General features: G+C 64.5%; 47 protein-coding genes, 2 tRNA genes and 3 rRNA genes (2 of these 52 running past the window's edge). 20 read left to right on the forward strand and 32 right to left on the reverse strand.

Annotated elements, in window-relative coordinates; all coding sequences use genetic code 11:
- The 3 genes in view from lptG to OU994_RS09715 are tightly spaced (each overlapping or abutting the next) and all read left to right on the forward strand, a layout consistent with a single transcriptional unit that may run on beyond the window.
- A protein-coding gene (gene lptG / locus OU994_RS09705) for an LPS export ABC transporter permease LptG (protein ID WP_281610581.1) crosses the window boundary here: on the forward strand, positions 1–359 show its 3' portion. It extends 805 nt beyond the left edge of the window; the window shows 359 of its 1,164 coding nt (coding positions 806–1,164); its start codon lies beyond the left edge, outside the window; the stop codon is at positions 357–359.
- A complete protein-coding gene (locus OU994_RS09710) occupies positions 356–733 on the forward strand; it encodes a sirohydrochlorin chelatase (protein ID WP_229420477.1) in 378 nt (125 codons plus the stop codon). The genes lptG and OU994_RS09710 overlap by 4 nt, the downstream gene beginning before the upstream one ends.
- The gene (locus tag OU994_RS09715; protein WP_281610582.1) at positions 720–1,478 is read left to right on the forward strand and encodes a carbon-nitrogen hydrolase family protein; all 759 of its coding nucleotides are present in this window, start codon (positions 720–722) and stop codon (positions 1,476–1,478) included. The genes OU994_RS09710 and OU994_RS09715 overlap by 14 nt, the downstream gene beginning before the upstream one ends.
- A gap of 3 nt (positions 1,479–1,481) precedes the next feature.
- Here the strand turns inward: OU994_RS09715 and OU994_RS09720 are convergent, their stop codons facing one another.
- From OU994_RS09720 to OU994_RS09760, 9 genes are all read right to left on the reverse strand, one after another.
- The gene (locus OU994_RS09720; RefSeq protein WP_281610583.1) at positions 1,482–2,234 is read right to left on the reverse strand and encodes a hypothetical protein; all 753 of its coding nucleotides are present in this window, start codon (positions 2,232–2,234) and stop codon (positions 1,482–1,484) included.
- Positions 2,234–2,995 carry a hypothetical protein gene (locus tag OU994_RS09725; RefSeq protein ID WP_281610584.1) on the reverse strand — a complete coding sequence of 254 codons (762 nt, stop codon included), beginning with the start codon at positions 2,993–2,995 and terminating at the stop codon, positions 2,234–2,236. The genes OU994_RS09720 and OU994_RS09725 overlap by 1 nt, the downstream gene beginning before the upstream one ends.
- Positions 2,996–3,045: 50 nt before the next feature.
- Positions 3,046–3,534, reverse strand: coding sequence for a DUF6328 family protein (locus OU994_RS09730; RefSeq protein WP_281610585.1), 489 nt, complete (start codon positions 3,532–3,534; stop codon positions 3,046–3,048).
- A 253-nt stretch (positions 3,535–3,787) separates the two neighbouring features.
- Positions 3,788–4,507 carry a uroporphyrinogen-III C-methyltransferase gene (cobA, locus tag OU994_RS09735; RefSeq protein WP_281610586.1) on the reverse strand — a complete coding sequence of 240 codons (720 nt, stop codon included), beginning with the start codon at positions 4,505–4,507 and terminating at the stop codon, positions 3,788–3,790.
- 83 nt (positions 4,508–4,590) lie between these two features.
- A complete protein-coding gene (locus tag OU994_RS09740) occupies positions 4,591–5,892 on the reverse strand; it encodes a sulfate adenylyltransferase subunit 1 (protein ID WP_131147074.1) in 1,302 nt (433 codons plus the stop codon).
- Complete coding sequence (cysD, locus tag OU994_RS09745) at positions 5,892–6,833, reverse strand: sulfate adenylyltransferase subunit CysD (protein ID WP_281610587.1); 942 nt, start codon at positions 6,831–6,833, stop codon at positions 5,892–5,894. The genes OU994_RS09740 and cysD overlap by 1 nt, the downstream gene beginning before the upstream one ends.
- A 36-nt stretch (positions 6,834–6,869) precedes the next feature.
- Complete coding sequence (locus OU994_RS09750) at positions 6,870–7,586, reverse strand: phosphoadenylyl-sulfate reductase (protein ID WP_281610588.1); 717 nt, start codon at positions 7,584–7,586, stop codon at positions 6,870–6,872.
- Between the two features lie 17 nt (positions 7,587–7,603).
- Positions 7,604–8,167: a DUF934 domain-containing protein gene (locus tag OU994_RS09755; RefSeq protein WP_281610589.1), complete on the reverse strand. Its 564-nt coding sequence runs from the start codon at positions 8,165–8,167 to the stop codon at positions 7,604–7,606.
- Positions 8,160–9,851 carry a nitrite/sulfite reductase gene (locus OU994_RS09760; RefSeq protein ID WP_281610590.1) on the reverse strand — a complete coding sequence of 564 codons (1,692 nt, stop codon included), beginning with the start codon at positions 9,849–9,851 and terminating at the stop codon, positions 8,160–8,162. The genes OU994_RS09755 and OU994_RS09760 overlap by 8 nt, the downstream gene beginning before the upstream one ends.
- Before the next feature lie 192 nt (positions 9,852–10,043).
- On the opposite strand from OU994_RS09760, the gene OU994_RS09765 reads away from it, so the two are divergent.
- From OU994_RS09765 to OU994_RS09775, 3 genes are all read left to right on the forward strand, one after another.
- Positions 10,044–10,985 (forward strand): CysB family HTH-type transcriptional regulator, encoded by a 942-nt coding sequence (locus tag OU994_RS09765; RefSeq protein ID WP_131147070.1) that lies wholly within the window; start codon positions 10,044–10,046, stop codon positions 10,983–10,985.
- Positions 10,982–11,629: a class I SAM-dependent methyltransferase gene (locus tag OU994_RS09770; protein ID WP_281610591.1), complete on the forward strand. Its 648-nt coding sequence runs from the start codon at positions 10,982–10,984 to the stop codon at positions 11,627–11,629. The genes OU994_RS09765 and OU994_RS09770 overlap by 4 nt, the downstream gene beginning before the upstream one ends.
- A gap of 131 nt (positions 11,630–11,760) precedes the next feature.
- Positions 11,761–12,846, forward strand: a complete 1,086-nt coding sequence (locus OU994_RS09775; RefSeq protein WP_281610592.1) for a porin — start codon at positions 11,761–11,763, stop codon at positions 12,844–12,846.
- 80 nt (positions 12,847–12,926) lie between these two features.
- On the opposite strand, the gene OU994_RS09780 is transcribed toward OU994_RS09775, so the two are convergent.
- From OU994_RS09780 to OU994_RS09795, 4 genes are all read right to left on the reverse strand, one after another.
- The gene (locus OU994_RS09780; RefSeq protein ID WP_307731860.1) at positions 12,927–13,739 is read right to left on the reverse strand and encodes a sensor histidine kinase; all 813 of its coding nucleotides are present in this window, start codon (positions 13,737–13,739) and stop codon (positions 12,927–12,929) included.
- A gap of 93 nt (positions 13,740–13,832) precedes the next feature.
- Positions 13,833–14,594 carry a LytTR family DNA-binding domain-containing protein gene (locus tag OU994_RS09785; RefSeq protein WP_131147066.1) on the reverse strand — a complete coding sequence of 254 codons (762 nt, stop codon included), beginning with the start codon at positions 14,592–14,594 and terminating at the stop codon, positions 13,833–13,835.
- Positions 14,595–14,683: 89 nt separating this feature from the next.
- On the reverse strand, positions 14,684–15,385 hold the full coding sequence (locus OU994_RS09790; protein WP_307731919.1) for a histidine kinase: 702 nt from the start codon (positions 15,383–15,385) through the stop codon (positions 14,684–14,686).
- Between the two features lie 11 nt (positions 15,386–15,396).
- Positions 15,397–16,083: a hypothetical protein gene (locus OU994_RS09795; protein ID WP_281610593.1), complete on the reverse strand. Its 687-nt coding sequence runs from the start codon at positions 16,081–16,083 to the stop codon at positions 15,397–15,399.
- 556 nt (positions 16,084–16,639) lie between these two features.
- On the opposite strand from OU994_RS09795, the gene OU994_RS09800 reads away from it, so the two are divergent.
- The 5 genes from OU994_RS09800 (at position 16,640) to rrf (ending at position 21,766) form a co-directional block, all read left to right on the forward strand.
- Positions 16,640–18,170, forward strand: a 16S ribosomal RNA gene (locus tag OU994_RS09800).
- Between the two features lie 95 nt (positions 18,171–18,265).
- Positions 18,266–18,342: transfer RNA gene (locus tag OU994_RS09805), tRNA-Ile, on the forward strand.
- Positions 18,343–18,366: 24 nt separating this feature from the next.
- Positions 18,367–18,442: transfer RNA gene (locus OU994_RS09810), tRNA-Ala, on the forward strand.
- Positions 18,443–18,646: 204 nt separating this feature from the next.
- Positions 18,647–21,522: ribosomal RNA gene (locus OU994_RS09815) — 23S ribosomal RNA — on the forward strand.
- 131 nt (positions 21,523–21,653) lie between these two features.
- Positions 21,654–21,766, forward strand: a 5S ribosomal RNA gene (gene rrf, locus OU994_RS09820).
- The 16S, 23S and 5S rRNA genes sit together here with 2 tRNA genes alongside, the layout of an rRNA operon.
- A 268-nt stretch (positions 21,767–22,034) precedes the next feature.
- On the opposite strand, the gene OU994_RS09825 is transcribed toward rrf, so the two are convergent.
- A complete protein-coding gene (locus OU994_RS09825) occupies positions 22,035–23,231 on the reverse strand; it encodes an IS256 family transposase (RefSeq protein ID WP_281610594.1) in 1,197 nt (398 codons plus the stop codon).
- 517 nt (positions 23,232–23,748) lie between these two features.
- Between OU994_RS09825 and OU994_RS09830 the strand changes: the two genes are divergently transcribed.
- The 3 genes from OU994_RS09830 to OU994_RS09840 all read left to right on the forward strand — a co-directional run bounded on the left by OU994_RS09830 (position 23,749) and on the right by OU994_RS09840 (position 27,379).
- Positions 23,749–24,375 (forward strand): DUF1579 family protein, encoded by a 627-nt coding sequence (locus OU994_RS09830; protein ID WP_281610595.1) that lies wholly within the window; start codon positions 23,749–23,751, stop codon positions 24,373–24,375.
- A gap of 282 nt (positions 24,376–24,657) precedes the next feature.
- A complete protein-coding gene (locus OU994_RS09835) occupies positions 24,658–27,099 on the forward strand; it encodes a M43 family zinc metalloprotease (RefSeq protein WP_281610596.1) in 2,442 nt (813 codons plus the stop codon).
- A 10-nt stretch (positions 27,100–27,109) separates the two neighbouring features.
- Positions 27,110–27,379 (forward strand): hypothetical protein, encoded by a 270-nt coding sequence (locus OU994_RS09840; RefSeq protein ID WP_281610597.1) that lies wholly within the window; start codon positions 27,110–27,112, stop codon positions 27,377–27,379.
- 45 nt (positions 27,380–27,424) lie between these two features.
- On the opposite strand, the gene OU994_RS09845 is transcribed toward OU994_RS09840, so the two are convergent.
- Positions 27,425–30,430 carry a TonB-dependent receptor gene (locus tag OU994_RS09845; protein ID WP_281610598.1) on the reverse strand — a complete coding sequence of 1,002 codons (3,006 nt, stop codon included), beginning with the start codon at positions 30,428–30,430 and terminating at the stop codon, positions 27,425–27,427.
- Positions 30,431–30,901: 471 nt separating this feature from the next.
- Between OU994_RS09845 and OU994_RS09850 the strand changes: the two genes are divergently transcribed.
- The 4 genes from OU994_RS09850 to OU994_RS09865 all read left to right on the forward strand — a co-directional run bounded on the left by OU994_RS09850 (position 30,902) and on the right by OU994_RS09865 (position 36,465).
- Positions 30,902–32,533 carry a hypothetical protein gene (locus OU994_RS09850; RefSeq protein WP_281610599.1) on the forward strand — a complete coding sequence of 544 codons (1,632 nt, stop codon included), beginning with the start codon at positions 30,902–30,904 and terminating at the stop codon, positions 32,531–32,533.
- 124 nt (positions 32,534–32,657) lie between these two features.
- The gene (locus OU994_RS09855; RefSeq protein ID WP_281610600.1) at positions 32,658–33,149 is read left to right on the forward strand and encodes a hypothetical protein; all 492 of its coding nucleotides are present in this window, start codon (positions 32,658–32,660) and stop codon (positions 33,147–33,149) included.
- A 419-nt stretch (positions 33,150–33,568) separates the two neighbouring features.
- The gene (locus tag OU994_RS09860) at positions 33,569–35,017 is read left to right on the forward strand and encodes a DUF2868 domain-containing protein (RefSeq protein WP_281610601.1); all 1,449 of its coding nucleotides are present in this window, start codon (positions 33,569–33,571) and stop codon (positions 35,015–35,017) included.
- On the forward strand, positions 35,014–36,465 hold the full coding sequence (locus OU994_RS09865; RefSeq protein WP_281610602.1) for a DUF3482 domain-containing protein: 1,452 nt from the start codon (positions 35,014–35,016) through the stop codon (positions 36,463–36,465). The genes OU994_RS09860 and OU994_RS09865 overlap by 4 nt, the downstream gene beginning before the upstream one ends.
- Positions 36,466–36,485: 20 nt before the next feature.
- Here the strand turns inward: OU994_RS09865 and OU994_RS09870 are convergent, their stop codons facing one another.
- The 3 genes from OU994_RS09870 to OU994_RS09880 form a co-directional block, all read right to left on the reverse strand.
- A complete protein-coding gene (locus tag OU994_RS09870; protein WP_281610603.1) occupies positions 36,486–37,895 on the reverse strand; it encodes a hypothetical protein in 1,410 nt (469 codons plus the stop codon).
- 161 nt (positions 37,896–38,056) lie between these two features.
- Positions 38,057–39,328 (reverse strand): nitronate monooxygenase, encoded by a 1,272-nt coding sequence (locus tag OU994_RS09875; RefSeq protein WP_131147057.1) that lies wholly within the window; start codon positions 39,326–39,328, stop codon positions 38,057–38,059.
- 33 nt (positions 39,329–39,361) lie between these two features.
- Positions 39,362–39,847, reverse strand: a complete 486-nt coding sequence (locus tag OU994_RS09880) for a YajQ family cyclic di-GMP-binding protein (RefSeq protein WP_281610604.1) — start codon at positions 39,845–39,847, stop codon at positions 39,362–39,364.
- Between the two features lie 145 nt (positions 39,848–39,992).
- Between OU994_RS09880 and murB the strand changes: the two genes are divergently transcribed.
- Positions 39,993–41,066: a UDP-N-acetylmuramate dehydrogenase gene (gene murB / locus OU994_RS09885; RefSeq protein ID WP_281610605.1), complete on the forward strand. Its 1,074-nt coding sequence runs from the start codon at positions 39,993–39,995 to the stop codon at positions 41,064–41,066.
- Here murB and OU994_RS09890 read toward each other — a convergent pair.
- The 7 genes from OU994_RS09890 to OU994_RS09920 form a co-directional block, all read right to left on the reverse strand.
- Entirely contained in the window at positions 41,027–42,088 is a 1,062-nt protein-coding gene (locus OU994_RS09890) for a diguanylate cyclase domain-containing protein (RefSeq protein ID WP_281610606.1), read from the reverse strand. The genes murB and OU994_RS09890 overlap by 40 nt on opposite strands.
- 61 nt (positions 42,089–42,149) lie before the next feature.
- Positions 42,150–43,178: a chemotaxis-specific protein-glutamate methyltransferase CheB gene (gene cheB / locus OU994_RS09895; protein WP_281610607.1), complete on the reverse strand. Its 1,029-nt coding sequence runs from the start codon at positions 43,176–43,178 to the stop codon at positions 42,150–42,152.
- Positions 43,175–45,532 carry a hybrid sensor histidine kinase/response regulator gene (locus OU994_RS09900; protein WP_281610608.1) on the reverse strand — a complete coding sequence of 786 codons (2,358 nt, stop codon included), beginning with the start codon at positions 45,530–45,532 and terminating at the stop codon, positions 43,175–43,177. The genes cheB and OU994_RS09900 overlap by 4 nt, the downstream gene beginning before the upstream one ends.
- Positions 45,529–46,104 (reverse strand): chemotaxis protein CheW, encoded by a 576-nt coding sequence (locus OU994_RS09905; protein ID WP_131147051.1) that lies wholly within the window; start codon positions 46,102–46,104, stop codon positions 45,529–45,531. Before OU994_RS09905 ends, OU994_RS09900 begins: the two co-directional genes overlap by 4 nt.
- A gap of 13 nt (positions 46,105–46,117) precedes the next feature.
- Entirely contained in the window at positions 46,118–47,461 is a 1,344-nt protein-coding gene (locus OU994_RS09910; RefSeq protein ID WP_281610609.1) for a CheR family methyltransferase, read from the reverse strand.
- Positions 47,458–47,910, reverse strand: coding sequence for a chemotaxis protein CheW (locus OU994_RS09915; RefSeq protein ID WP_281610610.1), 453 nt, complete (start codon positions 47,908–47,910; stop codon positions 47,458–47,460). The genes OU994_RS09910 and OU994_RS09915 overlap by 4 nt, the downstream gene beginning before the upstream one ends.
- Positions 47,911–47,918: 8 nt before the next feature.
- On the reverse strand, positions 47,919–49,721 hold the full coding sequence (locus OU994_RS09920; RefSeq protein WP_307731862.1) for a methyl-accepting chemotaxis protein: 1,803 nt from the start codon (positions 49,719–49,721) through the stop codon (positions 47,919–47,921).
- Here OU994_RS09920 and OU994_RS09925 point away from each other — a divergent pair.
- Entirely contained in the window at positions 49,720–49,902 is a 183-nt protein-coding gene (locus tag OU994_RS09925) for a hypothetical protein (protein ID WP_281611772.1), read from the forward strand. The genes OU994_RS09920 and OU994_RS09925 overlap by 2 nt on opposite strands.
- Here OU994_RS09925 and OU994_RS09930 read toward each other — a convergent pair.
- The 7 genes from OU994_RS09930 to OU994_RS09960 all read right to left on the reverse strand — a co-directional run.
- Complete coding sequence (locus OU994_RS09930; RefSeq protein ID WP_131147047.1) at positions 49,896–51,128, reverse strand: argininosuccinate synthase; 1,233 nt, start codon at positions 51,126–51,128, stop codon at positions 49,896–49,898. The genes OU994_RS09925 and OU994_RS09930 overlap by 7 nt on opposite strands.
- Before the next feature lie 18 nt (positions 51,129–51,146).
- Complete coding sequence (locus tag OU994_RS09935) at positions 51,147–51,542, reverse strand: VOC family protein (protein WP_131147046.1); 396 nt, start codon at positions 51,540–51,542, stop codon at positions 51,147–51,149.
- Between the two features lie 32 nt (positions 51,543–51,574).
- Positions 51,575–52,498: an ornithine carbamoyltransferase gene (gene argF, locus OU994_RS09940; protein WP_131147045.1), complete on the reverse strand. Its 924-nt coding sequence runs from the start codon at positions 52,496–52,498 to the stop codon at positions 51,575–51,577.
- Positions 52,499–52,621: 123 nt separating this feature from the next.
- Positions 52,622–55,441 carry an ATP-binding protein gene (locus tag OU994_RS09945; protein WP_281610612.1) on the reverse strand — a complete coding sequence of 940 codons (2,820 nt, stop codon included), beginning with the start codon at positions 55,439–55,441 and terminating at the stop codon, positions 52,622–52,624.
- A 2-nt stretch (positions 55,442–55,443) separates the two neighbouring features.
- Positions 55,444–56,340 carry a ribosome small subunit-dependent GTPase A gene (rsgA, locus tag OU994_RS09950; protein ID WP_281610613.1) on the reverse strand — a complete coding sequence of 299 codons (897 nt, stop codon included), beginning with the start codon at positions 56,338–56,340 and terminating at the stop codon, positions 55,444–55,446.
- The gene (locus tag OU994_RS09955) at positions 56,337–56,678 is read right to left on the reverse strand and encodes a 4a-hydroxytetrahydrobiopterin dehydratase (RefSeq protein WP_281610614.1); all 342 of its coding nucleotides are present in this window, start codon (positions 56,676–56,678) and stop codon (positions 56,337–56,339) included. The genes rsgA and OU994_RS09955 overlap by 4 nt, the downstream gene beginning before the upstream one ends.
- A protein-coding gene (locus tag OU994_RS09960; RefSeq protein ID WP_281610615.1) for a M48 family metallopeptidase crosses the window boundary here: on the reverse strand, positions 56,675–57,418 show its 3' portion. Its footprint extends 525 nt past the window's final position; the window shows 744 of its 1,269 coding nt (coding positions 526–1,269); the start codon falls outside the window, past its right edge; the stop codon is at positions 56,675–56,677. The genes OU994_RS09955 and OU994_RS09960 overlap by 4 nt, the downstream gene beginning before the upstream one ends.

Genomic DNA, 57,418 nt, shown 5'->3' on the forward strand with positions numbered 1-57,418 from the left:
CCGACCCGGAGCGCATGTCGGCCAACGAACTGGCCGTGTACACCCGCCACCTGCAGGAAAACCGGCAGGGCACCGAGCGCTTCAAGATCGCCTTCTGGAAAAAGCTATTCGACCCCCTGGCCGTGTTCGTGCTGATGGCGCTGGCGCTGCCGTTCGCCTACCTGCACACGCGCAGCGGGGGTGTGAGCCTCAAGATTTTCATCGGCATCATGATCGGCGTGAGCTTCCTGCTGGTGAACACGCTGTTCGCGCACGTGGGCGCATTGTCCTCGCTCCCCGCCTATCTGGTGGCGGTGATGCCGAGCGTGATTTTCCTTGCCCTCGCCATGGGGGCACTCTACTGGGTGGAACGACATTGAAACAAGCATTGATCCTGTTTGCCCATGGCGCCCGCGCCGCCAGCTGGGCCGCGCCATTCGAGCGCCTGCGCGACCTGGTGGCCGCGCGCGAGCCCGGCGTCGATGTCTCGCTGGCCTTCCTGGAACTGATGTCGCCGCGCCTGCCCGAGCGGGCCGCCGAACTGCTGGCGCAAGGCGTCACGGACCTCACCGTGGTACCGGTGTTCCTGGGGCAGGGCGGCCACGTGCTGCGCGACCTGCCTGAAATGATCGACCAGCTGCGCGCCGATCATCCGCAACTGGCCATCCGCGTCGCCGAAGCGGCCGGGGAAAACGCGGCCGTACTGCAGGCGATCGCCGATTACTGCGTGGGATCGCTGCTTGAGCCTCGCTGAGATCGCGCCGTTCGCGATTGCCCAGCCGGTCGTCGTCAAGGGCGATATCGCCGCCAACGTCGCGCGCCACGTGGTACAGACGGAAGTCGCGGCCGGCGAAGGCGCGCGGCTGGTCTTGTTCCCCGAACTGGCATTGACGGGCTACGAGCCGGCGCTGGCCGCCGGGCTGGCACTGACCGCCGACGATATGCACCTGGCGCCACTGCGGGAAGCCGCCATGCGGCTTGGCGTCGTGCTCGTCACGGGTGCTCCCTTGAGAACGGCCGGCCTGCCACGCATCGCCGCGCTGTCGTTCCTGCCCGATGGCACGGTACAGGTCTACACGAAGCAGTACCTGCATCCGGGCGAGGAAACCGCCTTCGCGGTGGGTAGTGGGGGCGCTGGCCTGCAACTGGATGGCGCGCGTGTCGCGCTGGCGGTGTGTGCCGAGATCGCGCATCCGGAACATGCGGCCGCTGCCGCGCGGGGCGGTGCCGCTCTGTACGCGGCCAGCGTGCTGATCTCGGAAAATGGTTACGCGCACGATGCGGCGCTGCTGCGCGGCCATGCGCGCGAACACCGGATGCCGGTGGCGATGGCGAACCATGGCGGCCCGACCGGTGGCTGGCAGATCGCCGGGCGCAGCGCGCTGTGGGATGAGAACGGCGAGCTCGTGATCGTGGCCGACGGCGGCGGCGAATGCCTGCTGCTGGCCCGGCGCGGTCGCGATGGATGGCAGGCTCGCGCCATCGCGCCAGGCGCGTGACCTTTATGCCGGCGACGGCGGCAGCGATGCCTGGTGCGTGGCCACCAGTTGGCTGATCGCGCCGGGGGCGACCAGCTCTTTTTCCGCCAGCGCGCGCAGTTCCTCCGATTCGATGCCTGCCAGCCCGGCCATGCGCAATGCGCCAGCTTCGGCATGGCGGCCCAGTCCGTGGAGGATCGCGCCACGCAACCGCAATGCCTGGACGTAACCCGACAGCAGTGCTGAAAGATGGGGCGGCCTGAAATCGGCCGGCAGCAACGGCGCCCAGCGGGCGGTCGCATTCAGTTCGCCCAGCTGCGACAGCGGCTCCGGCAGGTAACGTTCACCCAGCGCATAGTCGCCCTGCTCGACGATCGCGGGCAGGGCGCGGGACGAATAACGTGCCGCCACCTCGGGCGTCGTGCGCAGCAGGTGCAGGAAGACTTCGTATGTCGACCGGGAGTCGCCGAGCGTGTCGTTGAACCAGGCAATATCCCAGAATCGCGAATGCGTTCTTCCGCCGAATGCTTCCTCCGCGCTGTCGGTATCGCCATCCAGCAGCCGCCGCACGTGCTCGTCCCGCAAGGCCGCCAGGGCATCGCGCGCAGGCGAATGGACTTCGATCAGCTGGCCCCACTCGAACAGCACGATGAATGGCAAGGGCGGCAGCGCCGGATCGTCGCGGCGCAGGTCATCGGTGATGCCGGTCAGCACGCGCAACGCCCCGTCGTAGTCGCCGGCCTGGCGGGCCATGATCGCCTGCCGCACCGGCTCCATCAGTGTTCCGTCACGTTGGCGCGCGCATGCGCCACCATCGCCTGGATCGTCGCGCCCGGGCTGTCGAATTCGCGCTCGACGGCATCGCGCAGCGCATCCGATTTCAGCTCGTCCAGGGCGGCGCGCGATACCTGCTCGGCCAGCGCTTCGTCGTCCTGGCGCCGCAGCACTTCCACCACCAGGCGCACTTCCTTGGTGTAGTTCAGCACGAACGACAGCAGGGCAGGGGCGGACGACGTGCCGGCCGTCTTCACCAGCTCCTCCGTGTAGGCGTTCAGGCTGGCCGCCAGCCCCCGCACGCGCTCGGCCGGATCGCCCAGGTAGCGGCGCGCCAGCGTGAAGTCCTCGGCCGCCACCAGGGCGGGCAGCGCGAAGTCGGCGCATTGCCGGGCAAGCAGCGGCATCTGGATATCCATCCGCACGAACAGGTCGTGGGTCGCCCGATCCTCGCCCAGGGCGCTGTTGATGGCGACGATGTCGCGGAACAGTTCGCGCAGTCCCGGACCAGTGCCTTCGCCGCCGTTGAGCATGCGTTCCGTATCGCGGTCGCGCAGGCCCTGCAGGGCGCGGCGCGCCAGCGGGAATTGCTCGGCGAGGTAGATCCAGTCGCGCAGCGCGAACGACAGGCGCACGCCCGCCAGGCCCGGCTCCACCGCCAGCGCGTTTTCGTGGAACCACAGGTGGTCGCGCAGCGCATCCTCGTACCGGCCTTCCAGCCGCGCGGCGCGCGCCCGTTCCAGTACGTCGTGTGCTTGTCCCATGCTGCCTCCCAGTCTGTGCAAAAGGCGGTATTTTAGCAGCGGCGGCGGTACTAGATCCGCTTGTTGCGCTTGAGCCAGAGCGGCAGCAGCCACCATACGGAAGCGACGATCGCGCCGATCGCGACGGCGACGATCAGGCCGACCTGGTTGCCGAAGACTTCGGAAACGACGAGATTGGTACCCAGCACGAGGGCGATGCCCAGTGCCACCGAACCAGCCACGATCTGCCGCGTCGCGACGCGCTTGAAGCGCTCGCGGTCCATCAGCGGGCGCATCACGCGATGCTGCACCGCGGGCCCCGACAGCAGGATCAGGCTGGAAAGGGCAAAGAACAGCGTGGCCAGGAACACGTATTTTTCCGATTGCACGATGTGCCGGAACCCGCCATTGAAGGGCAGGATGATCAGGAAGGCCGCCAGTGTCTGCGCGCCGGGCAGGACGATGCGCATCTCGCTGAGCATGTCGGAGAAGTCGCCGTCTTCGGGCAGGTCGGCGTCGTCGGGGACGCCTTTGTTGGGTTGTTGTGGGTCGACTTTCATATCGTGGGATTTTTCCCCATTATAGGGAGAACCCCACGGAAGGGGCGCCCGCTACCCAGCCGTAACCAGCGGCACGGCGCGATGGAGGAGAAGGGCGGGGAGCATCGGCGCGACACAGGGCCAGAGCGATACAGGCTCAGAGCAATACAGGATCAGAGCGATACAAGGATCAGAGCGGTACAAGGATCAGAGCGGTACAAGGATCAGAGCGGTACAAGGATCAGAGCGATAGCGGTACAGCGCGATAGCGGTATCAGCGTGGCTGCAGCGGCCGGGCTTCCATCGCGTCGCCCACCATCACCAGCACGGGTCCGTGCGGCGAACCGAGGCCGTGGGCCAGCTTGTCCAGTGTGATGCGCTCGATGCGCTGGTCGTGCCGGCTGACGTTTTCCAGTACCAGTACCGGCGTATCGGGCCGGCGGCCCTGCTGCAGCAGGCGCTGGGCGGTGGCGATGGCTTCGCGGCCACCCATGTACTGCACCAGCGTATCGGTCGACGGGATGCCGGACAGGTCGTCCTCGTCCGGCGCGGTGCTCGACGTGAAGAAGGCCACGCTGCGGGCCACGCCCCGTTTCGTCAGCGGCTGCTTGGCCGCCGCCGCCGCCGCAACGGCCGTGGTAATGCCGGGCACCACCTCGACCTCGATGCCTTCCGCTTCCAGCGCCGTCAACTCCTCGTCGGCGCGGCCGAACAGCATCGGGTCGCCGCCTTTCAGGCGCACCACGCGCGCATACTTGCGCGCGCAGTCGATGAGCTGCTGGTTGATGGATTCCTGCGCCGCCGAGCGCTGGCCGGCGCGCTTGCCGACCGACACCAGGTCGGCTTGCGGGCACAGCGCCAGCATTTCAGGCGTGACCAGCGCGTCGTAGAGCACGACGTCCGCATCGGCCAGCAGGCGGGCGCCGCGTACCGTGATCAGGTCAGCGGCGCCGGGACCGGCGCCCACGAGATAAACTTTTCCGACTGCTGGCAAACCGGGCTCCCTGCTGGCGTTGATGATGACGTTATTCGCCGTGGCGCGACTGCGAGTCGACTCGCAGCCGACTCAAGGCCGACTCAGAGCCGGATCATGCCGGCTGCCACGGTCTGGTGCGTGACTTCATCGATCAGGATGAAGGCGCCGGTGGCGCGGATGTCGGCATAGGCATCGGCGGCCAGCGGCTGCTGCACGGTCAGGCCGATACGGGCCACGTCGTTCAGCTTCAGCGCCTCGGCATCGTGACGCTGCTGCGTGTTGATGTCAAGGATCGAGTCGATCTTCGTGATCTTCGCGGCGGTCTGCTTGGTGCCGTGCTTCAGCCAGTACTTGCGGCGCAGGTCCAGCGGTTCCTCGGACAGCCAGCATACATCGGCGCTCACCTGCTTGAGCAGCGTGGCCGGCTGTTCGGCGGAGGCCAGCACGTCGCCGCGCGACACGTCCACGTATTCGTTCAGCACGATCGTCACCGACTGGCCGGCCGTCGCCGACTGCAGCGCGCCGTCGAACGTGACGATTTCCTTCACGGTGGCGCTGTGGCCGGAAGGCTGCACCACCAGCTTGTCGCCCACGGATACTTTACCGGCTTCGATGCGGCCCATGTAGCCGCGGAAGTCGTTGGCTTCGTGGCCGTTGTGGCGCGCCACCAGCTGCACCGGGAAGCGGAACGGCGAAGCGTGCGACTCGTCGTACACGGACAGCGATTCGAGCAGCTCGATCAGGGTCGGGCCCTGGTACCACGCCATGTTGGCGCTCTTCTCGACCACGTTGTCGCCGGTCAGGGCGGACAGCGGGATCGGCGTGATGTCCTTCAGGCCCAGCGTCTGCGCGAATTCGCCGTAGGCCTTGACGATGCGGTCGTAGACGTCCTGGTCGTAGTTCACCAGGTCCATCTTGTTGACGGCCACCACCACGTGCTCGATCTGCAGCAGGTGGGCGATGGTCGAGTGGCGCTTGGTCTGGATCAGCAAGTCAACGCCGCCATCCTCGCGCAGTTTCACCTTCGACACGTCGATCAGGATGATCACCGCGTCGGCCGTCGAGGCGCCGGTGACCATGTTGCGGGTGTACTGCTCGTGGCCGGGCGTGTCGGCGATGATGAACTTGCGCTTGGGTGTGGCGAAGTAGCGGTAGGCCACGTCGATCGTGATGCCTTGCTCGCGTTCCGCTTCCAGGCCATCGGTCAGCAGCGACAGGTCGATGGTGTCGCCCACGGTGCGCTTGTGCTTGGCGCGGGACACGGCGGCCAGCTGGTCGGCGAAGATGCCCTTGCTGTCGAACAGCAGGCGGCCGATCAGCGTGCTCTTGCCATCGTCGACGGAGCCGGCGGTAATGAAGCGCAGCAAAGATGATTGGGACAGGTTTTCGTTCATGGCGTTCATCAGAAGTATCCGGCTTTCTTGCGTTTTTCCATCGAGGCTTCGGAGGTCTGGTCGTCCATCCGCGTGGCGCCCCGTTCAGTCACTTGCGTCACGGCCGTCTCGGCGATGATCGCATCGACATCGGCGGCATCGGACGATACCGGGCAGGTGCACGAGATGTCGCCCACGGTACGGAAGCGCACCACCTGCGTCTCGACGGTTTCGCCTTCGCGCGGCGGCGTGAGGTCGGTCAGCGGCACCAGCAGGCCGTTGCGCGGAATGACCTGGCGCTCGTGCGCGAAATAGATCGACGGCAGCGCCAGCTTCTCGCGGGCGATGTACTGCCACACGTCCAGCTCCGTCCAGTTCGAGATCGGGAACACGCGCATGTTCTCGCCCGGGTGGACGCGGGTGTTATACAGGTCCCACAGTTCCGGGCGCTGCGCCTTCGGATCCCATTGGCCGAATTCGTCGCGGAACGAGAAGATCCGCTCTTTCGCGCGGGCCTTTTCCTCGTCGCGGCGGGCACCGCCGATGCAGGCGTCGAAGCCGTGTTCGGCGATCGTTTCCAGCAGCGTCACGGCTTGCGCGGCATTGCGCGAATCCGTTTGCGGATTGCGCAGACGCACCGTGCCCTTGCGGATCGATTCCTCGACGGAGCCCACGATCAGGCGCTCGCCCAGTTCGGCCACGCGGCGGTCGCGGAACTCGATCACTTCCGGGAAGTTGTGGCCGGTATCGACGTGTACCAGCGGGAACGGGAATTTACCGGGGCGGAAGGCCTTTTCGGCCAGGCGCAGCAGGACAACCGAGTCTTTGCCGCCCGAGAACAGCAGCGCGGGATTGGAGCATTCCGCCGCGACTTCGCGCAGGATGTGGATCGCTTCCGATTCGAGGGCGTCCAGGTGGCGCGCGTTCACGTCCTCCAGCCCGGTAATCTGATTTTCTGCCAGTGCGTTCATGTAGATTCTCTTGTTATGGCGAGCAAAAATAGTGAATTAAGCCGCCACGGATTTGATTCGAATGAGCTTGCCGTCGACGACGTGCAGCCCGCATTCCTTCGATTCGGGGTTTTCCCACCACCAGCGGCCGGCGCGCACATCCTCGCCCGGCTGGACCGCGCGGGTGCACGGTTCGCAGCCGATCGACGGGAAGCCCTGGTCGTGCAGCGCGTTGGTCGGCACATTGTTGGCGCGCAGGTAGTCCCACACGTCTTCCTCGGACCAGTCGGCCAGCGGGTTGAACTTGTCCATCAGGTGCCCGGGATCGTCCTCGTGTACCTGCAGCGTGGTGCGGGTGTTCGACTGCGCGCGGCGCTGGCCCGTGATCCAGGCCTTGTTGCCGGCCAGCGCGCGGCCCAGCGGCTCCACCTTGCGGATGCGGCAGCATTCCTTGCGCATGTCCACGCTGTCGTAGAAAGCGTTCAGGCCATTCTGCGCCACGTACTGGTCCACCGCATCCTGCTGCGGGCGGTACAGGGCGATCTCGTAGCCGTAGTGCTCCCTCACGCGATCCAGCATGGCCAGCGTTTCCTTGTGCAGGCGGCCGGTTTCCAGCGAGAAGATGCCGATCGGCAGCTGCGCCTTCAGGATCAGGTCCGTCAGCACCATGTCTTCGGCCGCCAGGCTGGAGGCGAACACGGCTGGCGTGTACTCGCGTGCGATCAGTTCCAGGGTCTGCCTGGTGGATGCAACGAGAGAATCGAGCTTGCTCATGTGTGTTCCCCAGCCGTTCAGATGCCGGAGCCGATGTCGTTGTGCTCGCGCGCGCCGGCCGTGCGGGCATGGCGGCGGAACAGTGGCAGCTTGTCGTCGACCGACGCCTGGTAGGTTTCGGAGAACACGGTCAGGCCTTTCAGCGCATCCTCGATGCTGCGGTCCGGGCGCGGCGCATACGCGTCGAAGCCGGTGCGCTTCATCTGGAACAGCTGGTCGCGCAGCACGTCGCCGATGGCGCGCAGCTCACCGGTATAGCCGAGGCGCATGCGCAGGTTGTAGGCGATCGAGTAGCCGCGGCCGTCGGTGAACTTCGGGAAGTTCACGGCCACGACCGAGAACTTGTCCAGTTCGCCCTTCAGCTCTTCGGGGCGCTCGTCGGACTGCAGCCACACGCCGATTTCAGGGCGGGCGGCCAGCGCTTCCTTCTGCGCCTGCCACACTTTCAGCGGCACGATGACCTTGCCGGCGGCGACTTCCACCGTGGCCGGTTCCTGGCCTTCTTCGAGGCGCAATACGGTCCAGTCGTCGGCGACGATCTGTTGACCTTTGATGACGCGGTTGGCAAATTCGTTAGGCATATTCGTCCTCTCCCACCAGGCGACCCGGTTCGTTGATTGGCGTGGCGTACACATGTTCCTTGAACGGGGCGATCCCGATGCGCTGCACCGTGTCGACGAATTTCTCGTCCGGCGTGCGTTCGCGCAGGTACACCTGCAGCAGGCGGTCGATCACTTCCGGCATCTGGTGCGCCGAGAACGACGGGCCGATGATCTTGCCGATCGCGGTGGCGTTACCCTGCGCGCCGCCGATCGACACCTGATACCATTCGCTGCCATCCTTGTCGACGCCCAGCACGCCGATATTGCCGACGTGGTGGTGGCCGCAGGCGTTGATGCAGCCGCTGATGTTCAGTTCGATATCGCCGATGTCGTGCAGGAAGTCGAGGTGGTCGAAGCGTTCCGCGATGGCGGCCGAGATCGGGATCGATTTCGCGTTGGCCAGCGAGCAGAAGTCGCCGCCCGGGCAGCAGATGATGTCGGTCAGCAGGCCGATGTTCGGCGTGGCCAGGCCATGCGCCTTGATCTCTTTCCACAGGTCGAACAGCTGCGACTGCTTCACGTCCGCCAGCACGATGTTCTGCTCGTGCGTCACGCGCAGTTCGCCGAAGCTGTAGCGGTCCGCCAGGTCGGCCATGAAGTCCATCTGTTCCGCGGTGGCGTCGCCCGGCGGCACGCCGGTTTTCTTCAGCGACAGGATCACGGCGGCGTAGCCAGCCTGCTTGTGCGGCTTGACGTTGCGGCCCAGCCAGTTAGCGAAGGCCTTGTTGTCCTCGTGGCCGGCACGCGGGTCGATCGCTTCGAGCGATTCGTACGGGTGCGGCTGGAAGTAGGCGATCACGCGCTCCATTTCTTCCAGCGTCAGCGTTTCCTCAGTGCCTTTCAGGTCGGCCCATTCCTCTTCGACCTGGCGGGCGAATTCCTCGGCGCCGATGGCCTTCAGCAGGATCTTGATGCGCGCCTTGTACTTGTTGTCGCGGCGGCCGTACTGGTTGTACACGCGCATGATCGCTTCCGTGTACGTCAGCAGGTGTTCGCGCGGCAGGAATTCACGGATCGTGGTGCCGATGATCGGGGTGCGGCCCATGCCGCCGCCGACCATGACCTTGAAGCCGATCTCGCCGGCTTCGTTCTTCACGACCGTCAGGCCGATGTCGTGGATGGCGATCGCGGCGCGGTCTTCCAGGGCGCCGTTGATCGCCACCTTGAACTTGCGCGGCAGGGCGATGAACTCGGGGTGGAAGGTGGACCACTGGCGCAGCACTTCGGCATACGGGCGCGGATCGATGATCTCGTCGGCGGCCACGCCGGCGAATTCGTCCGACGTCACGTTGCGGATGCAGTTGCCGGAAGTCTGGATCGCGTGCATCTCGACAGAGGCCAGGTCGGCCAGGATGTCCGGCGTGTGTTCCAGCTCGATCCAGTTGAACTGGATGTTCTGGCGCGTGGTGAAGTGGCCATAGCCGCGGTCGTACTTGCGGGCGATATGGGCGAACATGCGCATCTGCTTCGAGGACAGCAAGCCATAGGGCACGGCGATCCGCAGCATGTAGGCATGACGCTGCATGTACAGGCCGTTCTGCAGGCGCAGCGGCAGGAATTCTTCTTCGGTCAACTCACCGGACAGGCGGCGCTGCACCTGGTCGCGGTACTGCGCGATGCGCTCCCGCACGATGAGATGGTCGTATTGATCGTATTGGTACATAGCGTTCCTATAATCGCAAAGCATGGAGCTGACCGGCGGCTTGCCGACGGGCTCTCCCGGCAGGTTGTCCCCAAGATAGGCGTTATCGTAATAAACTCACGCTTTATTCCAAACGACTTAGTCTTTATTTGCTTATATGCGTGGGCGGTATAAGCTTCAGCGTAAAATAGCGGACTTACCGCCAGGAACTACATGAATCTTCATCAACTTCGTTTCGTACGGGAAGCCGTCCGCCAGAATTACAACCTGACCGATGCCGCCAAGGCGCTGTTCACGTCGCAGCCGGGCGTGTCCAAGGCCATCATCGAGCTGGAAGAAGAGCTGGGTGTGGATATCTTCACCCGCCATGGCAAGCGCATCCGCGGCTTGACCGAGCCGGGCCGGCTGGTCCTGGAGTCGGTCGAGCTGATCATGCAGGAGATCGACAGCCTGAAGCGGATCGGCAAGGAATACGCGGCGCAGGACAGTGGCAGTTTCACGATCGCCACCACGCATACGCAGGCCCGCTACACGCTGCCGAAGGTGGTGCAGGCCTTCATGCTGAAGTTTCCCAAGGTAAGGTTGTCCCTTTTGCAAGGTAATCCACGGCAGATCGCCGAGATGGTACAGCGCGACCAGGCCGACCTGGCCATCGCCACCGAGTCCATCGCCGGTGTCGACAACCTGATCACGCTGCCGTGCTACCAGTGGGAACACGTGGTGGTGGTCCCGCCCGAGCATCCGTTGCTGAAAGGTAAGTCCGTCACCCTGGAAGATATCGCCGCCTACCCGGTCATCACGTATGACAGCGCGTTCGCCGGCCGCAGCAAGATCGACCATGCTTTCTCGCTGCGCGGCCTGAAGCCGGATGTGCTGCTGGAAGCGATCGATGCGGACGTGATCAAGACCTATGTGGAACTGGGCATGGGCATTGGCATCATCGCGGGCATGGCGTTCGACGCCGAGCGGGACCGCAACCTGCGGGCGATTTCAGTCGGCCACCTGTTCGGCATGAATGTCTCGCGCGTGGCGGTGAAGCAGGGCGCTTATCTGCGCTCCTATATTTATACGTTCATCGAGCTGCTCGCTCCCACGCTGAACCGCAAGCTGGTGGAGCAGGCCATGCGCGGTGAGCACGAAAACTACGAATTATGAATCATGAAACATTGCAGCGGTATTACGCGCTGAACGCGGCCGCCATCGAAGATACCTACGACAAAACGGAACGGCAGGCCGACCTGGCCTTGCTGCGCCAGAGACTGCCCGAGCTGCTGCGCGGCCACAAGGTGCTGGAAATCGCCTGCGGCACCGGTTACTGGACTCGGCTGATCGGGGCGAGCGCCGCCTCGGTGCATGCCATCGACGTCAATGAGGAAGCGCTGGCGCTGGCACGCACGCGCCAGCCGGAAGGCAACGTCACCTTTGCGCAGGCCGATGCATTCGACCTGCCGCCGGCACCGGGCGAATACACGGCGGTGTTTGCCGGTTTCTGGTGGTCGCATGTGAAGCGCGAAGAGCAGGAACGTTTCGTGGCGCAATTGCGCGCGAAGCTGGGCAAGGATGTGCTGCTGGTATTGCTGGATAACGTGTACGTGGATGGCAGCAGCACCGTCATCGCCCGGACGGACCAGGAAGGCAACACCTACCAGTTCCGTACGCTGCCATCCGGCGAGCGCCTTGAAATCGTCAAGAATTTCCCGACCGACAGCTACCTGCGCAAGAAACTGGCGGCATCTACGAAGGAAATCCGCATCGAACGGTGGCAATATTATTGGCTGCTGACAGCGCGGCTGAAGTAAACGCAATACCTGTTGTGTTTTGGTAACAAGTTATTGATGTCATATTGTTGAAGTATTTGGAAGGCATGATACGCCGCGTCAGACCCAGAGCGGTCTCACAGTCCGACCAACTTCAACAAGAGAACATCAAAGTGAAAAAACTTACCCTGGCCGTACTCATCGCCGGCAGCTTCGCAGCCACCGCTTCCGCCCAGTCGAACGTCACCATCTACGGTATCGTGGATGCGGGTATCGTCCGTGAGACCGGCGGCGCGGCCGGTGACGTCACCAAGGTGACGAGCGGCATCGGCAGCCAGTCGCGGATCGGTTTCCGCGGCACCGAAGACCTGGGCAATGGCCTGTCCGCGATCTTCACGCTGGAATCGGGCTACAAGATCGACGACGGCGCCATCGACAGCTCGGGCGCGCTGTTCAACCGCCAGGCCTTCGTGGGCCTGTCCAGCAAGACGCTGGGTACGCTGACGCTGGGCCGCCAGTACAACCCGCTGTACAACGCGCTGTCGAAGATTGCCGACCCGTTCGGCGCCGGCTACGCTGGCAGCGCCAAGAACCTGTTCCCGACCGGCGGCGTCAACACCCGCGTGTCGAACGCGATCGTGTACACCACGCCGAAGTGGGCCGGCTTCTCGGTGGAAGGCCTGTATGCGCTGGGCGAGCAGGCTGGCGACAGCGAAGCCGGCCGCGTCTTCTCGATCGGCTTCAACTACACGTCGGGCGGCCTGAACGCGGCCCTGGTGTACAACAACCGTAACAACGACACCGTTGCTTCCGGCACCACCCCGGCCGCCGAGCGCGAAGACGGCAAGAACACGCTGCTGGCCGTCAACTACGACTTCAAGGTCGTCAAGGTGTTCGCCGCCTTCGAGCGCGACAAGGGCCTGAACAGCTCGCCGATCCCGGTCGCCAACGCGTTCGGCTACGCCGTCGCGCCGCGCGCCTCGCTGGAAGCGGACGACGCGCTGGTGGGTGTGCAGGTGCCGGTCGGCTCCGGCAAGATCATCGCTTCGTGGATGAACAAGAACGACAAGACCGCCAACAACCAGGATGCGCGCCAGTGGGCCGTGGGCTACTCGCACGACCTGTCGAAGCGCACCAGCGCCTACGTTGCCTACGCAAAGATCGACAACAAGAACGGTGCCGGCTACACCGTGGGTAACAACAACGAAACCGGCAGCGGCGACACCGGCTTCAACCTGGGCATTCGCCACACGTTCTGATGCCTGACCGCGGTACCCGATGAAAACGCCCGGCACGCGCCGGGCGTTTTTTCATGTACGCAGGTCATTCCGGCAGCGGTTCAGTTGGCGCGGTGGGCATTGGGCAGTTTGCCGATGTCGAGGGCCTCACCCGGCAGCGGCAGGTGTATCTCGATCCGCGTGCCGCGGTGGCTGCCGGTGATCGCGATATCGCCGCGGATCGCCCACACCCGTTCGCGCATGCCGAGCAGGCCGAACGACGTGGGTTTTTCCATGTCCGCCTGGGCAATGCCGCGGCCATCGTCCTCGATCGTCAGGTACAGCGTGGCCCGGTGCCGGCGCAGCGCGATGCGCACATGGCGGGCCTGCGCGTGGCGGGCGATGTTGGTCAGGGATTCCTGCACGATGCGGAAGAGCGCCGTGCTGTAACGGTCGTTCAAGACCAGCTCGTCTTCGCGTGCGGCGAGTTCGCACACGATGCCATGGCGCTCCGCGAATTCATGGCGCAGCGATTGCAGCGCGAAGTACAGGCCGCCTTCATCGAGCGCATGCGGGCGCAGGTTGCTGGCGATGCGCCGCAGCGACGTGATCGCCGACAGCAGCCGCCCGTCCATGCCGGCCAGCAGGTCGCGCGTGGCATCGTCGGCAACCGGTTGCCGCATCAGCAGGCTCATGTCGACACGCAGCGTGGCCAGCAGCTGGCCCAGGTCGTCATGCAGTTCGCGCGCGATATGGGCGCGTTCTTCTTCACGGATATTCTCCAGCGCGGAGTCGGTCGCGCGGCGCCCGGCCATGCGGGCGCGGGCGTCGGCCTCGCGCTGTTCGGCAAGGGTGGTCGGCCGCGCGTCGAGCCGCCAGGCAAAACGCGCTGCGAGGATCAGTGCAGCCACCAGCAATGGTCGTGACATGGACATCGGTGCTCCCTTCGGCTGATGCGGGCAGCCGCTCGAAAACCCTAATACAGATGGGTTCGGAAGGATTGATGTGGCACAACTGCGCCGGCGGACTTACATCTGCTTGAACAGGTGCAGGAAGCTGCGGCTCACTTCCAGCTTCTCGGGCCGGCCCTTGACCATCACCAGGTGCCGGCCCCGGATATCGCGCGTCACCCCTTCGATCGCGTTCACATTGACCAGCGTGGCGCGGTGGATCTGCCAGAACAGCGAAGGATCGAGTTCGTCGGCCAGGTCGCGCACCGGCTTGCGGATCAGGGCTTCGAACTTGTCGGTCTGCACGCAGGTGTATTTTTCATCCGAGCGGAAGAACAGGATTTCCTCGACGGGAATCATGCGCAGGTCCTGGCCGATGCTGGCCTGGATCCATTGCAGGAACTTCGGCTTCGGCGCGGCGATCTTTTCCGCCAGTTGCGACAGCATGGCGGTCACGCTGGCATTGACGTCGCCGGCCGGCTTGTTCAGCCGTTCCTTCAGGCGCTCCGCGGTGATCTTCAGCCGTTCCTGCTCCGGCGGCTTGAGCACGTAATCGACGGCGCCGCGCTCGAAGGCTTCCACGGCATACGCGTCGTAGGCCGTCACGAACACGACATGGCTCTTGTTGCCGATGATGGCCGCGGCTTCCATGCCGGTCTTGCCGGGCATGCGGATGTCGAGGAAGGTGAAGTCGGGCTTCAGCTGGTCGACCAGCTCGATCGCCTCGTCGCCGTTCTTGGCTTCGCCCACGATCTCCAGTTCAGGCCATACCTGGCCCAGGCGCATGCGCAGCTGGTCGCGCATCAAACGTTCATCGTCGGCTAAAATCGCGGTAGGCATGGCTGGCAGGAATAAGGGGCAATGGGTGCCAATTATTCAATGAATCGGGGCACCGCGCAATGGCCGTGGCGCCGCCGCCGGGTTTTGTGCTATTTGCGCGCCGCCTCGGACAACTGATAGGGCACTTCGATCGTGGCGATCACGCCGCTCGGCTGGTTCGGTTCGATGCGCAACTGGCCGGCATCGCCATGCAGCAGTTTCAGGCGCTCGCGGATCGTCATCAAGCCCAGGCCGGTGCCGTCGCTGGGCTTGGCGCCGAAGCCGAGGCCATTGTCGGCGACGATCACGCGCAGCTTGCTGTGCGCCACATCCGCGCGCACCTTCAGCGTTCCGCCTTCGGGCTTGCCTTCCAGGCCGTGCTTGATGGCGTTCTCCACCATCGACTGCAGCATCATCGGCGGAAATGCCGCGCTGCGCAGGCCATCGGGAATGTCGAAGTCGATCGTCAGCCGTTCTTCCATCCGCATCTTCAGCAGCGCCAGGTAGGCCAGCACCATGTCCGCTTCGCGGCCCAGGTTGGTGATCAGCGTGTTGTCGCGCATCTGCGGCAGCACCGCCCGCAAGTACTTGATCAGGCTGCGCTGCATGGCTGATGCCCGCGGTGGATCGGTCTCGATCAGGTGTTCCACGGAGGCCAGCGTGTTGAACAGGAAGTGCGGCTCGACCTGGGCCTGCATCATCTGCATCTTTGCTTCCGACAGCTGGCGCTGCATGGCGGCGCGCTCGGCGGCCGCATTGGCGGTCTGGGTTTCCGCTTCCGCCTTCTTCTTCCCGCCCATCAGGGCCTTCATGCCGAACAGCGTCAGCACCAGCAGGAAAACAAAACTCTGGAACCACGTGGACGCCTGCTCGTGATACCGGGACACCTTTTCCTCGGCCGCGTTGTCGACCGCTTCTTCCAGCGCATTGGACAGCTCTTCGCCGATCTGCGGCGGCAGTTCGATGTGCACTTCTTCGCCAGGAAGGGCAGTGACGACCGGGGTCGAGCGGCCCTTGACGAGCGGGGGGCAGGGGCGGCAGGCGCTGCGGCGGCGGCAGGAGCAGCGGGAGCGGCAGGGGCAGCGGGAGCAGCGGGAGCAGCGGGAGCAGCGGGAGCAGCGGGAGCGGCATCGCCTGCTTCGGCGGCGCTGGACGCTTCCGGAGCTTCGGCAGCTTCAGGTGCGTCGGCGGCATCACCCGCCTCTGACGGTGCCGGGTTGCGCAGCTTGCCGCCGCGCGGATTGAAATGGATGCCGCTGTCGTCGATGACGATACTGGTGTCGCTGCCCGTGCTGGGGCGCTTGTGCGAGCGGATAACGACGTCTTCATCGATATTCGGCGAAAACAGCTCATCCTGCAGGATCGACGCCGCGATCAGCGCCAATGCGGCAAACAGGAAGAACTTCCACCACGACAATTGCGTGACCCAGGTGGCAGTCCGGTCGAAGCCCGTATGCAGCGAAGCCAGGAGGGTCTTCAGGGTTTCTTGTAGTTTCGGCGTGGGGAACATCGACGGCGTCCGTTCTCTATATAGGGCAGCAAGTGTAGATAACGTAACGCAAAACTGTCCACCGGGCGAGGGCCGTGCGACAGTCTGCGCAATCGCGGGACTGGAACGGGAAAGTGCGCGATGGCCGGATGGCGCGAAAAAGTGCTTGCGCGGCAGCGGATGGGTTGCTATAGTTCTGTCCCTCGCAGCAACGCAGCTGTCACGAAAGTGAAACAGGCAAGTTGAAGCGGGGCAAAAAGAAGCTTGACGAATCGCACGAAACACTCGATAATCTTGCCTCTCTGCTGCTGACAAACACAACGATTTGTCGCCGGATGGAACGAAAGTTCACGAATCCGCAGCAAGCCCGAAGTTGAAATGCTTGGGCAGAATTCTTTAACAATCAACAGTCGATAAGTGTGGGCGTTTGATGTGGTGTGCCCTGAACTTCGGTTCAGACAGCTCAAAATATATAGCATCAAACGCTTACACAAGTAATAAACGTGACTATCTAACGATAGTTCGTCAGTTATTTGAGTAAGTGACCTCCGATAGCAGTATCGGAAAAACAGAGATTAAACTGAAGAGTTTGATCCTGGCTCAGATTGAACGCTGGCGGCATGCTTTACACATGCAAGTCGAACGGCAGCGCGGGCTTCGGCCTGGCGGCGAGTGGCGAACGGGTGAGTAATATATCGGAACGTGCCCAAGAGTGGGGGATAACGTAGCGAAAGTTACGCTAATACCGCATACGATCCAAGGATGAAAGCAGGGGACCGCAAGGCCTTGTGCTCCTGGAGCGGCCGATATCTGATTAGCTAGTTGGTGAGGTAAAGGCTCACCAAGGCGACGATCAGTAGCTGGTCTGAGAGGACGACCAGCCACACTGGAACTGAGACACGGTCCAGACTCCTACGGGAGGCAGCAGTGGGGAATTTTGGACAATGGGGGCAACCCTGATCCAGCAATGCCGCGTGAGTGAAGAAGGCCTTCGGGTTGTAAAGCTCTTTTGTCAGGGAAGAAAAGGGTACGGCTAATATCCGTGCCTCATGACGGTACCTGAAGAATAAGCACCGGCTAACTACGTGCCAGCAGCCGCGGTAATACGTAGGGTGCAAGCGTTAATCGGAATTACTGGGCGTAAAGCGTGCGCAGGCGGTTTTGTAAGTCTGTCGTGAAATCCCCGGGCTTAACCTGGGAATGGCGATGGAGACTGCAAGGCTAGAGTTTGGCAGAGGGGGGTAGAATTCCACGTGTAGCAGTGAAATGCGTAGAGATGTGGAGGAACACCGATGGCGAAGGCAGCCCCCTGGGTCAAGACTGACGCTCATGCACGAAAGCGTGGGGAGCAAACAGGATTAGATACCCTGGTAGTCCACGCCCTAAACGATGTCTACTAGTTGTTGGGTCTTAATTGACTTAGTAACGCAGCTAACGCGTGAAGTAGACCGCCTGGGGAGTACGGTCGCAAGATTAAAACTCAAAGGAATTGACGGGGACCCGCACAAGCGGTGGATGATGTGGATTAATTCGATGCAACGCGAAAAACCTTACCTACCCTTGACATGTCAGGAATCCTGGAGAGATCTAGGAGTGCCCGAAAGGGAACCTGAACACAGGTGCTGCATGGCTGTCGTCAGCTCGTGTCGTGAGATGTTGGGTTAAGTCCCGCAACGAGCGCAACCCTTGTCATTAGTTGCTACGAAAGGGCACTCTAATGAGACTGCCGGTGACAAACCGGAGGAAGGTGGGGATGACGTCAAGTCCTCATGGCCCTTATGGGTAGGGCTTCACACGTCATACAATGGTACATACAGAGGGCCGCCAACCCGCGAGGGGGAGCTAATCCCAGAAAGTGTATCGTAGTCCGGATTGTAGTCTGCAACTCGACTGCATGAAGTTGGAATCGCTAGTAATCGCGGATCAGCATGTCGCGGTGAATACGTTCCCGGGTCTTGTACACACCGCCCGTCACACCATGGGAGCGGGTTTTACCAGAAGTAGGTAGCTTAACCGCAAGGAGGGCGCTTACCACGGTAGGATTCGTGACTGGGGTGAAGTCGTAACAAGGTAGCCGTATCGGAAGGTGCGGCTGGATCACCTCCTTTCTAGAGTCGGCACTGACCGCAAGGTCGTGCATCAAACGCTCACACTTATCGACTGTCGAATGAAGAAGAAACAGTAGCACCGCTAGTATGAATGCGGGTCTGTAGCTCAGCTGGTTAGAGCACCGTGTTGATAACGCGGGGGTCGTTGGTTCGAGCCCAACCAGACCCACCACGTATCAAGCGCATGTAATTCCCTGGGGGATTAGCTCAGCTGGGAGAGCACCTGCTTTGCAAGCAGGGGGTCGTCGGTTCGATCCCGTCATCCTCCACCAAAAAGTCCAAACGTAAGTCGTCAGATTTAGGTTTGATCTTTTAGAGATCACTGCTGTTTCGTTCTTTAACAATCTGGAAGAAGTAAAGTTTTATTAAGCGTATTCAGCAATGAATACACTTAGGGTAGTGTTCCGAAAGGAACGCATACAAAAACTCATCAAACACAGTAGTAAATGCTTGCGCTATAGCCGTCAAGGTTATGGGGACAAGTGAATAAGTGCACATGGTGGATGCCTTGGCGATTACAGGCGATGAAGGACGTAGAAGTCTGCGATAAGCTTCGGGGAGTTGACAAACGAGCATTGATCCGAAGATTTCCGAATGGGGAAACCCGGCCTTATAGGTCATCACTCACTGAATACATAGGTGTGTGAAGCGAACGCGGCGAACTGAAACATCTAAGTAGCTGCAGGAAAAGAAATCAACCGAGATTCCCAAAGTAGTGGCGAGCGAAATGGGAAGAGCCTGCATATGATAGTCGGACTGGTAGTGGAAGCCTCTGGAAATAGGCGCCATAGTGGGTGATAGCCCCGTACGCGAAATCAGACCGGTGGTACTAAGTATGCGACAAGTAGGGCGGGACACGAGAAATCCTGTCTGAATATGGGGGGACCATCCTCCAAGGCTAAATACTCGTAATCGACCGATAGTGAACCAGTACCGTGAGGGAAAGGCGAAAAGAACCCCGGGAGGGGAGTGAAATAGATCCTGAAACCGTGTGCATACAAACAGTCGGAGCGGACTTGTTCCGTGACGGCGTACCTTTTGTATAATGGGTCAGCGACTTACATTCAGTAGCGAGGTTAACCGAATAGGGGAGCCGCAGAGAAATCGAGTCCGAACAGGGCGCTAGTTGCTGGGTGTAGACCCGAAACCAAGTGATCTATCCATGGCCAGGTTGAAGGTGCGGTAACACGCACTGGAGGACCGAACCCACTAATGTTGAAAAATTAGGGGATGAGCTGTGGATAGGGGTGAAAGGCTAAACAAACTTGGAAATAGCTGGTTCTCTCCGAAAACTATTTAGGTAGTGCCTCAAGTATCACCATCGGGGGTAGAGCACTGTTATGGCTAGGGGGTCATCGCGACTTACCAAACCATTGCAAACTCCGAATACCGATGAGTGCGAGCTTGGGAGACAGACATCGGGTGCTAACGTCCGGTGTCAAGAGGGAAACAACCCAGACCGCCAGCTAAGGTCCCAAAGATTGGCTAAGTGGAAAACGAAGTGGGAAGGCTAAAACAGTCAGGATGTTGGCTTAGAAGCAGCCATCATTTAAAGAAAGCGTAATAGCTCACTGATCGAGTCGTCCTGCGCGGAAGATGTAACGGGGCTAAGCCAGTCACCGAAGCTGCGGATATGCATTTATGCATATGGTAGGAGAGCGTTCTGTAAGCCTGCGAAGGTGTCTTGTAAAGGATGCTGGAGGTATCAGAAGTGCGAATGCTGACATGAGTAGCGATAATGCGGGTGAAAAGCCCGCACGCCGTAAGCCCAAGGTTTCCTGTTCAACGTTCATCGGAGCAGGGTGAGTCGGCCCCTAAGGCGAGGCAGAGATGCGTAGCTGATGGGAAGCAGGTTAATATTCCTGCACCGTCGTATGATGCGATGGGGGGACGGATCGCGGAAGGTTGTCTGACTGTTGGAATAGTCAGTTTCTGGTTCATAGAAGGTGCTTAGGCAAATCCGGGCACATAATTCAAGGGACTGGGACGAGCGCCCATGTGGTGCGAAGCAATCGGAAGTGGTTCCAAGAAAAGCCTCTAAGCTTCAGTCATACGAGACCGTACCGCAAACCGACACAGGTGGGCGAGATGAGTATTCTAAGGCGCTTGAGAGAACTCGGGAGAAGGAACTCGGCAAATTGGTACCGTAACTTCGGGAAAAGGTACGCCCCAGTAGCTTGACCACTTTACTGTGGAAGGGTGACAGGGTTGCAATAAAATGGTGGCTGCGACTGTTTAATAAAAACACAGCACTCTGCAAACACGAAAGTGGACGTATAGGGTGTGACGCCTGCCCGGTGCTGGAAGATTAAATGATGGGGTGCAAGCTCTTGATTGAAGTCCCAGTAAACGGCGGCCGTAACTATAACGGTCCTAAGGTAGCGAAATTCCTTGTCGGGTAAGTTCCGACCTGCACGAATGGCGTAACGATGGCCACACTGTCTCCTCCCGAGACTCAGCGAAGTTGAAGTGTTTGTGATGATGCAATCTACCCGCGGCTAGACGGAAAGACCCCATGAACCTTTACTGTAGCTTTGCATTGGACTTTGAACCAATCTGTGTAGGATAGGTGGGAGGCTTTGAAGCGGGGACGCCAGTTCTCGTGGAGCCAACCTTGAAATACCACCCTGGTTTGTTTGAGGTTCTAACCTTGGTCCGTTATCCGGATCGGGGACAGTGCATGGTAGGCAGTTTGACTGGGGCGGTCTCCTCCTAAAGTGTAACGGAGGAGTTCGAAGGTACGCTAGGTACGGTCGGACATCGTGCTAATAGTGCAATGGCATAAGCGTGCTTAACTGCGAGACCGACAAGTCGAGCAGGTACGAAAGTAGGACATAGTGATCCGGTGGTTCTGTATGGAAGGGCCATCGCTCAACGGATAAAAGGTACTCTGGGGATAACAGGCTGATTCCTCCCAAGAGTTCATATCGACGGGGGAGTTTGGCACCTCGATGTCGGCTCATCACATCCTGGGGCTGTAGCCGGTCCCAAGGGTATGGCTGTTCGCCATTTAAAGTGGTACGTGAGCTGGGTTTAAAACGTCGTGAGACAGTTTGGTCCCTATCTGCCGTGGGCGTTGGAAATTTGAAGGGGGCTGCTCCTAGTACGAGAGGACCGGAGTGGACGAACCTCTGGTGTACCGGTTGTCACGCCAGTGGCATTGCCGGGTAGCTAAGTTCGGAAGAGATAACCGCTGAAAGCATCTAAGCGGGAAACTTGCCTTGAGATGAGATTTCCCGGAGCCTTGAGCTCCTTGAAGGGTCGTTCGAGACCAGGACGTTGATAGGTCAGGTGTGGAAGTGCAGTAATGCATTAAGCTAACTGATACTAATTGCCCGTACGGCTTGTCCCTATAACCTTGACGGTTATGAATCAATGATGATTCCTCGCATTTACTCTGTGATGAGAGTTACCCTCGCTTTACTTCTTCCGGATTGAGCAGTGACGTTGCCCTATAGGGGATGGCGCTGCATACAAGTCATGCCTGATGACCATAGCAAGTCGGTCCCACCCCTTCCCATCCCGAACAGGACCGTGAAACGACTTTGCGCCGATGATAGTGCTGCAACCAGTGTGAAAGTAGGTTATCGTCAGGCTGTTATACCGAGAAAAGCCCACCAGTGATCTGGTGGGCTTTTTCCATTTGTGCTTCGTGTTTTGTAATGCGCCGCGGACTTGGCTCGGCGTCTCGGGTTTTTTTGCTCCGCCGGGCACTGCCCGACGTCGCTCCACTCACAGGACCGTGAAACGACTTTGCGCCGATGATAGTGCTGCAACCAGTGTGAAAGTAGGTTATCGTCAGGCTGTGATAGTGTCCCCAGGAGTGGTGTATGAGAAGTGATTCTCAAGGGGCTGGGTCCCCGATCAGTTAATCACGGCGGAGAGCCGTGCGGGCTGATTGTCGCTCAAGGACAATAATCCTTCAAGCTGCATGTATCGGCGCTGCAAGGACCACTCGTCATTCTGTTCGAGCATCATGGCCCCGACCAAGCGGATGATGGCGGCATCGTTAGGGAATATACCGATGACGTTGGTTCTACGCTTCACCTCGGCGTTCAATCTTTCAAGCGGATTGGTGCTGTGAATTTGGGTCCGATGCGCTTTCGGGAAGGTCATAAACGTCAGTACCTCGTGCTCAGCATCGTCCATCATCGCAGCCAGTTTCGGAAATTTGGCCCGCAGCTGATCGGCAACGATGCGCCACTGTGCACTGGCCGCTTCCGCAGTTTCCTGCACGAAGATCGTGTTGATCATGGCGAGTACGGCTTGTCGCTGGCCCTTTCCAGCATGGGCCAGGGCATTGCGGATGAAGTGGACGCGGCAGCGCTGCCAGCTCGTTTTGAGTACTTTGCTGGCAGCGGCTTTGAGGCCTTCGTGGGCGTCGGAAATGACCAGCTTCACGCCACGTAGGCCGCGACGCGTCAGACCGCGCAGGAAGTCGGTCCAGAAAGGCTCTGCCTCCGAAGGCCCAGTTGCTACGCCAAGAATCTCACGCACACCATCGGTATTGACGGCCACGGCGATTATCACGGCCACGGAAACGACCCGCCCGGCCTGGCGCGACTTCACGTATGTCGCGTCGATCCACAGGTAGGGCCAATCGCCTTCGATCGGCCGATTCAAGAACGTTTGTACGCGCTCGTCGATCTCTTCGCACAGCCGGGAAACCTGACTTTTCGATACCCCGCTCATGCCCATTGCCTTGACCAGCTCATCGACTGAGCGCGTCGAGATCCCCTGGATGTAGGCTTCTTGGATGACTGCAGTGAGCGCCTTTTCGGCAGTGCGCCTTGGCTCGAGAAAGCCGGGGAAGTAGCTGCCACTGCGCAGCTTCGGGATTTTCAGATCAACCTTGCCGGCCCGGGTTTCGTAAGCCCGGTCGCGGTAGCCGTTGCGGCTCTTAATGCGCTCATCGCTGCGTTGGCCGTATGCAGCTTGGCAGAGCGCTTCGACATCCATCTCCATAAGCCGCTGCAGGGCGTGCTGCAGCGTTTGACGGATGAAATCTGCTTCTGCCCCCTTTTCGGCAAGCTCGGATAATGCGATAGTGGCGTCGGTCATTGTGGCTCCTACTGTGGTTTTGTTAAGGTCTTCGCAAACCCAACATTACCTCAAGAATCACAATGGCCGCCCTCAAGCTGCCTTCCTAAACGCCAACTCTGGCGAAGTCTTCATACACCACGCTGCGGGACACAATCCAGGCTGTTATATAGAGAAACCCCCGTCCAGTGATCTGGCGGGGGTTTTTTGCTTTTGGCCACCCAAATTGTTACCGAAAAACCGGGGACAGGCTCCGATTTCGTCGCGAAACCTGCAACGAAACCAGTGACAGGCTCCAATTTCGTCGCGAAAGTTGCAGGGAAACGGTGACGGGCTCCAACTGCGAAGAGCCTTTCGAAAACAATCGGAGCCTGTCACCGGTTTTCCGGAAACCTTTCGAAAAAATCGGAGCCTGTCACCGGTTTTTCAGGCTTCCTGGGCCGTTTGCGGATATTGGGAGCATGGGCTCGCCGCTTGAAGTTCGTTGCGCCGCGTCCGACAATGGACTGGCAACCTCCTGGTTGCAGAGGAGATGTCCATGAGGCACCAGCACGTATTGCGAGCCCTGCTGGTTATGGCCAGCATCCACGTGCCTGTCCTGGCGCGTGCCGGGCAAGTGCCTGAGCGCCCGGCGCCCACGCCATTCGAGCAGGCGGTGACTGCGAAAATGAAGCAGGCCAGCATGCCTGGACCGGGCCACCGGAAGCTCGAACCCCTCGCGGGCAAGTTCAGCGTATCGCTGAAAATGTGGACGGAACCGTCCAGAGTGCCGCCGCAGGCGCCGGCGCCGGAACCGGAACTGGGCACCAGTGAACGCCAGTGGGTTCTCGACAAGCGCTTCCTGGAAGAGACCTACCACGGCACCTACGCTGGCGAGCCCTTCGATGGGAAGGCAACCATGGGCTACGACAATGTGACGAACAAGTATGCGGCGACCTGGATCGATACCTCGACCTCGAGCCTGAGCACGTCGCAAGGGGCGCTGAAGGGCAATGTGCTGACGTTGAGAGGCATGACATCCGATGCGATGGAAGCCAAGGCAGTGCCCTACATCATGAAGTTCATCATCGCCGATAACGACCATCACACGATGGAGTGGTGGGCGCCGGGGCCGAAAGGCAAGTATGTGAAATGCATGGAAATGCAGTACACCCGCATCAAGTAGCCGGACGGATATCGCCGCTCGCGATCCTGGCGCTCCCGTCAGCGTTCCCGTCAGCGCCAGCAGCGTGGCGCTTGCATTGCTCGGCCAATTTCCCGGTGTACTCAAGCTATCGCGCGCCGCTCTACGGATCAATATTAATGTGATCCGGCGGTGATGATAGCCGGCGCCCTGCCGGATATATGGCCTAGTATGAAACGAGACATATCACTCACGATGGGAGGTGGCGCGCATGGGCGCTCGAAGTGTGCACGACAGTGCGGGACTCAACACTAGGGAGGCGACATGAAAGCGAAACAGCAAAAAGGGGCGGCCGCGGCAATGGCCGATGATTGCGGCTGCAGCGAACCGAACGCAGCGAAAGGCGACGGGGCGGCCAGCGGCAATGGTATCGCGCATTTCCAGATGGCTGGCGAACAACCGCTCGGCCTGGCCGATGGCGACGATCGCGGCATGCCCGGCGTATCGAAACGGGGCAGCCTGGACGGCATGCCTGCGGGAAGCATGACGGAGCGGGCAGACAGCCGCAACAATGCCATGCCAGGCGGACCAATGAACGGCGGCGGCGCCGGCCAGGGTGGCACCGGCGGCACGGGAGGCATGGGCGGTTCGGGCGGCTCGGGCGGCAGCGGCGGCGGCAACAGCCAGCCGCGGGTCAGGCGTTGCGCCACGATGGATGTGCATCGCCGCCTGTTGTCGACCAATCCCGCCTACGCACGGGCGCGTGACCAGATCGAAATCCGCGCGCAGCGTTATGAAGCGGGCAGCGCCAGCGCGCAACGCACCGGCGTGACACGCATTCCGGTGGTGGTCCATGTCGTGTGGAACACCGCTGCGCAAAACATTTCCGATGCACAGATTGCCAGCCAGATCGAGGTGCTGAACCGCGACTTCCGCCGCACCAATCCGGATGTCGCCACCACGCCGCCGCCATTCCTGCCGCTGGCCGCCGACGCCCGCATCGAATTCGTGCTCGCGACGTCCGATCCGAACGGCGCGCCCACCACGGGCATCGAGCGCCGGCAAACCACGGTCGCGGCATTCAGCGACAACGACGCCGTCAAGTCGGCCGCCAGCGGCGGGCTGGACGCCTGGCCGGCAGAGCGATACCTCAATATCTGGGTGTGCCAGCTGGGTGGCGGCCTGCTGGGCTACGCGCAGTTCCCCGGCGGCCCGGCCGAGACCGATGGCGTGGTCTGCCTGCAATCGGCGTTCGGCACCATCGGTACCGCGGCGGCCCCATTCGACCTGGGCCGCACCACGACGCACGAGATCGGCCACTGGCTGGATCTCTTCCACATCTGGGGCGATGACGGCACCGGCTGCTCCGGCTCCGACAACGTGGCCGATACGCCGAACCAGGGCGGCGGCAACGTCGGCGTCCCCACCTTCCCCCATATCTCGTGCAACAACGGCCCGGATGGCGACATGTTCATGAACTACATGGACTATGTCGACGACCGCGCGATGGTGATGTTCTCCGCCGGCCAGGTGGCACGCATGCAGGCCTGCCTCGACGGCGTGCGCGCCAGCATCGGCATCGACTCCACGGCCACGCGGCCCAGCTCGGAGCCCGTGGTGGCATGGGGCCCGAACCGGCTCGACACCTTCGTGCTCGGCACGGACCGCGCGCTGTACCACAAATGGTGGGACGGCTCGGGCTGGGGGCCATCGGTCACCGGCTACGAACAGATGGGGGGCACCTGCACCAGCGTGCCGCAGGCCGTCGCATGGGGACCGAACCGCCTCGACGTGTTCGTCACCGGCACCGACAGCGCGCTGTATCACAAGTGGTGGGATGGCGCCGCCTGGGGGCCTTCCGTCACGGATTACGAGTACATGGGCGGCATCTGCTCCGGCGACCCGCGCATCGTGTCATGGGGTCCGAACCGGCTCGATGTCTTCGTGCTGGGCACCAACCGGGCACTGTTCCACAAGTGGTGGGATGGCGCCGCGTGGGGGCCGTCCGTCACCGGCTATGAAGACATGGGCGGCACCTGCATCGGCCAGCCGGAAATCGTGTCGTGGGGCCCGAACCGGCTTGACGTGTTCGTTATCGGCACCGACCGTGCGCTGTACCACAAGTGGTTCGACGGCGTCGGCTGGGGCCCGTCGCTGACCGGTTATGAACGGCTGGGGGGCATCTGCACTTCCGCTCCGCGCGCCGTGGCATGGGGTCCGGACCGTCTCGATGTCTTCGTCACCGGTACCGATGGCGCGCTGTACCACAAGTGGTGGGATGGCTCGGCCTGGGGACCGTCCGCCGATGGCTTCGAACGGATGGGCGGAATCTGCGTCGGTGCGCCGCAAGCGGTCGCGTGGGGGCCGAACCGCCTCGACCTGTTCGTGCTCGGCACCGACAGCGCGCTGTACCACAAGTGGTGGGATGGCGCCGCCTGGGGGCCGTCGCTCACCGGCTATGAATACATGGGCGGCACCTGCACCTCCACGCCCCGCGTCGCGTCGTGGGGTCCGAACCGGCTCGATGTCTTCGTCACCGGCACCGATAGCGCGCTGTATCACAAGTGGTGGGATGGCGCCGCGTGGGGGCCGTCCGTCACGGACTACGAGTTCATGGGAGGCGTGATCTCGGCATTCCGCACCGGCTCGCAGGAGGCGGGCGGCCTGGCGGTACCGGCAGCGGCACAGGTACAGGCACCCCAGGCGCCGGCGATCGCCACCACCGCCAGGGACCTGTTGCACCGGTCGCTGACGATGCATGCCTGACGGAGCGGCGATGGCACCGCAACCGTCCGGCCCGCACGCGGCCATCACCTGGGCCCACTCGTTCGAGGAGGACGAGGGGGAGATCCAGGTGTACCGTCCGCGCGATACGTTTCCTTTCCCGCCCAGCCGGCGGGGGCGGGAAACCCTGGTCTTCGATCCGGGCGGCCGCGCCAGTGCCGGCATGCCCGGCCCGGATGACCGCATGAAGGCACCACAAGCGGCGCCACCGTTCGACATCGTCGATGCCGGCACCGATCGCCTGAAAATCAGGATGCGCTGATGCGGGATTGCCGGCCACCGCAAGGGTGGCCGGTTCCCGAACCGTTCAGAAGCTGTACCGCATCTGTGCCGTGTACCGCGGGCCCGTGACGAACCACGCGTGCCGCTGCTGGCCCACATGCTGCGTGACTTCCTGCTTGAAGATCGTATTGGTCAGGTTCTGCGCCTCGATCCCCAGAGAGAGGTTGTCGGTCAGCTTGTAGAAGAACGAGCCGTCGAGCTGGCCATACCCCGCCGACCACAGCGGCAGGCCCCAGCCCAGATTGGTGGCGCCGAAGGTGCTGCTGGCCGGATTGGTGTCTTTCGCATCGAAGCCCCGTGCGCCATACACCGACAGCCCTTGGAGGCTGCGCGAGCGCCAGTTGTAGGCCAGCCGGGCCGATACCGGCCCCTGGTCGAACATCAGGGCCAGGTTGACGGTCCGGCGCGACAGCCCGGTCAACGGCAGGTTGCCGAACGAGCGGGCATCCGTGTCGCAGCCGTTGATGTACATGTTCAGGTTCGAGACGCTGTCGCTGCCCTGGCACCATGCGCTGAAGACGGGGTTGTACAGCTTGCGCTTGCTGTCGACGAACGTGAAGCTGCTCTGCACGCCGAGTCCCCTGGCCCACGCCGGCAGGAAATCGAAATACTGCTGGTAGGCGATTTCAAATCCGCGTGCCGTTCCCTTGGCGCCGTTGACCGGCGACGTGACCCCGAAGGCATGCATCTTCCCGCTGGCGTCCGGCAGGTTGTAGGTCGACATCTGGTCGACCACGATATCCTTGAGCCGCTTGTTGAAGACCGCGAGGGTGATGGAATTGCCGGGCGCGAAATAATACTCGGCCGTCACGTCGATCTGGTTGGCGGTGGTGGGGCGCAGCATCGGGTTGCCGCTGGCGGTACCGGACAGGTCGACATTGGTCACCCGCACCACGCCCGTCTCCGCATCGGTCGTGCTCGTGATGTTCTGCGTCAGCGTGGTCCTGCCCTGCATCTTGCTGAAGTCCGGGCGCGCCATGGCCCTGCCCAGCGCCAGGCGGAACTGCAGCTTGTCGCTGGCTTTCAGGCGCAGGTTCAGCGTCGGCAACAGCTTGCTGTAGGAATTCTCGTAGCTCTGGTGCGCGGCATAGGCGGGGATATCCGGTATCGGTACGCCGGTCACCGGACCGCCATCCGATCCGGACGGCACCGACGGCGTGAAGACCGTATAGCCGCTGGCCTTCAGATCGGTTTTCACATAGCGCACGCCGAGACTGCCATCGACCGGGAAGCGCCATTGATCGAAACCGAAGCGCAGCTGCGTGTAGAAGCTTTTGGTCTTTTCCGTGACGAGGTTGGTATCTTCGGGCTTGTCGGTGAGCGACTTGCCCTGCCATGGCGCGCATCCGCCCCAGCCCTGCGCGATCCGCTGTTCCTCGCACAGGATCTGGTGGAAATCATGCAGTTTCTGGTAGGTGCCGGGAAAGCCGCGCGCCAGGCTGGTATCCGGGAAGATGACGCCGGGGACCGTGGCATCGCCAAGGAAGAAGTTCGGATAGCTGTTTACGCTGTAAGGCGCGGCGAAGCGCGGATCGTTGAGGCGCGCCACATGCGGGATTTGCCAGCCCACCATCCACGGCTGCGTGACGCCTTCCCAGTGATACCCGGTGTCCTCGGTGCGCGACTCGCGCTCGGCGGCACGCACGCCGAAGCGGACGTCGCGCAGCACAGGGTGGTCGAAGGTGTGCACCGCGTCGAGCTTGAGCGCATCGTTCTCGCCATGCGAGCGGTCGAGGTGCTCCATCGTGTAGGCCCAGTAGTAATTGGCGGGATTCGCCAGGTACTTGCGGTCGTCATCGGTGAAGTGGATGACCGGCAGCTTGCCGCTGAGGTCGAGATGCTGCGATGGCAGCTGCACGCCGGTGGCGACATCGGATGCGAAGCCGGCGGTATTGGCACGCACGCGCTGGACGTCCGCCTCGATGGTCCATGCCGGGCTGACGCGCCATTGCGCATTGAAGGCGATATCGGTGGTATCGGAGTTGCGGTCATACACCTGGCGGTCGGGGTTGACGTTGATGCCGCCGGCCTTCGGGTCGGACAGGATGCCGCTGACGAATGCGCCGGCCGCGTCGTACACGCCGTTGGCCACCTTGATATCGAAGGGCGTGGTGTGCTGCATCAGCATCGCCGCTTCCGACCACGTCATCTCGTAATCCGAGCGGAAGTAGGTCAGCGAAGTGCTCAACTGTCGATTCGGACGCCACTGGAAGGCCGCGTACTTGCCCTTGCGTTCGCGCTGGTATTCCATCGAGCGCCACATTGCCGCCTTCGGTACCCAGACCGTGCGGCCAGGCTCGATCTCGTCATGCGGATACAGCGGATCGATGACGAAATTGTCGGTGCGCGTATTGCTCTTCGAGTGGGCCAGGTCCACCAGTGCGCCGAATTCGCCGAGCCCGGTCTTCCAGCGGTTCGACAGCAGGAGCGAGTAGGAAGGCTGCGCCTTGCCGCCATACAGCCGCGAATGCGTGGCCTGTACCGAAATCGCGCCCCTGAAGCCGGCCTGGTCGAACGGCATCGCGGTGCGCAGGTTGACCAGGCCGCTGATGCCGCCTTCGATCTGCTCGGCCGAGGGATTCTTGTAGACATCGACACCGGCCATCAGCTCGGGTGGCACATCCTCGAAATTGAGCGAGCGGCCGCCATTGGCCGAGAACGACTCGCGTCCGTTCAGCTCGGAACGCACATAGGTCAGGCCCCGGATGGCGATGGCCGAACCTTCGATGGCGAAGCGCTGCGGATCGCCCTGCATGGCCCGGTCCATCGTCACCCCGACCACCCTCTGCAGCACTTCGGTCACCGAGCGGTCCGGCAGCTTGCCGATATCGTCGGCGACAATCGAGTCGACGATCTCGTCGGCATCCTGCTTGATTTTCTGTGCCGATTGCAGGGCGGCGCGCTGCCCGGTGACGACGACCGTGGCCGTTTCAGTGCCGGCCGCGGCTTCCTGGCCCGCGGCAGGGGCGCAACACAGCATGGCGAATTGCGCCGCAGCCACGGCGATCGCGGTTTTCTCGATGGTTTTCATTATTGTCTCCAGTTGGGGTACGGGCCGCTCTCCACGCGCCTTGACAGTCCGGATGTGGATCAGCCGTTTTTCCGGTACATCCCTTTTCAAGCCGGCAGTGCGATGACCGGCAATATCGCGCCGCCTGCCGAAAGTGATGTCCAAAATTTATTAGGTACAATCGAGTCTTATCAAAAGCGCGGCGGGCGTCAACATCAGTGCCAGCGGACCCCGCGTGTTTAGCGAAATTCACTAAATAGAAAAACACGGACACGTTCAACTGTTGTATTCCAGTCAAATCTTGGAAAGCCGGCGGGAAAGAAGCGGGAAAGAAGGCGGAAAGAAGCGGGAAACAATGCACAATATCAATTTTTCGGGAAAATGCTCTTGGTAAGCTCGGCTCTTTACCAGAGCGAGACCAGCATGCCCAAAATTCTTTTTGCTGCGATCGCAGCTGCGTTTGCCATGTTTGCCACTGCCGCGGAAACTTCCGTGAATACATCGCCCGCCGGCTTGAAAGGCGCACTGGAACGGGAATCCATCGGCTTGCTGTCCGCCGACGGCATGCGGCTCGGTACAGGAAAATGCGGCGATTGCACGGTGCCGAAACAAGGCCTGTGGTATTTCGAAAATGAAGTGATCGCCGTGCCCGGACCGGGCGTGGCGGTGTCCGGCTTCACTCCGGGAGCCGACAGGCGCAGCGATGTCGCCGCATGGGCCGCCGGATCATCGGCCACGAAGCTGGCCCATCCATCCCTCGTGTGGATCGGTGCTCCCAGCATTCTCGAAGGCGCGGTGATGCTGCCAGGCGGCCAGCGCGTGCGCACTTCCGCCGGGAGTGAACTCGACATCGAACTGGTGCCGAAGATCGCCACCAACCTGTCCTATGCCAACGCTGGCACTGCCGCTTATTTCGCCGGGCGCGAGGTGCGGATGCGCGGCACGTTCGGCGGCGCCGGTGCTGAAGAGGTGTTTGTCGCCCGCACCATCTGGCCCAGCGATTTCTCTTTCGAACCGGCCCGTCTGCACAGCGCGCCGCTGCAAAAACCCTCCGACCTGGCGGCATTCGTCCGCGCGCCGATGAAAGAGGGCGGCGGAATGGAAACACGCCTGTTATGGGAGCGGCATCCCGGCCAGCAGCGCGACTGGCGGCAAAAGCCGGTATTGGGATTCGTGCTGAATGGCGCCCAGGGCGACGACGATGAAGCGATGGGCGGGCATTTCGCCATTGCCACCGGCCGCATCGGCGAACGCGGGCAATGGGCCGACTGGGCCGTGAATAATTTCTACAATCTGGATTCGTTCAGCGAAAAAGGCATCGTGGCGGCGACCGTCCCGATGGATAACTACCTGATGGATTTGAATAGCGGCCAGCAATACTATCGCCCGTCTTATATGCTGGTCGCGGTATTGAAAAACGAGCGCACCGCGGCGGCATTCCAGGGTGGCGTGCAACGCGTGTTCAACCAGCTTTACCGGCATGATTTCCAGTATCGCCACGCCAGCGCGAATTGCGCCGGCATCAGTGTCGACGTATTCGATTCGCTCGGCTGGCATATTCCCGGGCGCGGCCCGACCGCGCCAGTGAAATCGCTGGCCGCGTATGCCTTCATTGCCGCCAAGGATCGCAGCTTGCAGGCCGGCCGCAAGATCTACGACTACCTGAATGAAGAGCAGACCCGGCTGCTGCCGGCGGTGGCGTTCGAAGCTGCGGGGCTGGACCTGCTGGAGATCGTCGGCGCCAAGGGGAGCAGCCGCACCTTGACCGCCTACGAACAACAGCTTCGGGACGATGTGGAAGCGATCTTCCTGGTGCGCATTCCGCAGGTGCCGTCGAGCCGCGCGACAGGGTCGGCACCGGTGTTCTCGTTCGATGAATTCCGCGCGCGCGTGCCGGAAAACCAGGCCGACTGGAAGATCGTGCCGGTGGCGGCGCGGCCTTTCCCGGCGGCGCTGCGCGATCCTTCCACCGTGCTGGAGCGCGAGCCGGCGCCTGTTCCGCTGCCGGTGGCCGGCATCGGCGGCGCCCTCCTGGGGGCGTTGGCCTTCTACCTCTGGCGGCGCAGGAAAGCCAGGGCCGCCGGCAAGCGATCCGTTTCACGGCCGGAAGAGCTGGTGCACTGAGTCTTCTCCCGGGTAAGGCATGTCCTACAAGCCCGCACAGGCTGCGCCGATACAGCCATGCATGCCGCGGGCGCATGATCGCCCTGTTGACGCCCCGCTGGCGTCGCCACAGGAGGAGGACATCATGTCGAAAAAAGGCAGTCCGGACGATAAACGCGTCCGCTCGCAAACCACCAAGGACCAGAACACCGTCGCCGAAGGCAGCCTGCAGGGCGTGGCCCCTGGCGCCGTCGCGCAGGGTGGTGCAAACGTGCAATCCGCATCGGAAGAGCAGCAGGGCACCTCGCTTCGCGACCGTGGTTCGATGCAGGGCATGCCCGACGAAGAGGTGGGCAGCAGCCGGGGCGGCGAGGGCGCCCAGCAGGCAGGCTGGAGCGCCCGCCAGAAAGCCATGCGCGAGGAAGCCCGGGCCGATGAAGACCGCGCAGCGGCACCGCGCCAGTCCGGCCATGGCGGCCTGGAACAGAAACAGCGGGCCGGTTCGCAGGAATCGCCGACCGGCCCTTCCGGCAACCGGCAATCCGGCGATGCCAACAACCAGCAGCGCCAGGGCAATCCGGGCGAGGCGCCATCCGACGCCGGCAGCCGCCCGACCGACAAGATCCAGCAGCGCTGACCAGGGCCCCGTGCGCGGTGTGCGCTGGCACCGGTCCATCGGCCGAACCTGTGCCAGTGAATCTGTGCCAGTGAATCTGTGCCAGTGAATTTGTGCAAGTACTACCCCGCGCACGGTGCGCTCCAGCCCGGCCCTGGTCGGCAGACCTGGCCGGGCCACGCCACGCCCGGCGCATGCGGCGCAAAGCAGTAACGATGACGGCCAGTAACGATGGCGGCCGCCTGACGCGCGCACTATCGCCACCGTCCGCCCAGACCGGCGCCAGCGTCCTGCCCATGGCGCCGCCATCCAGAGCAGACAGGATCCAATCGCCGCGTCAAAGCGGCTAAGATTTCTTCGCGTTCAAGCGCCCGCGGGTACCTGAACGGTTGCCGCGCGCCCGGAGCGTTACAATCCGGATTCAACAATAGAGGAAGCCCATGAACGAAGAGCTGGCTCGCAGCGTGGTCCTGGTGCGCGCGATCGAGACCACCGACCAGAAGCGCGAAATCCTCAGCGACGACGATCGCCGCTACGCCAACCGCACCGCCCGCGAACTGGCCCAGTGGCAGGCGTCGGAAACCAGGGGGCCGGCCACTTCCGAGCATTTCCTGCAGCAGCGTTCCGAACAGGTCATCAAGAAGCTGTCCCAGCGCCATCCGGCGTTCGCGGCGTTCGCGAAGCGCGCGCCCGGCCTGCACGCCACCGCCTGGCTGCTGCCCTTGCTGGCCCTGGTGCTCGGCGGAGCGCTGGACCGGATCACCGATCCGCACCGGGTCGACCTGCTGTCCGCACCGCTGCTGGCGATCGTCGGCTGGAACCTGCTCGTGTACCTGGTGATGCTGGTGTGGCTGTGCATACCGAAAGCCGGCACCACGCGGGTGCGTGCCGCATGGATTCGCCACCTGTCGGTGGGCAAGGGCGCGATGCCGCGCAAGATGCCGCACGCGCTGTCGTCCGGCCTGTATGCGTTCATGGCCGACTGGACCCTGCTGAGCGCGCGGCTGAACGGGGCGCGCCTGTCGCGCACGATGCACCTCTCCGCCGCGCTGTTCGCCGTGGGGGCGCTGGCATCGCTGTATGCGCGCGGCATGCTGTCGCAATACGGCGCCGGCTGGGAAAGCACGTTTTTGAACGCCGCACAGGTCCATGACATACTGGCGATCCTGTTCTGGCCGGCGATCACCGTGTTCGGCCTGCAGGGCTTCACGCTGGCCGATGTGCAGGCGCTGCATTTCGCGGCGGGCAGGCCTGCCGCGGCGGTGGATGGCGCCCGCTGGGTGCACCTGTATGCCGCGACCTTGGTGCTGCTGGTCGTCCTGCCCCGTCTCGTGTTTGCCGGGTTCGCGGCCGCCAGGGCGGCGATGCTGAAGCGCCGCTTCCCGCTCGATCTCGACCAGCCCTATTTCCGCCAGTTGAACGATGCCGCCGGCGGCGAGGCGGGCATGCTGCGCGTGCTGCCCTACAGCTTCACGGTGGACGAAGCGCGCAGCCGCGGCCTGGAAGCGGTGGCGGCGCAGCTGCTGGGCGAGCGCGCCCGCGTGCGCCTGCTGCCACCGGTTGCCTACGGTGCCGACCCCGCGGCCATCCTGCGCACTATCGATCACCCCCGCGATCCCGGCGTCACGTCGACGGCCCTGCTGTTCAGCCTGGCCGCCACGCCCGAGAAGGAAGCCCATGGGGCGTTCATCGTCCAGGCCGCGGGGGCGCTGGCGCAGCGGGTCGTCGTGCTGCTCGACGAATCCGCCTTCAGCAGCCGCACGCCCGATCCGCAACGCGTGCGCGACCGGGTGGAACTGTGGCGCGAGTTCTGCGTGTTCCACGGCGCCGAGCCCACCGTCGTCAACCTGCTTGCGCCGCAGGCGCCGGCCAAGGGGGAGGGCGCATGAGCACGACGATCCAGCTGGCCCTGATCTCGCATACGAACAATGGCAAGACCACGCTGGCCCGTACGCTGCTGGGCATGGACGTGGGCGAAGTGCGCGATGCGGCGCATGTGACGGTGCTGAACGAAGCGCACACCCTGCAGGCCACCGAAGGGGGCGACCGCCTGGTGCTGTGGGATACCCCCGGCTTCGGCGACTCGGTGCGGCTGATGAAGCGCCTGGCGATGGCCGGCAACCCGATCGGCTGGTTCCTGCGCGAAGTGATCGACCGCTACCGGGACCGGCCGTTCTGGCTCAGCCAGCAGGCGCTGCGCGCCGCGCGCGACGACGCCGACATCGTGCTGTACCTGGTCAACTCCGCCGAGCGGCCGGAGGATGCCGGCTACCTGCCATCGGAAATGCGCATCCTCGAGTGGCTGGACAAGCCGGTGCTGGTCTTGCTCAACCAGATGGGGCCACCGCGGCCGGCACCGGAAGAGGCGGCCGAACAGCTGCGCTGGCGCGAGCACATGCGCCAGTACGGCGCGGTGCGCGATGTGCTGGCGCTCGATGCGTTTGCCCGCTGCTGGGTGCACGAGCACGTGTTCTACGAAGCGCTGGGCCGGCTCGTGCCGGAGGAGAAGCGCCCCGCGCACGGCCGCCTGCTGGCCGCCTGGGAAGCGCAGAATGCGCAGCGCTTCCACCAGTCGATGGCCGTGATTGCGCAGCAGCTGCACGATGCGGCGCGCGACCGCCAGCTGGTCGAAACGGCCGACAAGAGCATGCTCGGTTCCGCCCTCAAGCTGGTCGGCATCGGCAAGGGCGACGACCGCAAGCGGCAGGAGCGGGCCATGAACACGCTGGTGGCGCGCCTCAACCTGGGCATCGGCCAGGCCACCGTGGGCCTGCTGTCGCTGCACCGGCTCGACGCCAGCGCGGCCACCACGATCAATGCCCGCGTCAGCAACAACTTCGTCGTCAAGGCGCCCGTCGAAAAGGGCCAGGCCGCACTGCTGGGGGCGATCGTGTCCGGTGCCGCGACCGGCCTGTCCGCCGACCTGGCCGCCGGCGGCCTCACGCTGGGCACGGGCGCGCTGCTGGGCGGCGTGATCGGCGCGCTCACGTTCGCCGGCGCCGCCTGGGGCTTCAATGCCGGCACCGACCGCAACACGCCATCGATCGCGCTGTCCGACGACTTCCTGCGCACGCTGCTGGTCACCAACGTGCTGCGCTACCTGGCCGTGGCGCACTTCGGGCGCGGGCGCGGCAACTTCGTCGAAAGCGAGGCGCCGGCGTTCTGGCAGGACGAGGTGGAGCAGGCCGTGGCGCTGCGCGAGAGCGAGGTGGCCGACCTGTGGCGTGCCCTGCGCGAGCAGGAGGAGCCGGATATCACCGCCGCCACGGCATTGCTGGTCGCGATCGCCCGGCAGGTGCTGGCGCGCCTGTATCCTGGCGCGCCGGTTTCGGGCTGAACCGCCCAGCCTCCGCGCCGCTACAGCTTCCCTTCGCGCACGTAGCCATCGGCGAAGATCAGCGCCGGATCGCCATCGCCCGAGTGGGTGCCGGGGCCGTTGACCAGGCCGCCGGCCAGCCAGCCGCCGTTCCACGCCGCCAGCGAGCGCACCTGGTTCTGGCGGGCGCCCGCGGTGAAGGGCAGGCGCTGCTGCACGGCCCCATTCGCATCGAGCACGGCCAGCAGCGGCTGCGACGTTTCCGAAATGCTCGCGCCGCCCGGATTCTGCGTGTAGCCCGTGGTACCTGCCGCCAGCATGCGCCCGTCCGCCAGCGGCAGCACGTCGAACACGATGTCGCAGCGGTCCACGTCGACCAGCTGCACGCGCGGTGCGTGGCCGGGCTCGAGCAGCGCCACGTAGGCATCCCAGCCGGCATGGTCGGCCGGCGTCGACGTGCGCTGCCGGCCGGTCACCGCCACCGTGTCGCCGACCCAGCGCACGCCGTGCACTTCGGGGCGCACCGCCATCGGCACCACGCGCGTGCCGAGGCGCGTGCCCGCGGCATCGAGTTCGGTGACGAACAGGCCATACGCCATCCCGGCCGGCAGCGTTTCATGGAAGTGGCGCGCGTGGCCGTCGATCAGGTTGGTCCGGTCGCTCTGTACCGCGATGGCGATGCGCCCGGTCGCGCTCACGTCCAGCCGGACATGGGCCGGATTGGCGAGCGACTGGAACGGATCGAAGCCGCCGCCGATGATCGCGCTCAGGCCGAGCTGCACGCCCGGTTCCACCAGCGTGCGCCAGCGCTGGGTGAAGCCGGCCGGGCCGTAGCCGAACCGGTAGGCGACTACCGCGTCCTTGCCGGTGCGCAGCGCGAGCACGGCCTCTTCGCCGAGCGATGCCAGGCGTGCCGCGTCGCGTGTCACGTAAGGCAGCATCGCGTCCGGATCGCGCACGTAGATCGGGTCGTCCATGTACGGATCGTGCCGCACCGCGGGGTCGGCGAACGCCTGCTCGCGCAGCAGGGTGCCGCGGCTGTCGAAGCGCAGCAGGCGCGCTTCGGTATCGGTGCCCAGGATCGCCGACACCTCCAGCGAAGGGTGCTGGGTGAAGTCGAGCAGCGACCAGCCGGCCGGCGGCGCATAGGTGGCCGGCGTGCCGGCGCCCCGGGCGAACAGCAGGCGGCGTTCAGGCCGGGTCTGCGTTTCCACCTTCTGGGTTTCGGCCAGCGCCGCCCAAGCGCCACCGGCCGCACGGACCTTGACAATGGCAGCGCCGGAGAGTGCGTACTGCACCGGCACGGGTGGCGGTGGGGGCGGTGGTGGAGGCGGCGGCGGTTGGTCGCCCTGGCGCGGCCCGGGTTCGGAAGAACCGCCGCCGCACGCGGCCAGCAGCGCCACGGCGAACATGGACAACATGGCGCGCCGGCGCGGGAGGGGAGGGAGCATGGAGTGTTCCTGTCGTGATGGAACAGCCCATTCTAGGCAGCGAGTGTCGTGAAAATTACCGCGAAGTGTCGCAATTTGTCCGCCAGCTTGTTACAGGACGTAAGAACTGAAACGGCGCGGACCTCGCGGACCGCGCCGTCTCGACCAGCGGGAAAAACAGCTTACGCCGCCTGGGCTTCCTCGCGTTCCGGCAGCGCGATGGCGTTGTCGGTGCTGAACTGGTAGTCGCGGAACACGTGTTCGGCGGTGAGCAGCTGGTAGTCGCCATTGGCCAGCTTGTGCGTGGTGTCCTTCAGACGGTACGTGTAGTGGCCGCAAGTCCAGCAATTGAAGTTGCGCATGTGCGTGCACAGGCAGGTCTTGTCCATCACCTTCACGCCCTTGTCGCTGCCGCCGTTGGCCATCACTTCGCGGTTGTACGAATTGATGTACGAGCAGTTGCCGTTGGCGTCCAGCAGGTAGCCGTAGGATTCGCAGCCCGGGCGCGTGTTGGCGCCGATCGCCGGCGTGTTGCGCAGCATGCGCATCGGGTAGCCGGTCGGGGAGACGCCGTTGACGATCACGTCTTCCTCGGAAGCCTTGGCGTATTCCTGCTTCACCTTGTCCGGCAGGCCGCATTCCTTGGTGATGGTGAAGCGCGTGGCGACCTGCACGCCGGCCGCGCCCATCTCGAGGAACGACACGGCGTCGCTGCCGGTGAAGATGCCGCCGGCGGCGATCACGGGGATCTCCAGGTTCTCGCCCTTCAGGTACGCCAGCACCTCGGCGGTGATGGTGTGCAGGTCGTAGTCCTGCCAGTCTTCCAGGCCGAAGCCGAGGTGTCCGCCGGCCAGCGGGCCTTCGACGATGACGAAATCGGGCAGGCGGTCCAGCTTGGCGTTCTTGCGCAGGAAGATCTGCAGCGCGCGCACCGACGATACGATGATGCCCAGCTTGGCTTCGCGGAAGCGCGGGTGGTCCGCCATCAGGCCGAACGAGTTGAAGTGCAGGCCGGCGGACAGCGTGATGCCGTCGATGCCGGCGTCCAGCGCCGCGTTCAGGCGCACGCGCAGCGTTTCGCGCGGCCCGTTCATCGTCAGCTTTTCCATGCAGTTTACAAAGATCAGGCCGGGGCCCTTCTTCGCCTCCATGGTCCTGCCGATGTGCAGGCGCTGCGCTTCGGCCAGGCGTTCCAGGTCGAACTGCACCACCGCCTTGTCCATGTTATTGATGTTGAACTTGTACAGCTTGGTCTTTTCCTTGACGAAGCTGGTATCGAAGCGGCGGTCGGAAACGTCTTCGACCATCGCATCGGAAATATGACCGATGCCGCCCAGGCGGGCAGCCTCCAGCGCCAGCCCGGCCGTGGAAATGTCCACGCCCATGCCGCCGATCATGATGGGTACATACTCTTTGTCGCCGAACCGCAGGCGAAAATCATCGACACGTTTCATTGCTTTCCTCAGGGACTGCCGGCAGGCGCCGCGTCAATCGCGGAAGTTGTTGAACTCGAGCGGCGTATCGGCCACTTCCTTGCGCAGCAGCGCCATCGCGGCCTGCAGGTCGTCGCGCTTGGCGCCCGTGACGCGCACCGATTCGCCCTGGATACTGGCCTGTACCTTCATCTTGGCTTCCTTGATCACCTTGGTGATCTTCTTGGCCGTCTCGGTATCGAGGCCGTTCTTCACCTTGATCACCTGCTTGACCTTGTCGCCGCCGATCTTCTCGATCTTGCCTTCGTCCAGGAAGCGCACGTCGACCTTGCGCTTGGCCAGCTTGTTGGTCAGCACGTCCTTCACCTGGTTCAGCTGGAAGTCGGAATCGGCGAACGCGGTCAGGTCGTTTTCCTTCTGTTCCACGCGTGCGTCGCTGCCCTTGAAGTCGAAGCGGGTGGTGATCTCCTTGTTGGACTGGTCGACGGCATTGCGTACCTCGATCATGTCCGCTTCGGAGACGACGTCAAACGATGGCATGATGTTTCCTTTCGAATTTTTGTTGCTCGCGACTACGTCGCGCGAAGATTGCGACATTTTAACGGACGCGCGCTGCGAACGGTCGGTCGTTTTTATCGTGCCCCTCTATAATCGCGCAAGATTTGAGAAACCGAGCCAGCCACCCATGCATTCCGAACCCGCCCTGCAGCACGATTTTTCCCTGCGCCACCTGAACACTTTCGGCATCGATGCGCGCGCCCGGCATTATGTGCGCATCACGGCGGCGGACCAGTTGGCGGCGCTGCTGGGCGAGCCGCGCCTGGCCGCGCTGCCCCGGCTGGTGCTGGGCGGCGGCAGCAACCTGCTGCTGACGGGCGACTTCGATGGACTGGTGCTGCACATGGCCAGCACCGGGCGCGAGGTCGTCGGCGAAACCGCGGACCATGTGCTGGTGCGCGCGCAGGCTGGCGAAAACTGGCACGCGTTCGTGGAATGGACGCTGGCGCAGGGCTTCGGCGGCCTGGAAAACCTGGCGCTGATTCCCGGTACCGTGGGCGCCGCGCCGATCCAGAACATCGGCGCCTACGGCCTGGAAACAAAAGACGTGTTCCACAGCCTCACGGCCTTCGATCCCGCCACCGGCGCGCTGGCCACGCTGGATGGCCCGGCGTGCCGCTTCGCCTACCGCGACAGCATCTTCAAGCACGAGGCCGGCCGCGGCCTGATCATCGTCGATGTCACGTTCGCGCTGCCGCGCGCGTGGCGTCCGAACCTGCGCTACGCCGAGCTGGCCAATGAGCTGGCCAATGAGCAGAGCAGTGAGCGGAGTGGTGCGGAGAACAATGGGGCGGGGCAGGGCGGCGCGCAACCCACCCCGCGGCAGGTGGCCGATGCTGTCATCGCGATCCGGCGCCGCAAGCTGCCGGACCCGGCGGTGATCGGCAATGCCGGCAGTTTCTTCAAGAATCCCGTGGTCAGCGCGGAACAGTGCGCCGCCCTGCTGGAGCGCCACCCCGCGCTGGTACACCACCGGCAAGAGGATGGCACCGTGAAGCTGGCCGCGGGCTGGCTGATCGACCAGTGCGGCTGGAAGGGAAAGCAGCTGGGCGCGGCCGGCGTTTACCCGAAGCAGGCGCTGGTACTGGTCAACCATGGTGGCGCCAGCGGGGCCGACGTGCAGCGCCTGGCCCGGGCCATCCAGGCCGACGTGCAGGCGCGCTATGGCGTGTTGCTGGAGCCGGAACCCGTGTTCGTCTGAACCACCCGCGCGACGGCGCTGGTGGCACGGTTGCGCCCGCCATCCTTGGCGGCGTACAGCGCGCGGTCGGCGCCCTCCACCAGTTCGGCCGGCAACTTGCCGGCGGCCGGCACCAGCGTGGCCACGCCGATCGACATCGTCACGATGCGGTGCGACGCCTGGGGATTCTCGATGTTCAGTTCGGCCAGCGCGCGCAGGCATTCCTCGGCCACGGTGCGTGCGCCCGCTGCATCCGTATCGGGCAGCACCAGCGCGAATTCCTCGCCGCCGTAGCGGGCCGCCAGGTCGGCCGGGCGTTTCAGGCAGGCCGTCATCACGGCGGCCGCCTTCTTCAGGCACAGGTCGCCCGCCAGGTGGCCGAAGGTGTCGTTGTACATCTTGAAGCAGTCGATATCGCACAGCAGCAGCGACAGCGGGCGCCGTTCGCGCTGGCCGCGCTGCCATTCGTTGTGCAGCATTTCATCGAAACGGCGGCGGTTGGCGATGCCGGTCAGGCTGTCCAGCGCCGCCAGCTTCTGCAGCTCGATGTTGGCCTCGGCCAGGTGTTTCTGGCTCTCGCGCAGGAAGCGGAACGCTTCGTCGCGCTGCAGGCGGCTGATATGGGCACTCGAGTGATAGCGCACGCGGGCCAGCAGTTCCAGACGGTCCGGCAGCTTCACCAGGTAGTCGTTGGCGCCGACCGCGAAGCCATGCGCCTTCGAGGCGGCCTCTTCGCGGGACGACAGCACGATCACCGGCACGTGCTCGAGCTGGGGGCAGGCGCGGTAGCGCTGGATCAGGTCGAAGCCGTCCCAGCCCGGCATCACCAGGTCTTGCAGGATCACGGTCGGTTGCAGGCGCTTGGCGCAGTCCACGGCGGTGGCCGGGTCGGTCACGAAATGAAATTCGATGTCGGCCTGCTCGGCCAGCATGCGGCGCACCGCTTCCACGACCAGCAACTGGTCATCGACGAGCAGCACGCGCACCCTGAAATTGGTGAGGGCAAATTCCGGTTCCGCGCCAGCGGTGGAGGCCTGGGACATCGGGCATTCCTAAGAGTAAAAAACAACGGTTGAACGCTGGCGGCGTTCAGGGCTTGCTTCCCTAGGGTTTGCCTCCAGTGGTATTGCGTAAAAACGGGCCGATTTTATCCAGCGGCAGCACCAGCTGCGCCGCATCGAGTTCGGCGGCCGCGCGCGGCATGCCGTACACGGCGCTGGTCGCCTGGTCCTGCGCGACCGTGGTCTTGCCGGCGCGGCGCATGGCCAGCAAGCCTTCGCCACCGTCGCGGCCCATGCCAGTCAGCAGGATGCCCACCGCATCCTCGCGCCAGTGTTGCGCCACGCATCGGAAGAATACATCGACCGAGGGCCGGTAGGCATAATCTTTCGGTACAGCATCGTAACCGAGTTGGTGATTTTGATCCAGTACCAGATGGTCATTGCTTTTAGCTATCATCACGGTGCCGCCCAACAGGGCGTCGCCATGTTCGATCGGCCGTACCGGCATGGTCAGCTGGTCGCCCAGCCATTTGGCGAAGTGATCGGCGAAGTTTTCATCGATGTGCTGCACCACCACGATCGAGCATTCCGGCGGGGCTAGCCAGCCGGCCAGGATGCGCGCCACGGCCACCGGGCCGCCGGTCGAGGCACCGATCGCCACCAGCGAGCGCACGCCCGGCGCCACCCGCTCGCCATTGCCGTTGGCCGGGCGCGGCTGCAGGCCGTGCATGCCGCCGCTGTGCCGGATCAGCTTTTCCATCGTGCGCAGCTTGGCCAGCAACTGGGCCGCGCCCTGGTCGTGGCCGGGGATCAGGATCGGCGTGGCCGTCACGTCCAGCGCGCCGGCGCCGAGCGCGCGAAACACCTGGTTGACACTGTCTTGCGGGCGGCCGGTGACCACCAGGATCGCGCACGGCGATTCGGCCATGATGCGCCGGGTGGCTTCCACGCCATCGAGTTCCGGCATGTTCAAGTCCATCAGCACCAGGTCGGGCCGGTTCTCGGCGCACATGCGCACCGCTTCCAGGCCGGTGCGGGCGATCCACAGCACCTGGTGCAGCTTGGTGCCGGCAATCACGCGGCGCAGCGCTTCCGCCGCCATCGCGACATCGTTGGCGATGCCGATCTTCATCGGAACGCATCCCCGATCAGGTCGGCCACCGCTTCCAGCAGGGTCTCGTCGTGGAAACTGCCTTTCGTGAGGTAGTAGTCGGCGCCGGCGGCCAGGCCGCGCGCCCGGTCTTCCGGGCGGTCCTTGTAGGACACGATCATCACGGGCAGTGTGTGCAAGTGCAGGTCCTTCTTGATCAGGTTGACGAGTTCGATGCCGTCCATGCGCGGCATGTCGACGTCGGTGATGACCAGGTCGTAGTCGCCGGAGCGGGCCGCGTTCCAGCCATCCATGCCATCGACGGCGATGTCGACTTCGAAGCCGCGGCCGGTCAACAGCTTGCGCTCCATTTCGCGCACGGTCAGCGAATCGTCGACGACGAGGATGCGTTTCATTCTACGCCTTGCCGTGCTGCCTGCGCGCGCCAATTGATGCAGGCCGCCTTCGGCCAGCAATTTGTCGATCGACATCAGCAGGTCGGGAACATCCAGGATCAGCACCGGTTCGCCATCATTGAGCAAAGCCGCCGCGGCGATATCGCGCAGTTTGCCGAACACCGGATCGATGCTGTGCACCGCCAGGCTATGCTCGCCGCGGATCGCGTCGACCACCAGCCCGTAACGGTGGGCGCCGCTGCCAAGCACGATCACGGGCAGCAGTTCCTGGTGCGTCATCTCGCCCAGGTCGAGCGCCTGCGCGGCCGAGACCAGTCCCACGTGCTCGCCCTCGTATTCAAAGAACTGCTTGCTCTCGAGCGTGTGGATCGCCGCGCGCGGCACCTGCAGCACCCGCTCCACCTTCACGATCGGCAGCGCGTAGGCCTCGCCGCCCACGTCGACTACCAGCGAGCGCACGATCGACTGCGTCAGCGGCAGCGTGATGTGGGTGTGGAAGCCCTGGCCCGGCACCGAGTCCAGCCGCACCGTGCCGTTCTGCTCGCGGATCGTGTCGTGCACGATATCGAGGCCCACGCCGCGGCCGGAAATCTCCGTTACTTCGCTCTTCAGGCTGAACGCCGGCAGGAACAGGAACTGCATCAGTTCCGCGTGCGACATCGTGTCGGCCATGGCCTGCGTGGCCATGCGGCGCGCCACCACGGCGCTGCGGATGCGTTCCGGGTCGACGCCGCCGCCGTCGTCATGGATCTCGACGTTCAGCATGCCGGCCCGGTGGCGCGCCTCGAGCACGATGGTGCCGTGCGGCGGCTTGCCGGCGCGGGCCCGCGCGTCGGCGCTCTCGATGCCGTGGTCCACGGCATTGCGCAGCATGTGGTTCAGCGGGCTTTCGATGCGCGCCAGGATATCGCGGTCGACCAGCGTTTCCTCGCCGCGGATCTCCAGGCGGACATCCTTGCCGAGGCTGCGGGCCAGGTCGCGCACCATGCGCGGGAAGTGATGCACCCCATCGCGGAACGGGCGCATGCGCAGCGCCAGCACTTCGTCGACCATGCCTTGCGCCACGGTGAGCAGGCGCCTTTCATACTGCTCCATATCGCCCATGTGGCCCAGGATGAATTGCCGCAGCGGCTGGCCGCGGTGCAGCACCTGCGCCGCCTTCTCGCGCAGCACCGGGTCGCCGGTCCGGCCGATCGCTTCGTTCAGGTCGTCGAGCGCCGCGAACAGCGCGGCCTGGTGGCGCTTGTGGCGCTGCATCGCCTGGATCAGCGGCTGCATCTGGTGCGCGGCGATGCGCGCCTCGCCAGCCAGCGACAGCAGCCGGTCCGACTGCACCGCGGGCCTGGCGCCGCGCGGTACCGGCGTTTCGGCAGGAACGGCCGGTAGGGCCGGAAGGGCCGGAAGGGCCGGTTCAGGCGCGGGATCGGGCGCCGCTGCAAAATGTGCCGCGGGCGGCGGCGGCGCGGCAGGTGGAGGAGGCTGGGCGGGCGCAAGCGGTGCGGGACTGGCAACCGGCGCGGGCGCCGGCGCTGCGGATGGCACCGGCGCCACCGGCTCCGGCAGGAATGCGATGCCGCGGATCGCCTCCATGGTGCGCCGGATCGTGTCGCCCTGCGTGGCCAGCCAGCCCTGCAAGCCGCTTTCCTGCAGGTGCGAGCATTGCACGATCAGGTCCACGCCGGCCAGCAGCACGTCGACGCGGTTCGGGCTCAGTTTCAGCAGGCCGTGCTGGGCCGCGATGAACGCGTCCTCCATGCCGTGCGCCAGCTGCACGATCACGTCCAGCCCCACGATCGCGGCGGCGCCCTTGATCGAATGGGCCGCCCGCATCATCGCTTCCAGCGTGGCCGGCTCGGCATGGCGTTCCACCGACAGCAGGCAATCGGTCAGCGCCTGGGTCTGGCTCTCCGCCTCCATGCGGAACAGTTCCAGCATTGAAAACTGCGACAGGTCGCCGTCGGGCGTGCGCGGTCCGCTCATCGCAGGGCCCCCGCCAGCTGTGGCCCCAGCAGCGCCGCATCGAGCAGGCCGATGCGCAGCTCGCCCTCGGCGATCACGCCGGACAGGTAGCGCTGCACGCCCTTGTTGATGGTGGCCGCCGGCGCCTGCACGCGCTTGCCGGCATAGCGCACGATGCCGTGCAGGTCGGCCACCGGCAGCGCGTAGGCGCGCTCTTCCCACCGCACCAGCAGCAGCCGCGCGAAGGTGTGGCGTCCGGCGCGGGCACTGCCGCCATCGGCATCGATGCCGAGCAGGTCGGCCAGCGCGATGCACGGGTACAGCTGGCCGCCCACGTTGACGATGCCGCGCAAGCCGCGCCCATGGCGGTGCGGTACCCGGTGCGGCAGCACGTGGGGAGCGACGCGCAGCAGCATCGGCGTGGGCAGCGCCAGCCATTCGGCGCCGATGCGAAATGCCACCGCCGAGGCGTCGGCGGCTTCGCCGCTGGCCAGCGGCGCGCGGAAGTGTTCGGCCCACTCCTGCAGATAGGCATCGTCGACCGCGACGTCCGTGCCGCGCTGGCGTTGTTCCGGTGTTTGCGTTGTATTCATGGTTTGCCGCTATTCATGGTTCGGCCTTTTCGCCGCTCTTGCCGGTCTTGCCGCCCTGGCCCGGGCCGCGCCGCCAGACGCGCGCCGCTCGCTGGCGCAAGGTATCCTGGGCCGCCGTGTCGCCGCGCTGACCCGCCAGCAGCGCCAGGTGGCACAGCGCGTCATAGTGATCGGGCGCCAGATAGATGCAGCGCCGCAGGTGCGCCTGGGCCTCGTCCGGTGCCGCATCCTCCGTGAGCAGGCCGAGCAGGAACCAGGCGCCGGCATTGTCCGGCTCGCGCGCCGCCAGGGCGCGGCAAAGCGCTTCCGCTTCACGGGGCCGGCCCAGGTCCGCCAGGCGGCGTGCTTCCTCCAGCGTACCGGCCGGGGCGGGCGCAACCGGGGCTGGCGGTTCCGCGGGTGGCCGGGGCGCAGGGCGCGGCGCGGCACGCACCGGCGCCGCAGGGGCGGCGGGCGGCGGGCGCGGCACGGCGGCGCGGGGTGTCGCCCGCCGCTCGCGCGGCTGGACCGCCGGCTGCGGGCGCGTGCGCCGCTCGGCGACCACCTCGTTGACTGGCAGCGGCAAGCCGGCGTAAGGGCCATCGTCCGGCGCGGCATCCTTGCGCAGCGCGAAGGCCTGGCGGTAGGGCAGCGGCGTGAAACCGTTCTGCACGAACGACGGCACCTCGGCATAACCGGCCAGCAGGATGCCGTCGTCGGCCAGCAAGGCGGCCAGCCGGGCGATCGCGGCGGCCGTGGTGGGGACATCGAAATAGATCAGCAGGTTGCGGCAGAAGATCACGTCGTAGCTGCGCGCCGGCGCCAGTTCGGTCGTCAGCAGGTTCCCCTGGCGGAAGCGCACGCGCCGCCGCAGGCCCGCGTCGATCCGGTACAGGTCGTCGCCTTCGTGGGTGAAGTGCCGGTCGCGAAACGACACGTCCTTGCCGCGGAACGCATTGCGGCCGTACAGGCCTTCCTGCGCGCGGGCGATGCACCCGGTGGACAGGTCGACGGCATCGATCGCGAACGCCTCGGGCGGCACGCCGGCATCGGCCAGTGCCATCGCCAGCGTGTAGGGTTCCTCGCCGCCGGCGCAGGGGATCGACAGCATGCGCACCAGGCGCCGCTCGCCGGCTGCCAGGCGCCGCTGGGTGTAAGCCGCCGCCAGCACGAAGGCCTGCGGGTCGCGGAACAGCCACGATTCCGGCACCACCACCAGTTCCACCAGCGCCGCCAGTTCGGTATCGCCGATGCCGGCGTCGTACTGCTGGCGGTCGGCGATGCCGGTGGCGGCCATGCGGCCCAGCACCGCCCGTTCCACGGTCTCCTCGCTCAGGTTCAATCCCGTGGCCGCGCGCAGCCGCTGCAGCGTGTTCATCGCGGCTCGCCCTGGAACAGCAGGGCGCGCAGCGCGTCGGGCAGCATGCGGTCCGGCTCCACCAGCTGCACGATGCCTTGCGCGTCGCCGGCCACGCGGTCGAGGAAGGGCGCGGCCAGCACGCCGGCCGGGGCCAGCGCGCCGTCGTCGACCTGCTGCACGCCCTGCACGCGTTCGGCCACCAGGCCCAGCGCGTGCGCCACGCCGTCCGGCCCGGTATAGTCGACCAGCACGATGCGCGTGTCGACGCGGCGCGCCGCGGCGGCATGGCCGGCCAGCGCGCTGAGATCGATGACCGGCACGCCGGCTCCGTGCAGGTTCATCAGCCCGGCCACCACGGGCGGCGCGCCGGGCAGGGCCTTCAGCGCCATCAGCGGCAGCACGCGCCGGATCGCCGCCAGGGGCAGCCCGTAGCGGTCGGCGCCGATGTGGAAGACCAGTACCTTCATGCCTGGAATCAGACGTTGACCGCGAACGTGGCCACCGATGTCTGCAGGTCGCTGGCCGCGTACTGCAACTGGTGCACGGCTTCGCTGGTGGCCTTCAGCGACTCGACGGTCTGCTGGGTGGCATCGTTCAGCTGCATCATCGTTTCCGAGATCTGCTGCGCGCCCACCGCCTGCGCCTGCATGCCCTGCAGCACGGCGTCGAACTGGGGCGCCAGCTTGCGCACCTGGTCCATCATGCCGGACAGGTGGTCGGTCACGGCGCGCACCTCGCCCACGTTGCGGCGGATCTCCTCGGAGAACTTGTCCATGCCCATCACGCTGGCCGACACGGCGGACTGCATCTCCTTGAGCATCTGCTCGATGTCCCAGGTGGAGACCGACGTCTGGTCGGCCAGCCGGCGGATCTCGGTGGCCACCACCGCGAAGCCGCGGCCCGCCTCGCCGGCCTTCTCGGCCTCGATCGCGGCGTTCAGCGACAGGATGTTGGTCTGGTCCGCCACCTTCGTGATCGTCGTCAGCACGCTGTTGATGTTCGAGGCCTTTTCCGACAGCGCGGCCAGCTTGGCGTTGATCGAATCCGTGGCCGAGACCATGTTCTGCATCGTCGCATCCATGCGGCGCAGGTTTTCCTGGGCCTCGGCGGTGGCCGTCGTCGTGTAGTCGGCCACGGCGGTGGCGTCTTCCATCGTCTTCAGCAGCTGCGACGTGTTCGATGAAATTTCCTTGGTGGTCGACAGCACCTCGACGCTGGTCTGCGCCTGCTCGACGCCGGTGGCTTCCTGCTGCTTGGCCGAGGCGGCGATCTCGGTGGCCGAGGTGGTGACCTGGATGCCGGCCTTCTGCACGTTGTTGAGCAGCAGGCGCAGGTTGTCGAACATGCGCGCCAGGCCATGGCCGAGCTGGCCGATGGCGTCGTTGCCGGTGACTTCCACCTTGCCGGTCAGGTCGCCGGATGCCGCGCGCGATACCACGGCCAGCAGCGAATCGACCTTGGCACGCAGCTCGTCGGTGGTGGCGCGTTCGCGCTGCTGGTTGTCCTGGATCGATTGCGCCATGCGGTTCAGTTCCTGGCCCACCTGGCCCAGTTCGTCACGCGTGACCACTTCGACGCGGGCGCCCTGGTCGCCGCCGGCGATGCGGCCCACCACGCTGGTCAGGTTGGTCAGCGGGCCCATGATGGCACGCGTCAGTATCCAGACGATCAGCATGCCCAGCAGGACCGAGGCCGCGCCGCCGGCCAGCAGCACGAGGTTCATGTCGCGCCGCAGCTCGGCGGCCGCCTCGGAGCGCTGCGCCAGCAATGCGTTCTCTTCCTTGCGCGCTTCGTCCAGCAGTGCGTGCACGCCCGCAACGGCCGGACTGGCTTGCTGGAACTGGGGCAGGCGGCCGATCGTGTCGGCGGCGCCCAGTGTGTTGCCCAGCTGCTGGCGCTGTGCTGTCTGCGGCTCGATCACATCGCGAACCCAGCCGAGCGTCAGGCTTTCCAGCCGGGCCGCGCGGCTCGCCTGCGTCGGGTTGTCCACCACCAGTTTCTGCAGCGTGGTGATGGTCGCGGGCAGATGCGTAACCCCTTCGCGCACCTTGGCCAGGCGCGCCGGCGAGCCCGTCAGGTAGTAGCCGCGCGCTTCGACCTGGACTTCCATCACCGCCAGGCTGACCCTGTCGATGGCGGTCACCACCTTCATGGTGTGCCGGTCCCACTCGTTGGCTTCGCGCAGTTCCGCGAAGTTGTTGTAGGCGATCGCCAGCAGGATCAGGATGATGGCGAGGATGGCGCCGAATCCGGCGTACAGCTTGTTCTTGATGCTCATGTTCTGGATCATCTCGGTCGCATCCGAAGAGTTCGTGTCGTGGGCAATGTATCACTTTCCGCGCGCGGCGGAAATGAAAAGGGCTGCCGTGCGGCAGCCCTTGTTTCCCAAAGGGACTTTCTTTAACGGTAGTGCTTACTGGTGGTGCTTACTGGCCGCGCTTATTGACCACGCTTACTGACCACGCTTGAGGCGGGCGTTCGCCGCGATGCGCATGCGCAGCGCATTCAGCTTGATGAAGCCGCCGGCGTCGGCCTGGTTGTAGGCGCCGCCATCCTCGTCGAACGTGGCGATGGTCTGGTCGAACAGCGAGTCGGTCTTCGAATCGCGGGCGACGACGATGACATTGCCCTTGTACAGCTTGACGCGTACCCAGCCGTTCACGGTCTGCTGCGTGTGGTCGATCAGCGTCTGCAGCGCCACGCGCTCCGGTGCCCACCAGTAGCCGTTATAGATCAGCGAGGCATAGCGCGGCATCAGGTCGTCCTTCAGGTGCGCCACTTCGCGGTCCAGCGTGATCGATTCGATGGCGCGGTGCGCCTTCAGCATGATCGTGCCGCCCGGCGTTTCATAGCAGCCGCGCGACTTCATGCCCACGTAGCGGTTCTCGACCAGGTCGAGGCGGCCGATGCCGTGCTTGCCGCCCACGCGGTTCAGTTCCGTCAGCACCTCGGCGGCGCTCATGCGCTTGCCGTTCAGGGCCACGATGTCGCCCCGTTCGTATTCGATGTCGAGGTACTCGGCCTGGTCCGGTGCCGCTTCCGGCGACACGGTCCAGCGCCACATCGATTCCTCGGCTTCGGCGCTCGGGTTTTCCAGGTGGCGGCCTTCGAACGAGATGTGCAGCAGGTTGGCATCCATCGAATAGGGCGCGCCGCCGTTCTTGTGCTTCATGTCGACGGCGATGCCGGCATCTTCCGCGTATTTCAGCAGCTTCTCGCGCGACAGCAGGTCCCATTCGCGCCATGGCGCGATCACCTTCACGCCCGGCTTGAGCGCATAGGCGCCCAGCTCGAAACGCACCTGGTCGTTACCCTTGCCGGTGGCGCCGTGCGAGATCGCGTCGGCGCTGGTTTCGTTGGCGATCTCGATCAGGCGCTTGGCGATCAGCGGACGGGCGATGGAGGTACCCAGCAGGTACTCGCCTTCGTACACGGTATTGGCGCGGAACATGGGGAACACGAAATCGCGCACGAATTCCTCGCGCACGTCGTCGATGTAGATGTTTTCCGGCTTGATGCCGAACTTGAGCGCCTTGGCGCGCGCCGGTTCCAGTTCCTCGCCCTGGCCCAGGTCGGCCGTGAAGGTGACGATTTCGCAGTGGTAGTTATCCTGCAGCCACTTCAGGATCACGGAGGTGTCCAGGCCGCCGGAATAGGCGAGGACTACTTTTTTAATGTCGCTCATTGCAGTTCCAATCTACATTCAAACAGGATCGTGGCAGACCGCTTCGATGTTGTGCCCGTCCGGGTCCAGCACGAAGGCGCCATAATAATTGGGGTGGTAGTGGGCGCGGATGCCCGGTGCGCCGTTGTCGCGCCCGCCGGCTTGCAGTGCCGCCGCGTGGAACGCGTCGACCTGTGCACGGCTGGTCACGCGCAGCGCGACGTGGACCGTATTGCCGGCGGTCTTGCCCGGCGCTGCTTCGGAAATCCAGAAGTCGGGCTTCTGGGCTTCGCCGAAACCCGCCACGCGGACGGTACCCGTGATCTCCGGGCCCAGTTCCATCAGCATGGCGTAGCCGACCGGTGCCAGTGCCTTCTCGTAGAAGGCGCGGCTGGCGGGAAAATCGGTGACGATGATTCCGATGTGGTCGATCATGGCAGTCTTTCGCGGTGTCTTCGTGTGCTTTCTTATTGGCCGTCGAGGCGGCCCAGCAGCAGGTATTCGATCAGCGCCTTCTGGATGTGCAGGCGGTTTTCCGCCTCGTCCCACACCACCGATTGCGGGCCGTCGATGACCTCGGCCGCGACTTCCTCGCCGCGGTGCGCCGGCAGGCAGTGCATGAACAGCGCGTCCGGCGCGGCGCGCGCCATCTTGGCGCTGTCGACGATCCAGCCATCGAAGGCTTTCAGGCGCGCGGCGTTTTCTTCTTCGTAGCCCATGCTGGTCCACACGTCGGTGTTGACCAGGTGGGCGCCCTGGCACGCGTCCGACGGGTTGTCGAACAGCGTGAAGCGGTTGGTGGAGACCAGCGACATGTCCATGTCGTAGCCCTTCGGCGTGGACACGTTCACGTGGAAGCCGAAGATCTCGGCCGCCTGCAGCCAGGAATACAGCATGTTGTTGGCGTCGCCCACCCAGGCCACGGTCTTGCCGGCGATCGGGCCGCGGTGCTCGTAGTAGGTGAAGATGTCGGCAAACACCTGGCACGGGTGGTGCTCGTTGGTCAGGCCGTTGATCACCGGCACGCGCGAATTGGCGGCGAAGCGCTCGATGATGTCCTGGCCGAAGGTGCGCACCATGATGATGTCGCACATGCGGGACATGACCTGGCCGGCGTCTTCCACCGGCTCGCCGCGGCCCAGCTGCGAATCGCGCGTGTTCAGGTAGATCGCGGCGCCGCCCAGCTGGTGCATGCCGGCCTCGAACGACAGCCGCGTGCGGGTGGAATTCTTTTCGAACACCATCACCAGCGTACGGTCGATCAGCGGATGGTAGATCTCGTAGTTCTTGAACTTGCGCTTGATGATGTGCGCGCGTTCGATCACGTATTCGTATTCTTCGAGGGTGAAGTCGGAAAACTGGAGATAATGCTTGATCGGTTTTGTAGACATATTCACAACGGATTGGGCGGCGCGGTAATGCTGCACACTTGAATCGGCTCGCCGGATGGCCGGGCCTTCGCGGCAAGTTGGCAAATCATTATAAGGGGTTTTGCCAGTGACTAATAGCCACGACTAATAGGCCGCCGGCCCGGGCTCGCTGGCGGGGGCCGGCGCCACTAGCGGCAGTTCCACGGTAAACGCCGTGCCGGCACTGCTGCTGGCGACGCTGATCTGCCCGCCCAGCAGCCCGGTCACGATGTTGTAGCTGATCGACAACCCCAGGCCGCTGCCGCCCCGGCCCAGCTTGGTGGTGAAGAAGGGATCGAAGATGCGCGACAGGTGCTCCGGGGCGATGCCGCCGCCGTCGTCCTCGAACACGACGGTGACCTTGCCGTCCGCTCCGGTACTGGCCGTCAGCCGCATGGTGCCGCCGGCGCGGCCGTCGAACGCATGCAGCAGCGCGTTGTTGATGAAGTTCGTGATCACCTGGCCGAACGGGCCGGGGTAGCTGTCCAGCTCGATCCCTTCCGGTACCTCGAAGCCGATCCGGTGGTTCGACGAGCGGATGCGGTTCATCATCGTGGCCGCGATTTCGTGGGTGACCTGGTGCAGCTGGAAGCGGCGGCGCTGTTCGGTGGTGCGGTCCACCGCCACCTGCTTGAAACTGGCGACGAGGTCGGCGGCGCTGTGCAGGCCGCGCATCACCAGCTCGGTGGCCTTGCGCGCATCGTCGATGTAGGCGGCCAGTTCGGAACGGCGCAGCCCCGGCCCGTTCAGCGCATTGTCCAGGTCCTGGGTCTTCTGTTCCAGCGTGCTGGCGATCAGCAGGCTGTTGCCGATCGGCGTATTCAGCTCGTGCGCCACGCCGGCCATCAGCGCGCCCAATGCCGCCAGCTTTTCCTGCGCGGCCAGCTGCGACTGCGCTTCCTGCAGCTGGCGGTAGGCCTGCGCATTGTCGAGCGCAATGGCGCCGTAGGCGCACAGCGTACGGAAGATCAGCCGCTCCCGTTCGCCGTAAGCGGCGCGCTGGCGTGCCTGCACGGTCATCGCCCCCAGCATGCGCTCGCCCAGCAGCAGCGGCGCGAACAGCGCGCTGGCGCAGTGCGCGCACCCGTCCACGGCCGGCGCATGCCGCGCCAGGTCGTCCACCGCGATCTCGTGCCGCTCGCGCACGCAGCGCAGGCTCCACGCGGTGCCGTCATCGGGCGCGATGGTGAACGGCGCCAGCGGCGCGCCCGCTTCGCTGCCGAACGCCAGTGCCAGCGAGGCCCCGTCCGGCGCCCGCAGCACGATGGCGAAGGCGTAGGCCGGCAGCAGCGCATGCACGTAGCGGTCCAGCACCTCGTAGATGGCCTCGGCTTCCAGGTGCATGGTGATTTCCTGGCCGATCGCGGACAGGCGCTGCAGGATGGCACTGGTCTGCTGCTGGAGCTCGGCGCGCTCCGCCTCGGACACCGCCAGCGCGCGGTGGTGCCGTTCCTCGGCGCGTGCTTTCTCGGTCTGCCGGTGCAGCTGCATGGCGATCGCGCGCCGCGTGGCATCCTGGCTGTGGGTCTTTTCGCGCGCCGCGCTGGCCGCGCGCGCCGTCATGTAGGCCTCGCAGTAGTCGCCCACGCGGGCATACTGTTCGGCCAGGGCGTCGTACAGGTCGCCGGGCACGATATAGCCTTCGATCGTGGCGGCCACCTGGAGGGCCTGGCGCAGGTAATGCAGCGCGGGGCTGGCTTCGCGCATGTCGGCCGGGCCGGGCAGGGCATGTGTGCCGTGGATCAGCGCCAGCACGCGCAGCCCGGCCACCTGGTTGTAGACGTTGTGGTGGCCGGCGGCCAGCCCGATCGCTTCCTGCGCCAGCACCAGCGCGTCGGCCGGCCGGTCGAGGAAGCACAGTGCATGGGCGCAGCCGCGCCGCGCCACCATGCGGAAGTCGGCCTGGTCCAGCGCATCGGCGCGCAGCGACAGTTGCTCGAACGCCGCCAGCGCGCCCTGGTAGTCGCGCTGCGCCAGGCACAGGTCGCCCGTGTACTGCAGCGCGATCGCATACAGGCGGCTGTTCGCATACGGTTGCAGCAGGTCCAGCGCCTCGCGCAGCAGTTCGCCGGCGGCATCCACGCGGCCCAGCCGGCGCAGCGTGTCGCCAGTGTGCAGCAGCGCCGCCGCGGTGCTGCGCGGCCAGCCTTTCGGCCGCGCCATGTCCAGCGCGCGCTGCATCCATTCGAGCGCCGCGTGGTGGTCGTTCAGGTTGGAGAACTTTTCGCCGATGTTGGTGGCGGCGATGATGGCCGTGCGCACCTGGCCCGTCGCCAGCGCCGCCTCGTAGGTGCGCAGGTAGTGCCGCGCGGCGGCGCCGAAATCGCTGGACTGGCTGGCGGCCATGCCGAGGAAGTCGTGGATCCAGCAGTCCAGCGCCACCGGCCGCGCCGGGTCGGGCGCGAAATGCTCGCCCCAGCGCTCGCGCGCCGTTTCCAGGTCGCGCAGCACGGCCCAGCGGGCACTGGCCGCCTCCGCGATCGCCGCCCGCTCGGTACTGCCCGCGCCATGCGCGGCCGCGGCGCAGCGTTCCAGTTCACGGTCCCGGCAGGCATGGTCGCCGCGGTCCACGGCGATCCAGGCGCACAGCCAGTGCGCATCGGCGCAGCCGGCCATGTCGCCGATGGCGCCGAACGCGTCGCGCGCCGCATCGGCCAGCGATTGCGCCCGATCCAGTTCGCCCATCAGCCAGCGCACTTCGGCACGCAGCAGTTGCAGCCGGGCGGCGGGCGCGCCGCGCATGGCGGCCGGCAGCGCCGGCAGCAGGGCTTGCGCTTCGTCGGCCAGCGCGTCGGCGCGCCCCGTGTCGCGCTGGCGCAGGTGCCAGGCCAGCGGCACCAGCACCGGCAGGCGCGCCACGCCGGACAGCCCGGGCAAGGCCAGCTCCCACTGCGCAATCGCGTCGTCGCCGGCGAACAGGTCCATGGTCAGTAGAGTGTCTGCGCCGATTCGTGCAGCAGCTGCCCGTACAGCTCATGCCGCATCTTGGCGATCTTGCCGGCCCGTACAGCATCCAGCACGCCGCACTGCGGTTCGATCAGGTGCCGGCAGTTGTAGAACTTGCAGCCGCCCAGGTAAGGCTGGAAGTCGCGGAAGGCCCGCTCCAGCATCCCTTCGGAAAGGTGGTACAGGCCGAATTCCTGGAAGCCGGGGGAATCGATCACCGTCGCATGGCTGTCCAGGTGGTACAGGCGCGTGAACGTGGTGGTGTGCTTGCCGGTATCGAGCGCCGCCGAGATTTCGCGGGTGGCGATATCGGCGCCCGGCACGAGCAGGTTGATCAGGGAAGACTTGCCCATGCCGGACTGGCCGATCAGGATCGTCGACTGGTCGCCCAGCAGCGGCGCCAGTTCGTCGATGGTTTCCTGCGGCCGGCCCTTGGCCGAGACCTCGTGGACCGGATAGCCCATGGCGGTGTACATCTCGAGCCGGGCGCGGGTGCGTTCCAGGTTTTCCGTGACATCCACCTTGTTCAGGATCAGCCGCGCGGCGATGCCGGCCGCTTCCGACGCGACCAGGGCGCGCGACACCAGGTCGTCGGTGTAGCCCGGTTCGGTGGCGACCACGATGAACAGCTGCGTTACATTGGCCGCCAGCAGCTTCGACTTGTACTGGTCGGAGCGGTACAGCAGCGTCTTGCGCTCCTGGATCCTGTCGATGACGGCCTGGTCGGGGGAGGTGAGCGTGAGGTCGACGATGTCGCCCACCGCCACGTTGGTCTTCTTGCCGCGCGTGACGCATTGCAGCCGCGTGCCTTCCGATTCGGCCAGGTAGTGGCGGCCATGCGCCGCGATGACGATGCCGGTGCGCTGTGCCTTCTTCATGGGCCGGCCACCCGTACCAGCAGGTCCGCCTTGGCGGCGCAGATGAAATCGTTCAGGGAAAGTCCTTTCACGGAATGGGTATCGAAGCGCACCACGCAATTCTTGTAGCCCACCACCAGTTCCGGGTGATGGTCTTCGCAGTGGGCGATGTAGGCGATGGCATTCACGAACGCCATCGTCTGGTAGTAATCCTTGAAGCCGTAGGCCCGCGTCAGGCGGCCGGCATCGATGGCCCAGCCGTCGAGCAGGGACAGCAGGCGTGCCGCCTCGGCCCCGTCCAGCTGGTCGGTGGCGTGGGCGCAGCGCAGCGTGCGCAACTGGTCGGCGTGCGTGATCATGCGGCGGCCGAATTCAGGTGCTGGATGCGCACCGATGCCGGCGGGTGCGAATCGTAGAAGGCCGAATGCAGCGGGTCCGGCGTCAGGGTCGATGCGTTGTCCTCGTACATCTTGACCAGTGCCGACACGAGGTCGCGCGCATCGGTGTGCTGCGCGGCGAATGCATCGGCCTCGAACTCGTGCTTGCGCGAGCTGAGCGAAGCCAGGGGGCCGAACAGGAAGGTAAACACCGGCAAGGCCAGCATGAACAGGATCAGCGCCAGCGCATCGTTGCCCTGGCCGGGAGCGATCAGCGGCGACACGCCCAGGCCCGTATAGAACCAAACCTGGTTTTTCAGCCATCCCAGCAGCGCCAGGAACGCCAGCGACAGCGCGAACATCAGCCCGATGCGCTTGACGATGTGCTTCAGCTTGAAGTGGCCCAGTTCATGGGCCAGCACCGCCTCGATTTCCTGCGGCGCCAGGCGCGCCAGCAGCGTATCGAAGAACACGATGCGCTTGGCCGCGCCGAAGCCGGAGAAGTAGGCGTTGCCGTGCGCGCTGCGCTTCGAGCCATCCATCACGAACAGGCCCTTGGAGGCGAAGCCCACGCGCCGCATCAGCCCTTCGATGCGCGCCTTGAGCGTCTCGTCGGCCAGCGGCGTGAACTTGTTGAACAGCGGCGCGATCACGGTGGGGAACAGCACCATCATCAGCAGCTGGAAACCGCTCCAGACCAGCCAGGTGTACAGCCACCACAG

The sequence above is a fragment of the Pseudoduganella sp. SL102 genome, assembly GCF_027856995.1.
GTDB classification, from domain to species: domain Bacteria; phylum Pseudomonadota; class Gammaproteobacteria; order Burkholderiales; family Burkholderiaceae_D; genus Rugamonas; species Rugamonas albidiflava.

Coding starts and splice junctions, on each gene's coding strand:
- OU994_RS09755 (WP_281610589.1), bottom strand. CDS start 8,167: ATGCCTAACGAATTTGCCAACCGCGTCATCAAAGGTCAACAGATCGTC.
- OU994_RS09750 (WP_281610588.1), bottom strand. CDS start 7,586: ATGAGCAAGCTCGATTCTCTCGTTGCATCCACCAGGCAGACCCTGGAA.
- OU994_RS09920 (WP_307731862.1), bottom strand. CDS start 49,721: ATGAGCATCAAGAACAAGCTGTACGCCGGATTCGGCGCCATCCTCGCC.
- OU994_RS09865 (WP_281610602.1), top strand. CDS start 35,014: ATGAGCACGACGATCCAGCTGGCCCTGATCTCGCATACGAACAATGGC.
- OU994_RS09890 (WP_281610606.1), bottom strand. CDS start 42,088: ATGTCCCAGGCCTCCACCGCTGGCGCGGAACCGGAATTTGCCCTCACC.
- OU994_RS09915 (WP_281610610.1), bottom strand. CDS start 47,910: ATGAAGGTACTGGTCTTCCACATCGGCGCCGACCGCTACGGGCTGCCC.
- OU994_RS09955 (WP_281610614.1), bottom strand. CDS start 56,678: ATGATCACGCACGCCGACCAGTTGCGCACGCTGCGCTGCGCCCACGCC.
- OU994_RS09730 (WP_281610585.1), bottom strand. CDS start 3,534: ATGAAAGTCGACCCACAACAACCCAACAAAGGCGTCCCCGACGACGCC.
- OU994_RS09825 (WP_281610594.1), bottom strand. CDS start 23,231: ATGACCGACGCCACTATCGCATTATCCGAGCTTGCCGAAAAGGGGGCA.
- OU994_RS09910 (WP_281610609.1), bottom strand. CDS start 47,461: ATGAACACGCTGCAGCGGCTGCGCGCGGCCACGGGATTGAACCTGAGC.
- OU994_RS09830 (WP_281610595.1), top strand. CDS start 23,749: ATGAGGCACCAGCACGTATTGCGAGCCCTGCTGGTTATGGCCAGCATC.
- OU994_RS09835 (WP_281610596.1), top strand. CDS start 24,658: ATGAAAGCGAAACAGCAAAAAGGGGCGGCCGCGGCAATGGCCGATGAT.
- rsgA (WP_281610613.1), bottom strand. CDS start 56,340: ATGAAGAAGGCACAGCGCACCGGCATCGTCATCGCGGCGCATGGCCGC.
- OU994_RS09900 (WP_281610608.1), bottom strand. CDS start 45,532: ATGAGCGGACCGCGCACGCCCGACGGCGACCTGTCGCAGTTTTCAATG.
- OU994_RS09780 (WP_307731860.1), bottom strand. CDS start 13,739: ATGTCCATGTCACGACCATTGCTGGTGGCTGCACTGATCCTCGCAGCG.
- OU994_RS09765 (WP_131147070.1), top strand. CDS start 10,044: ATGAATCTTCATCAACTTCGTTTCGTACGGGAAGCCGTCCGCCAGAAT.
- OU994_RS09855 (WP_281610600.1), top strand. CDS start 32,658: ATGTCGAAAAAAGGCAGTCCGGACGATAAACGCGTCCGCTCGCAAACC.
- OU994_RS09760 (WP_281610590.1), bottom strand. CDS start 9,851: ATGTACCAATACGATCAATACGACCATCTCATCGTGCGGGAGCGCATC.
- OU994_RS09740 (WP_131147074.1), bottom strand. CDS start 5,892: ATGAACGCCATGAACGAAAACCTGTCCCAATCATCTTTGCTGCGCTTC.
- OU994_RS09845 (WP_281610598.1), bottom strand. CDS start 30,430: ATGAAAACCATCGAGAAAACCGCGATCGCCGTGGCTGCGGCGCAATTC.
- OU994_RS09875 (WP_131147057.1), bottom strand. CDS start 39,328: ATGAAACGTGTCGATGATTTTCGCCTGCGGTTCGGCGACAAAGAGTAT.
- OU994_RS09945 (WP_281610612.1), bottom strand. CDS start 55,441: ATGGACCTGTTCGCCGGCGACGACGCGATTGCGCAGTGGGAGCTGGCC.
- cheB (WP_281610607.1), bottom strand. CDS start 43,178: ATGAAGATCGGCATCGCCAACGATGTCGCGATGGCGGCGGAAGCGCTG.
- OU994_RS09880 (WP_281610604.1), bottom strand. CDS start 39,847: ATGCCATCGTTTGACGTCGTCTCCGAAGCGGACATGATCGAGGTACGC.
- OU994_RS09795 (WP_281610593.1), bottom strand. CDS start 16,083: ATGTTCCCCACGCCGAAACTACAAGAAACCCTGAAGACCCTCCTGGCT.
- OU994_RS09770 (WP_281610591.1), top strand. CDS start 10,982: ATGAATCATGAAACATTGCAGCGGTATTACGCGCTGAACGCGGCCGCC.
- argF (WP_131147045.1), bottom strand. CDS start 52,498: ATGTCTACAAAACCGATCAAGCATTATCTCCAGTTTTCCGACTTCACC.
- OU994_RS09925 (WP_281611772.1), top strand. CDS start 49,720: ATGTTCTGGATCATCTCGGTCGCATCCGAAGAGTTCGTGTCGTGGGCA.
- OU994_RS09870 (WP_281610603.1), bottom strand. CDS start 37,895: ATGCTCCCTCCCCTCCCGCGCCGGCGCGCCATGTTGTCCATGTTCGCC.
- OU994_RS09860 (WP_281610601.1), top strand. CDS start 33,569: ATGAACGAAGAGCTGGCTCGCAGCGTGGTCCTGGTGCGCGCGATCGAG.
- cysD (WP_281610587.1), bottom strand. CDS start 6,833: ATGAACGCACTGGCAGAAAATCAGATTACCGGGCTGGAGGACGTGAAC.
- OU994_RS09725 (WP_281610584.1), bottom strand. CDS start 2,995: ATGGGACAAGCACACGACGTACTGGAACGGGCGCGCGCCGCGCGGCTG.
- OU994_RS09930 (WP_131147047.1), bottom strand. CDS start 51,128: ATGAGCGACATTAAAAAAGTAGTCCTCGCCTATTCCGGCGGCCTGGAC.
- OU994_RS09785 (WP_131147066.1), bottom strand. CDS start 14,594: ATGCCTACCGCGATTTTAGCCGACGATGAACGTTTGATGCGCGACCAG.
- murB (WP_281610605.1), top strand. CDS start 39,993: ATGCATTCCGAACCCGCCCTGCAGCACGATTTTTCCCTGCGCCACCTG.
- OU994_RS09935 (WP_131147046.1), bottom strand. CDS start 51,542: ATGATCGACCACATCGGAATCATCGTCACCGATTTTCCCGCCAGCCGC.
- OU994_RS09840 (WP_281610597.1), top strand. CDS start 27,110: ATGGCACCGCAACCGTCCGGCCCGCACGCGGCCATCACCTGGGCCCAC.
- OU994_RS09790 (WP_307731919.1), bottom strand. CDS start 15,385: ATGAAGGCCCTGATGGGCGGGAAGAAGAAGGCGGAAGCGGAAACCCAG.
- OU994_RS09905 (WP_131147051.1), bottom strand. CDS start 46,104: ATGAATACAACGCAAACACCGGAACAACGCCAGCGCGGCACGGACGTC.
- OU994_RS09720 (WP_281610583.1), bottom strand. CDS start 2,234: ATGGAGCCGGTGCGGCAGGCGATCATGGCCCGCCAGGCCGGCGACTAC.